General features: G+C 65.3%; 57 protein-coding genes (1 of these 57 cut by a window edge). 29 read left to right on the forward strand and 28 right to left on the reverse strand.

The genetic code is table 11. The annotated features are described in order from the left end of the window. Positions 1-130 precede the first annotated feature (130 nt). On the reverse strand, positions 131-1,294 hold the full coding sequence (locus tag GM672_RS13745; RefSeq protein WP_155471104.1) for an acyl-CoA dehydrogenase family protein: 1,164 nt from the start codon (positions 1,292-1,294) through the stop codon (positions 131-133). 194 nt (positions 1,295-1,488) lie between these two features. Here GM672_RS13745 and GM672_RS13750 point away from each other — a divergent pair, with 194 nt between their 5' ends. After that, on the forward strand, positions 1,489-5,304 hold the full coding sequence (locus tag GM672_RS13750) for a beta-galactosidase (protein WP_155471105.1): 3,816 nt from the start codon (positions 1,489-1,491) through the stop codon (positions 5,302-5,304). A 30-nt stretch (positions 5,305-5,334) separates the two neighbouring features. On the opposite strand, the gene GM672_RS13755 is transcribed toward GM672_RS13750, so the two are convergent. Together GM672_RS13755 and GM672_RS13760 are read right to left on the reverse strand one after the other, a co-directional pair. Further along, positions 5,335-5,883, reverse strand: a complete 549-nt coding sequence (locus GM672_RS13755) for a PEP-CTERM sorting domain-containing protein (RefSeq protein ID WP_211517366.1) — start codon at positions 5,881-5,883, stop codon at positions 5,335-5,337. Positions 5,884-5,995: 112 nt separating this feature from the next. Next, on the reverse strand, positions 5,996-7,360 hold the full coding sequence (locus GM672_RS13760) for an MgtC/SapB family protein (protein ID WP_155471107.1): 1,365 nt from the start codon (positions 7,358-7,360) through the stop codon (positions 5,996-5,998). Between the two features lie 116 nt (positions 7,361-7,476). Here GM672_RS13760 and GM672_RS13765 point away from each other — a divergent pair, with 116 nt between their 5' ends. Then, entirely contained in the window at positions 7,477-8,121 is a 645-nt protein-coding gene (locus GM672_RS13765; protein WP_155471108.1) for a hypothetical protein, read from the forward strand. Between the two features lie 44 nt (positions 8,122-8,165). Here the strand turns inward: GM672_RS13765 and GM672_RS13770 are convergent, their stop codons facing one another. Next, the gene (locus tag GM672_RS13770; protein WP_155471109.1) at positions 8,166-9,203 is read right to left on the reverse strand and encodes a cation diffusion facilitator family transporter; all 1,038 of its coding nucleotides are present in this window, start codon (positions 9,201-9,203) and stop codon (positions 8,166-8,168) included. Between the two features lie 295 nt (positions 9,204-9,498). Here GM672_RS13770 and GM672_RS13775 point away from each other — a divergent pair, with 295 nt between their 5' ends. Further along, the gene (locus GM672_RS13775; RefSeq protein WP_155471110.1) at positions 9,499-10,023 is read left to right on the forward strand and encodes a hypothetical protein; all 525 of its coding nucleotides are present in this window, start codon (positions 9,499-9,501) and stop codon (positions 10,021-10,023) included. Between the two features lie 802 nt (positions 10,024-10,825). Here the strand turns inward: GM672_RS13775 and GM672_RS13780 are convergent. Further along, complete coding sequence (locus GM672_RS13780) at positions 10,826-11,074, reverse strand: hypothetical protein (RefSeq protein WP_155471111.1); 249 nt, start codon at positions 11,072-11,074, stop codon at positions 10,826-10,828. 235 nt (positions 11,075-11,309) lie between these two features. On the opposite strand from GM672_RS13780, the gene GM672_RS13785 reads away from it, so the two are divergent. Genes GM672_RS13785 through GM672_RS13795 form a run of 3 tightly spaced genes read left to right on the forward strand, consistent with a single transcriptional unit; the run spans position 11,310 to position 13,759 of the window. After that, positions 11,310-12,002: a phosphatase PAP2 family protein gene (locus tag GM672_RS13785; RefSeq protein WP_308807439.1), complete on the forward strand. Its 693-nt coding sequence runs from the start codon at positions 11,310-11,312 to the stop codon at positions 12,000-12,002. Further along, positions 12,002-12,928: a diacylglycerol/lipid kinase family protein gene (locus GM672_RS13790; protein ID WP_155471113.1), complete on the forward strand. Its 927-nt coding sequence runs from the start codon at positions 12,002-12,004 to the stop codon at positions 12,926-12,928. The genes GM672_RS13785 and GM672_RS13790 overlap by 1 nt, the downstream gene beginning before the upstream one ends. A 12-nt stretch (positions 12,929-12,940) precedes the next feature. After that, complete coding sequence (locus tag GM672_RS13795; protein ID WP_155471114.1) at positions 12,941-13,759, forward strand: metallophosphoesterase family protein; 819 nt, start codon at positions 12,941-12,943, stop codon at positions 13,757-13,759. A gap of 257 nt (positions 13,760-14,016) precedes the next feature. On the opposite strand, the gene cls is transcribed toward GM672_RS13795, so the two are convergent. The 3 genes from cls to GM672_RS13810 form a co-directional block, all read right to left on the reverse strand. Then, positions 14,017-15,405, reverse strand: coding sequence for a cardiolipin synthase (cls, locus tag GM672_RS13800; RefSeq protein WP_155471115.1), 1,389 nt, complete (start codon positions 15,403-15,405; stop codon positions 14,017-14,019). Continuing rightward, entirely contained in the window at positions 15,402-17,450 is a 2,049-nt protein-coding gene (locus GM672_RS13805; protein ID WP_155471116.1) for a site-specific recombinase, read from the reverse strand. The genes cls and GM672_RS13805 overlap by 4 nt, the downstream gene beginning before the upstream one ends. Positions 17,451-17,540: 90 nt before the next feature. Next, on the reverse strand, positions 17,541-18,857 hold the full coding sequence (locus GM672_RS13810; protein ID WP_155471117.1) for an acetyl-CoA hydrolase/transferase family protein: 1,317 nt from the start codon (positions 18,855-18,857) through the stop codon (positions 17,541-17,543). Positions 18,858-19,093: 236 nt separating this feature from the next. On the opposite strand from GM672_RS13810, the gene GM672_RS13815 reads away from it, so the two are divergent. Together GM672_RS13815 and GM672_RS13820 are read left to right on the forward strand one after the other, a co-directional pair. Further along, positions 19,094-20,224, forward strand: coding sequence for a porin (locus GM672_RS13815; RefSeq protein WP_229417727.1), 1,131 nt, complete (start codon positions 19,094-19,096; stop codon positions 20,222-20,224). 55 nt (positions 20,225-20,279) lie between these two features. Beyond that, positions 20,280-21,116, forward strand: a complete 837-nt coding sequence (locus GM672_RS13820) for a branched-chain amino acid aminotransferase (protein ID WP_155471118.1) — start codon at positions 20,280-20,282, stop codon at positions 21,114-21,116. A 133-nt stretch (positions 21,117-21,249) separates the two neighbouring features. On the opposite strand, the gene GM672_RS13825 is transcribed toward GM672_RS13820, so the two are convergent. The 5 genes from GM672_RS13825 to GM672_RS13845 form a co-directional block, all read right to left on the reverse strand. Beyond that, the gene (locus tag GM672_RS13825; RefSeq protein WP_155471119.1) at positions 21,250-21,801 is read right to left on the reverse strand and encodes a DUF3617 domain-containing protein; all 552 of its coding nucleotides are present in this window, start codon (positions 21,799-21,801) and stop codon (positions 21,250-21,252) included. Positions 21,802-21,861: 60 nt separating this feature from the next. Then, positions 21,862-22,548 (reverse strand): YiaD family glycine zipper/OmpA-like lipoprotein, encoded by a 687-nt coding sequence (locus tag GM672_RS13830; protein ID WP_155471120.1) that lies wholly within the window; start codon positions 22,546-22,548, stop codon positions 21,862-21,864. A gap of 118 nt (positions 22,549-22,666) precedes the next feature. Further along, positions 22,667-22,813, reverse strand: coding sequence for a lmo0937 family membrane protein (locus GM672_RS13835; RefSeq protein WP_107141518.1), 147 nt, complete (start codon positions 22,811-22,813; stop codon positions 22,667-22,669). Between the two features lie 146 nt (positions 22,814-22,959). Continuing rightward, positions 22,960-23,163 carry a hypothetical protein gene (locus GM672_RS13840; protein WP_155471121.1) on the reverse strand — a complete coding sequence of 68 codons (204 nt, stop codon included), beginning with the start codon at positions 23,161-23,163 and terminating at the stop codon, positions 22,960-22,962. 147 nt (positions 23,164-23,310) lie between these two features. Beyond that, entirely contained in the window at positions 23,311-24,084 is a 774-nt protein-coding gene (locus GM672_RS13845; RefSeq protein WP_155471122.1) for an outer membrane lipoprotein, read from the reverse strand. A 161-nt stretch (positions 24,085-24,245) separates the two neighbouring features. On the opposite strand from GM672_RS13845, the gene GM672_RS13850 reads away from it, so the two are divergent. Both GM672_RS13850 and pepA read left to right on the forward strand, forming a co-directional pair. Next, positions 24,246-24,962: a Crp/Fnr family transcriptional regulator gene (locus GM672_RS13850; RefSeq protein ID WP_155471123.1), complete on the forward strand. Its 717-nt coding sequence runs from the start codon at positions 24,246-24,248 to the stop codon at positions 24,960-24,962. Positions 24,963-25,128: 166 nt separating this feature from the next. Further along, a complete protein-coding gene (pepA, locus tag GM672_RS29220) occupies positions 25,129-26,016 on the forward strand; it encodes a flocculation-associated PEP-CTERM protein PepA (protein ID WP_229417728.1) in 888 nt (295 codons plus the stop codon). 59 nt (positions 26,017-26,075) lie between these two features. Here the strand turns inward: pepA and GM672_RS13860 are convergent, their stop codons facing one another. Both GM672_RS13860 and GM672_RS28355 read right to left on the reverse strand, forming a co-directional pair. Then, a complete protein-coding gene (locus tag GM672_RS13860) occupies positions 26,076-26,297 on the reverse strand; it encodes a YMGG-like glycine zipper-containing protein (protein WP_155471124.1) in 222 nt (73 codons plus the stop codon). A 51-nt stretch (positions 26,298-26,348) separates the two neighbouring features. Beyond that, positions 26,349-26,675, reverse strand: a complete 327-nt coding sequence (locus GM672_RS28355) for a BON domain-containing protein (protein ID WP_170300063.1) — start codon at positions 26,673-26,675, stop codon at positions 26,349-26,351. 244 nt (positions 26,676-26,919) lie between these two features. On the opposite strand from GM672_RS28355, the gene GM672_RS13870 reads away from it, so the two are divergent. After that, positions 26,920-27,489: an RICIN domain-containing protein gene (locus tag GM672_RS13870; RefSeq protein ID WP_155471126.1), complete on the forward strand. Its 570-nt coding sequence runs from the start codon at positions 26,920-26,922 to the stop codon at positions 27,487-27,489. Between the two features lie 21 nt (positions 27,490-27,510). Here GM672_RS13870 and GM672_RS13875 read toward each other — a convergent pair whose 3' ends face one another. After that, the gene (locus GM672_RS13875) at positions 27,511-29,598 is read right to left on the reverse strand and encodes an AsmA family protein (RefSeq protein ID WP_155471127.1); all 2,088 of its coding nucleotides are present in this window, start codon (positions 29,596-29,598) and stop codon (positions 27,511-27,513) included. Positions 29,599-29,827: 229 nt separating this feature from the next. Here GM672_RS13875 and GM672_RS13880 point away from each other — a divergent pair, with 229 nt between their 5' ends. From GM672_RS13880 to GM672_RS13910, 7 genes are all read left to right on the forward strand, one after another. Continuing rightward, positions 29,828-30,205, forward strand: a complete 378-nt coding sequence (locus GM672_RS13880) for a DUF4398 domain-containing protein (protein WP_155471128.1) — start codon at positions 29,828-29,830, stop codon at positions 30,203-30,205. A gap of 21 nt (positions 30,206-30,226) precedes the next feature. After that, the gene (locus tag GM672_RS13885; protein WP_229417729.1) at positions 30,227-31,129 is read left to right on the forward strand and encodes an OmpA family protein; all 903 of its coding nucleotides are present in this window, start codon (positions 30,227-30,229) and stop codon (positions 31,127-31,129) included. Between the two features lie 30 nt (positions 31,130-31,159). Continuing rightward, positions 31,160-31,696 carry a ferritin-like domain-containing protein gene (locus GM672_RS13890; protein WP_155471129.1) on the forward strand — a complete coding sequence of 179 codons (537 nt, stop codon included), beginning with the start codon at positions 31,160-31,162 and terminating at the stop codon, positions 31,694-31,696. Between the two features lie 118 nt (positions 31,697-31,814). After that, positions 31,815-32,117 carry an ElaB/YgaM/YqjD family protein gene (locus GM672_RS13895; protein WP_155471130.1) on the forward strand — a complete coding sequence of 101 codons (303 nt, stop codon included), beginning with the start codon at positions 31,815-31,817 and terminating at the stop codon, positions 32,115-32,117. 21 nt (positions 32,118-32,138) lie between these two features. Continuing rightward, entirely contained in the window at positions 32,139-32,519 is a 381-nt protein-coding gene (locus GM672_RS13900; RefSeq protein ID WP_155471131.1) for a phage holin family protein, read from the forward strand. Between the two features lie 10 nt (positions 32,520-32,529). Then, the gene (locus GM672_RS13905) at positions 32,530-32,952 is read left to right on the forward strand and encodes a hypothetical protein (protein WP_155471132.1); all 423 of its coding nucleotides are present in this window, start codon (positions 32,530-32,532) and stop codon (positions 32,950-32,952) included. Between the two features lie 90 nt (positions 32,953-33,042). Beyond that, positions 33,043-34,278 carry a patatin-like phospholipase family protein gene (locus GM672_RS13910; RefSeq protein WP_371867067.1) on the forward strand — a complete coding sequence of 412 codons (1,236 nt, stop codon included), beginning with the start codon at positions 33,043-33,045 and terminating at the stop codon, positions 34,276-34,278. A gap of 93 nt (positions 34,279-34,371) precedes the next feature. Here GM672_RS13910 and GM672_RS13915 read toward each other — a convergent pair whose 3' ends face one another. From GM672_RS13915 to GM672_RS13925, 3 genes are all read right to left on the reverse strand, one after another. Next, entirely contained in the window at positions 34,372-34,743 is a 372-nt protein-coding gene (locus GM672_RS13915; protein WP_155471134.1) for a hypothetical protein, read from the reverse strand. Between the two features lie 49 nt (positions 34,744-34,792). After that, complete coding sequence (locus tag GM672_RS13920) at positions 34,793-34,945, reverse strand: DUF3309 domain-containing protein (RefSeq protein ID WP_155471135.1); 153 nt, start codon at positions 34,943-34,945, stop codon at positions 34,793-34,795. A gap of 171 nt (positions 34,946-35,116) precedes the next feature. Beyond that, positions 35,117-35,557 carry an outer membrane lipoprotein gene (locus GM672_RS13925; protein WP_155471136.1) on the reverse strand — a complete coding sequence of 147 codons (441 nt, stop codon included), beginning with the start codon at positions 35,555-35,557 and terminating at the stop codon, positions 35,117-35,119. 182 nt (positions 35,558-35,739) lie between these two features. On the opposite strand from GM672_RS13925, the gene GM672_RS13930 reads away from it, so the two are divergent. The 3 genes from GM672_RS13930 to GM672_RS13940 are packed head-to-tail and all read left to right on the forward strand — an operon-like array spanning position 35,740 to position 37,915. Continuing rightward, positions 35,740-36,306, forward strand: coding sequence for a hypothetical protein (locus GM672_RS13930; protein WP_229417730.1), 567 nt, complete (start codon positions 35,740-35,742; stop codon positions 36,304-36,306). A gap of 58 nt (positions 36,307-36,364) precedes the next feature. Next, positions 36,365-36,679, forward strand: coding sequence for a BON domain-containing protein (locus tag GM672_RS13935; RefSeq protein ID WP_155471137.1), 315 nt, complete (start codon positions 36,365-36,367; stop codon positions 36,677-36,679). Positions 36,680-36,727: 48 nt separating this feature from the next. Continuing rightward, positions 36,728-37,915, forward strand: coding sequence for an AI-2E family transporter (locus tag GM672_RS13940; protein ID WP_155471138.1), 1,188 nt, complete (start codon positions 36,728-36,730; stop codon positions 37,913-37,915). Positions 37,916-37,923: 8 nt separating this feature from the next. On the opposite strand, the gene GM672_RS13945 is transcribed toward GM672_RS13940, so the two are convergent. Further along, a complete protein-coding gene (locus GM672_RS13945; RefSeq protein WP_170300064.1) occupies positions 37,924-38,316 on the reverse strand; it encodes a hypothetical protein in 393 nt (130 codons plus the stop codon). Positions 38,317-38,614: 298 nt separating this feature from the next. Here GM672_RS13945 and GM672_RS13950 point away from each other — a divergent pair, with 298 nt between their 5' ends. The 3 genes from GM672_RS13950 to GM672_RS13960 all read left to right on the forward strand — a co-directional run bounded on the left by GM672_RS13950 (position 38,615) and on the right by GM672_RS13960 (position 43,753). Further along, positions 38,615-39,223 (forward strand): PEP-CTERM sorting domain-containing protein, encoded by a 609-nt coding sequence (locus GM672_RS13950; protein ID WP_155471139.1) that lies wholly within the window; start codon positions 38,615-38,617, stop codon positions 39,221-39,223. A gap of 81 nt (positions 39,224-39,304) precedes the next feature. Then, positions 39,305-40,540 (forward strand): cyanophycinase, encoded by a 1,236-nt coding sequence (locus tag GM672_RS13955; RefSeq protein ID WP_155471140.1) that lies wholly within the window; start codon positions 39,305-39,307, stop codon positions 40,538-40,540. Between the two features lie 636 nt (positions 40,541-41,176). Next, the gene (locus tag GM672_RS13960) at positions 41,177-43,753 is read left to right on the forward strand and encodes a TonB-dependent receptor (protein WP_170300065.1); all 2,577 of its coding nucleotides are present in this window, start codon (positions 41,177-41,179) and stop codon (positions 43,751-43,753) included. Positions 43,754-43,799: 46 nt separating this feature from the next. Here the strand turns inward: GM672_RS13960 and GM672_RS13965 are convergent, their stop codons facing one another. Together GM672_RS13965 and GM672_RS13970 are read right to left on the reverse strand one after the other, a co-directional pair. Next, complete coding sequence (locus tag GM672_RS13965; protein ID WP_155471142.1) at positions 43,800-44,705, reverse strand: YihY/virulence factor BrkB family protein; 906 nt, start codon at positions 44,703-44,705, stop codon at positions 43,800-43,802. 61 nt (positions 44,706-44,766) lie between these two features. Next, positions 44,767-45,798, reverse strand: a complete 1,032-nt coding sequence (locus GM672_RS13970; protein WP_170300066.1) for an OmpA family protein — start codon at positions 45,796-45,798, stop codon at positions 44,767-44,769. Between the two features lie 509 nt (positions 45,799-46,307). Here GM672_RS13970 and GM672_RS13975 point away from each other — a divergent pair. The 3 genes from GM672_RS13975 (at position 46,308) to GM672_RS13985 (ending at position 49,219) form a co-directional block, all read left to right on the forward strand. Then, the gene (locus GM672_RS13975) at positions 46,308-46,904 is read left to right on the forward strand and encodes a winged helix-turn-helix domain-containing protein (RefSeq protein WP_155471157.1); all 597 of its coding nucleotides are present in this window, start codon (positions 46,308-46,310) and stop codon (positions 46,902-46,904) included. A gap of 105 nt (positions 46,905-47,009) precedes the next feature. Next, entirely contained in the window at positions 47,010-47,909 is a 900-nt protein-coding gene (locus GM672_RS13980; RefSeq protein WP_155471143.1) for a M90 family metallopeptidase, read from the forward strand. Next, positions 47,909-49,219 (forward strand): ATP-binding protein, encoded by a 1,311-nt coding sequence (locus GM672_RS13985; RefSeq protein ID WP_155471144.1) that lies wholly within the window; start codon positions 47,909-47,911, stop codon positions 49,217-49,219. Before GM672_RS13980 ends, GM672_RS13985 begins: the two co-directional genes overlap by 1 nt. A gap of 6 nt (positions 49,220-49,225) precedes the next feature. Here the strand turns inward: GM672_RS13985 and nosR are convergent, their stop codons facing one another. Beyond that, on the reverse strand, positions 49,226-50,500 hold the full coding sequence (gene nosR / locus GM672_RS13990) for a response regulator c-di-GMP phosphodiesterase, NosR family (RefSeq protein WP_155471145.1): 1,275 nt from the start codon (positions 50,498-50,500) through the stop codon (positions 49,226-49,228). A gap of 153 nt (positions 50,501-50,653) precedes the next feature. Here nosR and GM672_RS13995 point away from each other — a divergent pair, with 153 nt between their 5' ends. Continuing rightward, positions 50,654-51,205 carry a glycine zipper domain-containing protein gene (locus GM672_RS13995; RefSeq protein ID WP_155471146.1) on the forward strand — a complete coding sequence of 184 codons (552 nt, stop codon included), beginning with the start codon at positions 50,654-50,656 and terminating at the stop codon, positions 51,203-51,205. Positions 51,206-51,265: 60 nt separating this feature from the next. After that, positions 51,266-51,622: a hypothetical protein gene (locus GM672_RS14000; RefSeq protein WP_155471147.1), complete on the forward strand. Its 357-nt coding sequence runs from the start codon at positions 51,266-51,268 to the stop codon at positions 51,620-51,622. Positions 51,623-51,656: 34 nt separating this feature from the next. Here the strand turns inward: GM672_RS14000 and GM672_RS14005 are convergent, their stop codons facing one another. The 5 genes from GM672_RS14005 to otnI all read right to left on the reverse strand — a co-directional run. Further along, complete coding sequence (locus tag GM672_RS14005; protein ID WP_155471148.1) at positions 51,657-52,562, reverse strand: universal stress protein; 906 nt, start codon at positions 52,560-52,562, stop codon at positions 51,657-51,659. Positions 52,563-52,607: 45 nt separating this feature from the next. Further along, complete coding sequence (locus GM672_RS14010) at positions 52,608-52,982, reverse strand: TraR/DksA family transcriptional regulator (protein ID WP_155471149.1); 375 nt, start codon at positions 52,980-52,982, stop codon at positions 52,608-52,610. Next, a complete protein-coding gene (locus GM672_RS14015) occupies positions 52,979-53,491 on the reverse strand; it encodes a hypothetical protein (protein ID WP_155471150.1) in 513 nt (170 codons plus the stop codon). The genes GM672_RS14010 and GM672_RS14015 overlap by 4 nt, the downstream gene beginning before the upstream one ends. Then, positions 53,488-54,399 carry a hypothetical protein gene (locus GM672_RS14020; protein WP_188915972.1) on the reverse strand — a complete coding sequence of 304 codons (912 nt, stop codon included), beginning with the start codon at positions 54,397-54,399 and terminating at the stop codon, positions 53,488-53,490. The genes GM672_RS14015 and GM672_RS14020 overlap by 4 nt, the downstream gene beginning before the upstream one ends. Before the next feature lie 93 nt (positions 54,400-54,492). Continuing rightward, positions 54,493-55,207, reverse strand: partial view of a 2-oxo-tetronate isomerase gene (gene otnI / locus GM672_RS14025; protein ID WP_155471151.1) — the 3' portion only. It continues 68 nt past the right edge of the window; 715 of the gene's 783 nt are visible here — the last part of the coding sequence; the start codon falls outside the window, past its right edge — the gene reads right to left on this strand; it ends in the stop codon at positions 54,493-54,495.

Consider the following 55,207-nt stretch of genomic DNA (forward strand, 5'->3'; position numbering starts at 1 on the left):
GCCAGCTCGCGCAGCAGCGCTTCCGTGCCGAGGGCCTCGATCGTCACGCCGGCCGCGCACGCGGCCGCCAGCAGTGCCTGGCCCTGGCCGGCCGGCCCCGCCACGTACAGGGCCTCGACAGCGGGGCCGCTCATAGCAGCGGCATGCCCAGCAGCGCGCGCCCCGTCCAGATATGCAGCATGTCGGTGGTGGGCGACATCACGTGGCTGGCGCGGGCGTCACGCAGCATCTGGCCCACGCGGCTGTTCTCGCGATAGGCGCTGCCGCCGCAGATCGACATGGCGTCGTTGGCCAGCGCGATGGCCGTGTCGCCCGCGTCGGCTTTCGAGGCGAGGATGAAGGGCAGCGCATCGGGGTCGCCGCGGTCGCCCTTCTGGGCGGCCGTGATCACCAGCGCTTTCGATTTCTGGTAGGCCGTCCACATGGCGGCATAGCGGGTCTGCATGGTCTCCACGTCGCCCAGAACGGTGCCGCTGTGCTCGAAGCGGCGGTTGCGCAGCTGCTCGCCGGCCGCGTCCAGCGCCGACTTGGCGATGCCCAGGTAGGTGCCTGCCATCGCCATCAGGAAGTAGGGCGCCACCACCTCGAACACATACCAGACCTGGTCGCCCTCGGCGCCCAGCAGGTTGGTGGCCGGCACCCGGGCGGCCTCCAGCCGCAGGCTGCGAGAGGAATTGCCGCGCATGCCGAAGCCCTGCCAGTCGCCGTGGAAGGCGGCGCCCGGCGTGTCGGCGTCGACGATCAGGCAGCTGAAGTCGCCCCGCTCGCATTGCGCTTCGCTGGCGATGCTGGAGACGACGTAGGAATCGGCATGGCCGCCGTTGGTGACGAACTGCTTGCTGCCGTCGACCAGGTAATCGTCGCCGGCCCGGGTCAGCCGCGTGGCGGGCAGGTAGAAGTGCGCGCCCGTGCCGCTTTCGGACAGGGCCAGGGTCGTGATGTGGCGGCCCTCGGCAATGGCGCGCAGGTAGCGCTCACGCTGGAAATCGGTGGCCTTGGCCGCGATCACGGCAGTGCCGACGCAGTGCATGCCGAAGCACAGGGCCGACGACGGGCAGGCTTCGCCGATGGCGGCTGTGACCATCGACAGCGCCAGCAGGCCCTGGCCGTGGCCACCCAGCTCGTACGGCGCCTGTAATCCCATCAGGCCGGCGTCGGCAAAGGCCTGCATCGACGCGGCAGGCCAGCGGCACCCTTCATCGACGGCGCGCGCTTCGGGCGAGGTGACGCTGGCTACCACGCGGTGCGTCAGGGAGAGCAGGGCGTCGAGATCGCGGGAAAAGCCGGTGTGCATGGGGAGTTCGCTTAAATTGAGAGTATATGCCGGGCCTGCGCATGATGTCGGACGATAGGCCGGGCTCCAATTGCTCATCAACGTGACGATTTGGCCCCTTTCCCGTCGCGCGAAACCCCCTATGATGTCAGCGGTGCCCCGCCGGCCGGCGCGGCCGATCTTCCCCGTCTTCGAGAACCATGCTGCCGAGAACCATGTCGATATTCGTCAAAGCTCCCCCGCGCCTCGCGCTCCTGCTTCTTGCCATCGCCGCGCTGGCGGGTCCCGCTTCGGCCCAGGAACTGGGCATTCCTCAGGCCTCGGATGGGGCTCGCGCAATCGCCCGGGAGCGGGTCGCGAAGCCTGGTGCCACCACCTTCCTGATGGCGGGCGTGACGGCGGCCTCGCCCGGCACCGTCAGCCTGTTCTCGTCGAGCGACGGCGTCGAATTCACGTCGCTCGCTTCCGAGGCGTTTCGCCCGCCGGCCGGCCTGCCGCGCGATCTTGCGATTGCCCGGGGTACGGACGGCTGGTATCGCATGCTGTATGCCGGCGACGGCGGCAAGGCCGGGGTGACGCGCTCGCGCGATCTGAAACGGTGGGAGCCACCGCGCGAACTGCCATTGCACGGCACGCCCCGCTGGCTGCGCGAGCGCGACGGCTCGCTGAAAGCCATCGTTTCCCTGGCCGACGGCTACGCGCTGCTCGATCCGGATCCCGCCCTGGCGCGGTGGAGCGCGCCGCAGCCGCTGCGCGGCCTGGCGCTGAAGGACGCCGTCGTCGCCCCCGGCGATGGCGGCTACGTGGCGCTCGGCACCGATGCGGCCACCGGACTGCCGGCGCAGGCCACGGCGCCGGCGCCGACCGGCCCATGGACGGTGACGGCGGCTCACCCCAGCTGGAACAAGGCCTGGCGCGTCCAGTCGCTGGTGCGCCCGGCCGATGGCGCCTGGCGCGTCTACCTGCTCGATCCGGACAGCGGGCGGTCGTGGCACGCCGACAGTGCCGACCTGCGGACCTGGCGCGCCCCGGCTGAGTTGAAAGGCGTATCCGGCGCCGTGCGCCAGGCCGCCATCGTGGCCGAGGACCGCGGCCTGCTGGCCCAGGCCACGCGCCCGGCCGGCAAGCCGAAAACAGTCACGTGGGACCAGCATTCCTTGCTGATCGATGGCCGGCGCGTGGTACTGTGGTCCGGCGAGATCCATCCCTTTCGGCTGCCCAATCCCTCGCTGTGGCGCGACGTGATCCAGAAGATGAAGGCGCTGGGCTTCAACGGCGTGGCCTTCTATTTCGACTGGGGCTACCACTCGCCGGCACCGGGTGTGTATGACTTCTCCCATGTCCGCAATGTCGAGCGCGCGCTGGAGATCGCGGAGGAGGAGGGCATGTACATCATTGCCCGCACGGGACCGTATGTGAACGCGGAGCTGACGGGTGGCGGCTATCCCGGATGGATGCTGCGCAATCGCGCCGAGGCGCGCACGGACGATCCGGTCTACCTGGCGGCCGTGGACGAGTGGATGACGCAGATTAACGCCATCGTGGCGCGCCACCAGGTCACGACGGGCGGCGGCAACGTCATCGCCTACCAGCTGGAAAACGAATTGGGCAAGGTCGAGCCGAAGCACGTGCGCCAGATGGAACACCTGGCCGCGAAGGCCCGCGCCGACGGCATCACGGTGCCGTTCTTCCACAACGCGGCCGGGCGCCTGCCCGACTGGACGCCGAAGGCGTCTTCGGCGCCGTGGGCCAACCCCGGCCCGACCGACCTGTATGCCTTTGACGGCTACCCCGGCGGCACCTGCGACGTGCATGCCGACCCGGCGGGGCCGAACCGGGCGCCGGACTGGGGCCTGTACGGCAACGGCTCGCCGAAGACGGGCGCGCTGTCCTCGCCCGGCACGCCCGGCTTCGCGGCGGAACTGGGCGGCGGCTGGTTCGACTACTGGGGCTCGAACGGCACCTATGCGTGCACGGCCGAACGCCAGGGCAAGGGCTACCAGCGGGTGTTCTACGGCACCAACCTGATCAACCGCATAACGATCCACAATATCTACATGACCTTCGGCGGCACGTCGTGGGGCTGGCTGCCGGGCCCCGTCGTGTATACCTCCTACGACTACGGCGCGCCGATCTCGGAGGACCGCGGCCTGCGCCCCAAGGCGCTGGCGCTCAAGCAGCAGGGCATGTTCGTGCAGGCCGCGGAGAAGGCGCTGGCGCAGATGGACAAGGGGCCGCCGATCGCCACGTCGTCCAGCCGGGCGAAGGTCTACCACAACGTCAATCCGGCGCTGGGCGCGCACATCCTGTTCGCCGTCCACAGCCCGTCGAACCTGACGAGCGACGACAGCTTCACGTTCGCGCTGGCGACGAAAAGCGGGCACTTTGACGTGCCGCTGCGGCTGAACGGCCAGGATGCCAAGATGCTGCTGGCCGAATACCCCCTGGAACGCCAGCACCTGGTCTACTCGACGTCGGAACTGCAGACCCACCTGCAGGACGGCGAACGCGATATCGCACTGCTGCATGGCCGCACCGGCGAGGCCGGCGAGACCGTGCTGCGCTATGCCTCGGCGCCACGCGTGGAAGTCCTGGCCGGCAAGGTGACGCAGCGCTGGGACGGCAAGGCCGGCCTGCTCAAGCTCGACTACCGCCACGACGGCATGGCGCGCGTGCGCATCACGGGCGGGGGGCGGGCGCCCTTGCTGCTGCTTCTGGCGGACGAAGGGCACAGCGTGCAGTTCTGGACCCAGGACACGCCGGCGGGCCGGCTGCTGCAGCTCTCGTCCGCGCTGGTACGGGGCGCGACCCTGGCAGGCGACGAACTGCGCCTGCGCGGCGACAGCAGCGAAACGGCGCGCCTGGAAATCTGGGGCGCTCCGGCCAGGGCCGCGCGCACCGTGTCGTTCAACGGCGTGCCGCTGGCCGCCACGCCGCAGCCGGACGGCTCGGTCAGCACGGCCGCCATCGCGGCGCCGGCCGCTGTCACGCTGCCCGCCCTGGCCCGCTGGGCGCGGCGCATGGACAGCCTGGAAGCGCGGCCCGAGTTCGACGATGCGCTCTGGGCGCGGGTCGACGCCCGCGCCTCGGCGGCGCAAACGTGGACCATGCCGGAACGGGGCCAGCCGACGCTGGCAATGAGCGACTACGGTTTCCACCACGGCGACGTGTGGTACCGGGGCCGGGTCGACATCCGCGATGGCCGGACCGACCAGCTTGAGCTGTTCTATGGCGCCGGCGGCGCCGGCATGATCCAGGTGTGGGTCGATGGCCGCTTCGTCGGCCAGCACGAGCTCGACGTGGGGCGCCAGTTCCCGGAGACCACCGACAGCGTCAGGTTCGCGCTGGGCCCGCTGGCGCCGGGGCCGCACGTGATTGCCGTCATGGTGCGCAACAATTCGCATAACTGGGACCTGATGGCCGACGATGCCCACCGCGAGGCCCGCGGCCTGATCGCCGCGTCGCTGACTTCGAAAGGGGGACGCCGCTTCGCCGTGCCGATCGTCTGGCGCATCCAGGGCAACCAGGGCGGCGAGGACATCGCCGACGTGGTGCGGGGACCGATGAACAACGGTGGCCTGCTCGGCGAGCGGCAGGGCTGGTACCTGCCGGCGCTGCCCGACGCCGCCCGGGACGGCTGGCTCGCGGCGAAGGTGACGGATGCCCCGCCGGCCCCAGGGACCTATTGGCTGCGCACGTCGTTCGAACTGGACCTGCCGCGCGGGCACGATGTCCAACTGGGACTGGCCTTCGGCGATACGGCACGGCCCCGCTCGGAGCGCGAAAACCGCGCACTGATCTTCGTCAACGGCTGGAACATGGGGCAGTTCATCGCCCACGTGGGACCGCAGCGCACCTTTGTCATCCCGCCCGGCATCCTCAATCCGAACGGCGCGAACACGATTGCGCTGGCGGTGACGACGGACGGCCAGGCGGGCAACGCGCTGGAACCGGTGCGGCTGGTGACCTTGCGTGCCGCGCGCGGCGGCGTGCCGCTGGAATTGATGCCGGGGGCAGCGCCGCGGCAGTGATGGCGTGCCGGGCGGGGCCCGGCGGCAGGGTCAGGCGCGGCGGCCGCGACGCACGGCGGCCGCGGTCAGCAGCAGGCCGGCACCCAGCATGGCCCAGGTCGACGGCTCGGGGACGGCAGTGATGGTGAACGTTGTCTCGGGCGTCCAGCGGTAGGAGTAATTTTCTTCGAAGCCGGGGCGGTAGCGGTAGTGGTATTCGCCCTCGCCGGAGACGAAGTAGTGGCCGCCGCCTACCAGTCCTTCGGGGTCCTTGCCCCGCTCACCCGCAGTGAACACGAGGCCGTCGGCGGCCGAGTAGTTGAACGCTTCGATCGAACAGACGTAATAGGCATTGGTGCTGGGCTCGCAAATGACGTAATCGACGCCGTTCAGCACCAGCGACGTGATTTCGCTGCGTTCGACGATGCCGTTCGCATTCCAGTCGCCGCCGACGAAGCTGCCGTTGACCTGGCGGTCCGCATGGAACACGCCATCGCGCGAATCGAGAAAACCCTGATACTGGAAATTCCAGGTTGCCGCCGCTTGGGCGCTGCCGCAAAGGCAAGCCAGGATGCCTGCGTTGATGAGTTGTTTGAGCATTGAGGCCTCCATGAAAACGATAAAAGTTGCATGCTAGCAGAGTGGTAGCCGCTGCCGGCAGAATCGGGCCGCTTTTGTTGTTCAAACGCAGGGGCCGATGCGGCGGCCCGTATCATGGCCCCTGCTGGTACAAGCTTATTATGGGGAAGTGGCCGGTCACGAGGCTGGCCAGGCTTTCACCCAACAGCATACCGGCCAGCCCCAGCGCGGCGATCACACCCATGGCCACTGCAATGGACAGCACGAAACGGCGGTTCGGCACGCGCAGCACGAAGGGCAGGTTGATGGCCACGCTGGCCAGCGACGCGATGACGGCGCCCGTGGCGGCGGCATCGAGGGTGAGCTTGCCGTCGGCCGCCAAGCTGGCCGCCGCCGCCACGGCGCTGGCGCTGGAGACGGCGCCACCGAGCAGGCTGACGAGATAGAAACCGACATTGCCGAAGTACTTCTGCGTCAGCACGCCCAGGATATGCAGCACGAGGAAGATCAGGCCATACTTCAGCGCGCTCCACAGTGAGAACGGCAGCACGATCTGGTCCGACGGCGGGGCGTCCTGCGGCACGACCGCGACGTGCGCCGGCGCGCGCCGGTAGAACACGAAGAAGGCGCTGGCGCCCAGCATGGCGACGAGGGCGCCGCCGCCGGCCACGGCCACGCCGGGTGCCAGCAGGGCCAGGATCACGGCGTTACGCATCAGCATTGCCGACGTTGCCAGGATGATGCCCCGGTAGGCCGCCGCGGCGACGGCGCCGCTGGCATGCAAGCCCACGCGCGAGGCCAGTTCGTTGACGGTGACGGAGCTGTTGACGAGGCCGCCGAGGAAGCCTGCAATGGCCACGCCACGCGTGCCGAAGGCCTTCCACAACACGTAATTGACGAAGCCGATGCCGGCGATCAGGATCACGGTGGCCCAGGCCGCACGCGGCTCGATCAGGCCCATCGGTCCGATGCTGCCCACGGGCAGGGCGGGGTAGATGACGATGCCCAGGATGGCCAGCAGCAGCGCCGAGCGCAGCTCGCCTTCGGTCAGGCCGATCGAGAAGCCTTGCAGGATGTCCTTCCATGCCAGCAGCGCCGTGGAACTGACCATGATGGCGGCCGGCGTCAGGGTATGGCCCTTGCCGCACAGGATGCCGGCGATGCAGGTGACGAGCATCGCCGCCGACGTCGTCAGCTCGGTGCCGGAATGGGTGCGCATGTCCTGGATGTTCAGGAAGATCGTCAACAGGCCCGTCAGGCACAGCACGATGTAGGCATAGTTGTCGCCCAGCGAAGCGCCGACCGCGCCCAGGATGGCGATGAAGCCGAAGGTGCGCAGGCCCGCTTCCTTCTTGCGCCGCTCCCGCTCCAGCCCGATCAGCAGGCCGAGGGCCAGCGCCAGCGCGAAGCGGGTCAGCATTTCCAGGTAGGGCCAGTCGGTCACCGCCCCCTGGATGGGCGCGTCGATGATGGTGGCAGTCGTGCTCAGCAGGCTCATGCGTCACTGTAACGCCGAACGCCGCAGCGGGACCACACTTTTGTGGTGCGGCAATGTGGTGCGGCAAAATGAGCCCTTCGGCTAAGATGACTTTTCACCAAGCAGAAGGAGGCATCATGCAATCGGATAATCAAAACCGCCCGGGCCAACCGCCCATCCATACGCAGCTGCCGGATTCGATTCCGCCCGGCGACGCCAGGAAGATCGTCGGCGAGGCCGTGCCGCAGGGCGCCGACTACAATTCGCCGCCGCCCCAGGGCGCAGGCAAGTCCATGGGCAGCGGCCTGGACGACGTTGGCGGCCCCGGCATGGGCCAGCCGCCGGGCGAAGGCGGCGAACATGCCGCCACCGTGCGCGACCGCGACAGCCGCGCCGACGACCGCCACATGGCCAGCATGCAGCAGGGCCAGGGTGGCTCACGCCAGGATGGCGGACAACAGAACGAGGTGCAGCAGGATGGCAATCGCGGCGATGCCGGCAAGGACCGGGGCGCGCAGCGTGACACGACAGGCAGCGTACAGGGCGGAACGGATGGGGGCAATGCCCAGCGGGGCGACGCCGCCCGTTCCGAAGGCCTGCTGCCCGGCCAGGGCGAGGACGACGGCCGCTACGACGTGGCCGAGGAAGTCAGCATGGACCAGCAGTCGGACCGTGCCCGCAGCGTCGGCAGCATGGACCAGGCTGTGAAAGGCCCCCACGGCGACCAGTTGCAGGATGCCGTCGCGCGCACCCTGGGCAAGGGTGCCGACAAGCAGAAGTAGGCGCCTCGGCGCATCGGTCGACAGGGCGGCCTTGGCCGCCCTTTTTATCGTTCGTGCTGCGCCGGATGCAGCAGCGAGCGCAGCGCGGAAGCTTCGAAGTAGACGTGCCGGATGGCCGGATGCGCGGCGGCGATGGCCTGCTCGAGCCGGGCAATGGCTGCTTCCACCTGGTCGATCGGCATGCCGCGCCGGAACTGCACGGAGGCGGCCAGCAGCACGTCGTCCGGTCCCAGCTGCATCGTGCGCAAGGTGGCCACGCTGTCGAGTGCCGGTTCGCGGTCGAACAGTGCATGCAGGCTGGCCAGCTGTTCGCGATCGATGCCTTCTCCCACCAGCAGGCCGCCCGTCTCCCGTGCCAGCGCGAAGGCGGCGCCCACCAGCACCAGGCCGATCAGGATCGAGGCGATCGGGTCCAGGTAGGGATTGTCGAACAACTGTCCCAGCGCGATGCCTGCGGCTGCAATGGCAATACCCAGCAAGGCGGCGCAATCCTCGATGAACACGGTAAACACGGATGCATCCCGGCTGGACCGGACGGCCTGCCACAGGCTCGTGCCAGGCCGGCGCACGCGGTTCAGCGCCTTGCGCGACACGTTCCAGCTGTAGCCTTCGAACAGCGCCGCCACGCCCAGCACGGCATAGTTCCAGAACGGATCGGTCAGCGGTGGCGGAGCGCGCAGCGCGTCGATGCCATGGTAGATCGACAGGCCGCCGCCCAGCGAGAACACGGACAGCGCCACGATGAGGGCCCAGAAATACACGGATTTGCCGTAGCCGAAAGGGTGCCTGCGGTCGGCCGGCCGGCCGCTGCGGCGCTCGCCCACAAGCAGCAGGAACTCGTTGCCCGTATCGACGGTGGAGTGGATCGCTTCGGCCACCATGGCGGCGCTGCCCGTGAAGGCTGCCACGGCGAACTTGGCCGCCGCGATGCCCAGGTTGGCGGCGATGGCCGCGTAGATCACCTTGCGCGATTCGCCGGAGTGACCCGCCGCAGGTAGCCTGGCCGGCGCCGCCGCGTCCGCAGTGTTCCCCGCGCTGCCGGCAGCCGAATCCGGTGCCGCCGCCGTGATGCCCTTGTCCATGCAGTGCCCCTTTTCTCAGTCGAGCTCGCACTGTAGCGGGCTGGGCGCCGCACTTCCGTACGGCCGCGCACCGGTCCGTGCAGCTCAGCCGATGTGTCAGCACAACAATGCAGGTGCACCCGATACGCCTGACAGGCAAGAATTCGTGCTTATTTCCCACGAAAAATGCCAGAAGGCACGGTTTATTGGATCGGTTTAAGCTGGATCAAACTCGCCGGCAAGCCCGGCGGGAAGGCGCTGCCTATACTGCAAGGATTGCGTGGCGCACCCGGCGCCCGTTTCATGGAGACCCCCCATGCGCCAGGACCCCTTATCCGCCGGCATCGGCGATATGCTGCAGAAATTTCGAAAGATGGAAAGCTGGATGCGCCGCTTCGGCATCCCGCCCGTGCTGGCCCGCATGCCCGTCTGGGTGCTGTGCTTGCACTACTGCCTGATGATGCGGGGGAAGACGGCTCGCATCGCCAAGGTCGCCGAGCGCATCGAGCGCTGGCTGGACGCCATCATGGCGCTGTCGCGGCAGGACGATTCCCGTACCGAACTGATCGATATGGACCGGGGCATGCGCAACGATATCGAATCGACCAAGCGCACCTTGCTGGCGCTGCGCGAGATCAGCCTCGACGTGGGCACCATGTTCTGCAGCATTGGCTTCCACTCGCGTCTGCTCGACCGCACTCAGCAAGGCTTCCTGAACGTGGTGGACGCCTCCTGCGCAACTGCCACGACCTTGCAGGATGCGCTGGAAGCCCATGACACCCATGCCTTGCTGCTGTTGCGCCAGATGCAAAACCACGACGGCGAACGGACGCCTGCCTGAAGACTGTGGCTGCCGTGACTGCCGCAGTCGCCGCAGTCGCCGTAGTTACCGCAGTCGCTGTGGTTACCGAAGTCGCTGTGGTTACCGAAGTCGCTGTGGTCGCTACGGGTGCTTTAGCTATCGCAGTCGCCTAGATATAGCAGTCGCCGTAGTGGCCGCAGTCGCTGTAGTGGGCTGCCACATTCGCGGTAGTTATCGCAATCGCGCTAGTTATGCAATCGCTGTAGTTAGCGAAGCCTCAATAGGTGCCGCAGTCGCCATAGGTGGGGGCGCTGTAGTTGCCATGGGTGCCGATTGCCCTGGCCGACGGTTCGCCCGCTGGCGCAGGTACAGCCAACCCCAGACCCCAAAATCCGCATCCAGGCGCGTACGAAAAGGGTCGTTCCGCAGTTATTCCGCGCTCATTCCGCCACCCATGCAGCATGCCAATCCGTCGCGCATCGGCTAGTGACCCGCGCGGCGCACTGCCATCGCATCACAGCAAGTCATCGCATCACCGCCGATCAACGCATCTGTCGGCGCGGCCGCGCGCCAGCCTCATGGCGGCGCAAAAATCCCAGGATGGCACGAGCAAGGTACTTCAGACGGTCCGGCCGGATCAGGCGATAACCGCCTGTTCGCCATCACGCTTCGACGCGGCCCCGGCGTGAACCGGTTACCGCACGACGGCTTCCGGGCAGCGGGTGAAGAGGTGCCGCTGCCCGATCGTCGCTGCCGTGCCGCCGGCCGCGCCTATCGTGATCGTGTTGCGCGCAAGGGAGCGCGCTGTTTCATGGTGACTGTGCGAAACTGCACAGAAGGCTTAGTGCGCTTTTGACAAGATCAGCAGCCAGCGCCCGAACAGCAGCACTTCGATATGGCCCGGCTCGACGCCGGTATCGCATTCGATGAGGGGGTTGACGGCATAGAAGCGCTTGCGGAAATCGCGGCAGACCAGCATTTCACGCTTGCCGAAACGGACCAGAAAGGACATGGGGGCATACTCCAGGCCAAAGCGGGATTCGAAGCGGTTACCGATGCGCGAGCCGATGCCGGTGTTGATGGTTGCCATGACAATTCCTTAAGTTTGGGTTGCTAAGGTGTTTGCATTCAAGACTCCGGTCGTGCTGTCGCCAACGTGGCCGTTACCGCTGCTGCGGCGTGCCTGGCTGCCCGGGTCCTGTACTGCACTGGATAGAAGCTTATCATAACCACTGTACAAAAACACAGGCCTGTATGAAAAAACAGGTTTTTTTGACCATCGTTGTTATCGCGCATCGCATATGAGTAAAATTGCATACGGGAAATTGACCCGATTCCTGGCCGCCCGGCTGAGCCCCGGCGGCGAGTTGGGCTTGCACCTGACGGCCGGTGTCGTCATGCTGGTCGTCGGCGTTACCGCCTTTGCCGAAATCGCCGATGCCGTCGGCGAGGGCGACGATATCGCCCGGTACGACGAGCATGTTTCGCAGTGGTTCTACCAACACGCGTTCGAGCCGCTGACCACCTTCATGCTGGGTATTACCCACCTGCACGGCATTCCCGCCATGTGCGTGCTGTCGAGCCTGCTTGGCCTGTGGTTCTGGCGCAAGGGCGCGCCGTACTGGCTGCTGGCCACGGCCATCGCCGTGCCGGGCGGCATGCTGCTCAATGTGCTGCTGAAGCATGTGTACCAGCGCGCCCGGCCCGCCTTCGAGGAGCCTTTCCTCACCTTGGCCACCTACAGCTTTCCCAGCGGGCACACGGCGGCGGCGACACTGTTCTATGGTTTGCTGGCCAGCTATGTCGTCACCACCAGCAGCAACTGGCGCGTGCGCTGCGCGGCGATGCTGGGCGCCGCACTGATGGTGGCGCTGGTGGCCCTGAGCCGTGTTTACCTGGGGGCCCACTTCGTCAGCGACGTGCTGGCCGCGATGGCCGAAAGTGCCGCCTGGCTGGCCGTCTGCATCACATCCGTGTCCACCTTGCGGCGCCGCCGCCACGCTCGCAAGGACCAGTGATGCCGGAAGATCCTGTGCAAGGCATGTTGGACCTGAAGAACAACGTGGCCGTCATCGTCAACGCGGCGGCCGGCCTCGGCTACGATGGCGACTGGGCCGCCGCGCTGCGCGGCAAGTTCGCCGCCGTCGGCCTGCGCGCCGACGTCACCCTGGCCGCCAGCGGCGACGAGATGATCGGCGCGGCCCGCGATGCCGTCGCGCGTGGCGTCGACATCGTCGCGGCCGGCGGTGGCGACGGCACCATCAACGCCGTCGCGTCCGTCATGGTCGACAGCGACATCACCTTTGCCGTGCTGCCGCTGGGCACCCTGAACCATTTTGCCAAGGACCTGGGTATCCCGCTGGCGCTGGACGAGGCCATCGCAACCATTGTCAAGGGGAGCGTGAGGCGGGTCGACGTGGGCGAAGTGAACGGCCGCGTGTTCCTGAACAATTCCAGCCTGGGCCTGTACCCGGACATCGTGCGCGACCGCGAGAAACAGCAGCGCCGCCTGGGCCGGGGCAAGTGGCTGGCGTTCTGCTGGGCGTCCGTGGCGGCGCTGCGCCGTTTTCCCTTTCTCAGCGTGCGGTTGAAGGTGGGCGAGGACGAGCATGCGCGGCGCACCCCTTTCGTTTTCATCGGCAATAATGAATATCTGATGCAGGGCCTGACCATCGGCGAGCGGGCCGTGCTCGATGGCGGCAAGCTGAGCCTGTACGTGGCGCAGCGGCCGACCCGGCGCGGCCTGGTCCGCTTCGCCTGCCACGCCCTGCTGGGCAGGCTGGGTCAGTCGCCCGACTTCGACGTGCTGCTGGCCGAGTGCTTCGCCATCGACACGCGCCGCAAGCTGATCCGCGTCGCCACCGACGGCGAGGTGACCTTGATGGCGCCACCCCTGAACTACCGCTCGCGCCCGGCCGCGCTGGCGGTCATCGTGCCCCGCTGACAGGAGACTTGCATGCGCACCATCGTACATTTATCGGACATCCATTTCGGCAAGGTCGACGAGCAGCTGCTCGATCCGCTGCGCCGCACGGTGGAGTCGGTGCAACCGGATATCGTCGTCGTCTCGGGCGACCTGACGCAGCGTGCCCGCAGCGAACAGTTCAAGGCCGCACGGGCCTACCTCGACACCTTGCCGCAGCCGCAGATCGTCGTGCCGGGCAACCACGATATTCCGCTCTACAACGTGGCGGCGCGCTTCCTGACGCCGCTGACGAAATACCGCCGCTACATCACGCCGAACCTGGCGCCGGAATTCGTGGATGACGAGATTGCCGTGATGGGCCTGAACACGGCACGTTCGCTGACGATCAAGGACGGCCGCGTCAACCGCGAGCAGCTCAACCGCCTGCACGCACGTCTGGCCGGCGTCGGCGAGCACCTGACCCGCATCGTCGTCACCCACCATCCCTTCGACCTGCCCGATCACCTCGACGAGGAAGACCTGGTCGACCGCGCGCCGATGGCGATGGACGCCTTCGCCAAGTGCGGCGTCGACCTGCTGCTGGCCGGGCACGTGCACACCAGCCATTCGGCCAGCAGCGCCAAGCGCTACAAGATCGCCGGCTATTCGGCCCTGGTGGTACAGGCAGGCACGGCGACGTCGACGCGGGGGCGGGGCGAAACGAATTCCTTCAATGTGCTGCGGTTGGACACGGACGACATCCAGGTCGAGCGCTACAGCTGGAAGGACGCGTCGAAGGCCTTCGAGGTGGCCACCGTCGAGTGCTTCCGGCGCGAGGGCAATACGTGGGAACCGTGGCTGGGGGATTGAGCTGTTACGGCCGCTAGCTGATCTATGATCGTTACAGCCAGTAATCCCCCACGTCGCGACCCATTCTTGCATCCTAGCCACTGTCCACCTCGGGGTCAGACCCCGACAAGACACGAGCTCATCGGTCGCTACTGCTGAGCCTGTGTCCACCTCGGGGTCAGACCCCGACAAGACACAAGCTCATCCGGTCGCTACTGCTGAGCCTGTGTCCGTGTCGGGGTCTGACCCCACGGTGGACACGGGCTGATCCATGATCGTTACAGCCAGTAATCCCACCACTTGGCCGCCCACTCCTTCATCCGCGTGACGGTGGAGCGGTCGCGCCAGGCGGCCAGCGTGACTTCCTTGGAATTGCGCAGGTCTTCCCGGAAGGCGTTTTCCATTTCGTTGCCGAAGGCGTCGCCCAGCACGATGACATTCACTTCGCTGTTGTGCAGGAAGCTGCGCGTGTCCATATTGGTCGAGCCCACCGTGGACCAGACGCCATCGATGACGGCCGTCTTGGCATGCAGCACGGCCAGCTTCAGCTCGAAGATGCGCACGCCCGAGGCCAGCAGGGGCTCGTAGAAGGCGCGCCCGGCGTGGAAGACGAGGCCGCTGTCCGATACGCTGGGCAGCACCAGCTGCACCTTGACGCCCCGTTTGGCGGCATCCATCAGCGCCTGCAGGGTCTGCTCGTCCGGCACGAAATAGGCGCAGGTGATGTGGATCGATTTCTTTGCTTCCTGGATCGCCAGCAGCATGGATTTGTAGATCTCGAACTTGCCGCCCGGTTCGCTGCCGAGGATGCGCACCAGCTTGTCGCCGGCGATGACGGGATTGGGGAAGTAGTCCGCTTCGCGCAGGTCGTCCGCATCCTGCTTGGTCCAGTTCTGGATAAACAGCCACTGCATCGCGTGCACGGCCGGGCCCTCGATGCGCACGTGGGTGTCGCGCCAGCCCACGTCCTTCTCGGAGCGGGGCCGCGACTTCGAGCGGAACGGCGAGCTCTTCGAATAGGTGTCGCTGATGTTGATGCCGCCGGCAAAGCCGATCTTGCCGTCGACGATCAGCATCTTGCGGTGGTCGCGGTTGTTCACCTTCCAGCCATTGCCCCGCACCTTGGTCGGGTTGACGGGATTGAAGGCCACCAGGTGGATGCCGGCCTTGCGCATGCGGTCGAAGAATTCCTGCGGCACGGCCAGGGTGCCCACGCTGTCGTAGATGATGTTGACGACAACACCGGCGCGCTGGCGTTCCATCAGCAGCTCGGCGAATTTGTCGCCCAGTTCGTCCTGGTCGAAGATATAGGTTTCGAAATTGATGCTGTGCTTGGCGCCAGCGATGGCCTTCATCATCTCGGCCATCGTCTGGGGGCCGTCGAACAGCAGCTTGACCTGGTTGCCGGCGATCAGGGGCACGCCCGTGGCCGCTTCCTCCAGCGCCGCCTGGGCCTTCAGGTCCAGGGTCGACTTGGACCAGCGCTTGGCCAGCAGGGCCTTGGCCTTGTCCGGCGACAGGGTGCCGTTGGCCGACTGCACCACGGGTGCAGCAGCGGCCTGGGCTTTCGTCTTGTCCGAATCGACGGTGGGCAGCGAGGCGCAGGCCACGAGGGACCACATCGCCAGGATCAGGGGCAGACAGTGTTGCGCACGCCAGATTTTCATTTTTTCTCCTTGCTGCCGTCTTTGCTGCCGATAAAGAAATCAACTGGTGCCTTGCGGGCCTGCCGGAACAGGGCGCGCACCAGCAGGAAGCCATGCTCGAAGGGTATGCGCCGTGCGCGCAGCGCCACCCACAGGGCAAGGCCGAAACTGACCAGCAGGTTGACACTGCCGATGGCCAGGAAGCCGATTACGGATTTCACTACCAGTTGCCAGCTTACATCGTAGTCCAAGGCGACCAGGGCTGTCGCAAAGTTGGCAGCGGAGAAAGTCACGTGGCGGATATCGATGGGCAGGCCGATCAGCGCGCCGACGGTGCCGATGGTGCCCAGCATGATGCCAAAGTAGAAATTTCCCATCAGGCCGCCCAGGTTGTTCTCCAGGTAGGTGCCCAGCCGCGCCGTGCGCGCCTTGCCCAGCAGCGCCGACAGGCCCCGCAACTGGCCGATGCGCTGCCCCCAGCGGGTGTACAGGGCCTGGTTGTCGTAGTAGCCGGAAATCAGGCCGGCCAGGAACAGGCAGACCCCCGCCACGCCCGCGTACAGCAGGGCCGGGGTGTGGATGGGGTCGATGTCGTGCAGCAGGTGCAGGGCCTTGTCTTTGGTGACCAGGTGGTGGCCGGCCAGCTGCAGCCAGCACCACGCGATTAGCCATGCCATCGGCAGCGCCGTGGCGATATTGCCCAGCACGGCCGTCACCTGGGTACGCAGCACCTTGCCGATCAGTTCGGCCAGGCTGTCCAGGTCGATATGCTTGCCGTCCGGGCTTTGCAGGCCGGCCGCGATGCGCGAGGCCGTCATGGCCGGCTGCTTCGTGGCCACCGTGAAGTGCAGCAGGTGGATCAGCATGAAGCCCAGCGAGTAATTCATGCTGAACAGGAAGGCTTCGACCAGGGGCGCCGTGCGCAGCGCGCCGAACAGGATCTTGATCAGCGCCATGACGCCGACGATCACGCCGGCCCCGGCCGAGGACAGGAACATGCCGGCCATCTGGCGGCGGTTCTCGGCGATATAGTGTTCGCCCGTGCGGCTGGCGTTTTCCGTGACGTTGCGGGCCAGCAGGTGGATATTGTCGGCGAACAGGTCGCGCACCGTGTACTTGTTGTTGTGGGCCTCGATCAGTTCCAGCGCCAGGGCCAGCGCGGCGGCCCGCTTGCGGGTGGCGGCGACGGTGACGGGCCGGTGCGGCATGGCGTCGGCCGCCACGGCGTCGATATCGACGGTGGGCGGCTCCGGCGTGGCGCCGGACACGTCGACCAGGTACAGCAGCTTGCGCAGCCGCTCGATACTCTGGCTCAAGGTGACGAGCAGGTAGGTCAGTGCGATCGACGTGCCCTGCACCAGCGCCTTCTTGCGGATCTTGGCGATGACGCCGTCGCACTGGTCCAGCATCACCAGCAGGTGGCGGGCGTCGAGCATGACGTCGCCGCCGGCCAGCATGCGCTCGTAGCCGTCCAGGTAGTGGACCACCTCGCGGTTCTGCACGATGAAGGGCGACTCAAACTCTTCCATCTCGGTATGGAAATTCGTCAGGGTCGGTTCCAGGCCGATGGCACTGACACGGTAGCTCAGGGTCTGGATCGCTTCAAGCAGACCCGGCAGCATGATGTTCGGGCCCGGGCGGGGCGTCATCACCGTGTCGAACAGGGCCAGCCAGTCGGCCGCCGGCACGCCGGCGATCCACAGGTAGTCGGTCTGGCGGTACAGCATCTGGTCGAGCGCGTCGGCCAGGTATTCGTCGCCGAAGGCGGGCGGCAGGATGCGGTAGGCGATGCGGCGCTTCAGTTCCGTAAAGAAGCCGTCGTTCGACAGCACGCCAACCTCACTGTACAGGCTGGCATGACGGCGGCCGGCCAATAGCCGGAAGAGATAGTCGCGCAGCGACAGCGCATGCGCCGGATTGCCCTTGAGCAGCTGGGTCAGGGTGCGGACGTTGGCGGTGGCGCGCAGGATGTCGCCGGGACGGCGGGGGCGCAAGGTCTCGACCAGGGCCACCAGGGGCTCGATGCCCGTGGTGCCGCTGTCGATGCTTTCAAGTATGGCTAGCATGCGGTGGTACGGTCTGGCCGCATTCGATCAAAACGCCAGTGTAACCGTTCGGCAATCCCTACAATGTACGCCAGCGTACAAACGGCCTCGTCAACACAGGTGGATGGCGGCCGCGGCGCGCCGCAGTTCGGCCCGGAATTCCGGGTGGGCGATGGCGATCAGGGCTTCGGCCCGCTGCCGGGCCGACTTGCCGCGCAGCTGCGCCACGCCATATTCCGTGACGACGTAGTTGATGTCGTTCTTGCCCGTCGTGACATGGGTGCCCGCGCTCAAGGTGGGCACGATGCGCGAGATGGTGCCGTCCTTGGCCGTCGACGGCAGCACGATGAAGGCCTTGCCGCCGCGCGAGCGGTTGGCCGCGCGGACGAAATCGACCTGGCCGCCCGTGCCGGAGTAGGGCAGGTGGGCAATGCTTTCCGAGCCGCACTGGCCCAGCAGGTCCACCTGCAGGCTGGCATTGATGGCCACCAGCTTGTCGTTCTGGCCGGCGATATACGGGTCGTTCGTGAAACTGACGGGATGCATCTCCAGCATCGGGTTGTGGTGCATGAAGTCATACAGCTTTTTCGAGCCCAGCGCGAAGGTGGCCACCATCTTGCCCGGCATGAAGCTCTTGCGGCGGTTCGTGACGACGCCTTCCTGCACCAGCTTCAGGATGCCGTCGCCGATCATTTCCGTATGGATGCCCAGGTCGTGCTTGTGACCCAGCTGCATGACGACGGCGTCGGGAATGCCGCCGTAGCCGATCTGCAGGGTCGAGCCGTCCTCGATCATCGGCGCCACGTGGGCCGCGATGGCCTCCTGCACGGCGCCGATGGCGGGCAGGCCCACTTCGAACACGGGATCGCTGCTTTCCACGATGGCCGCCACCTGGCTGATGTGCACATGACACTGGCCGTGGGCGAATGGCACGTTCGGATTGACCTCCAGCACCACGGCGCGTGCCTTGGCGACGGCGGCCATCGTGTAGTCCGCGCCCAGGCTGAGCGAGAAGAAGCCGTGTTCGTCCATCGGCGAGGCCAGCGAAAAGACGACATCGGCGGCGATCAGCTCGCGTTCGATCAGGGCAGGGAGCTCGGAGAAATAGGCAGGCACGAAGTCGGCCCAGCCGGCCTGGCCGGCCGCGCGCGAGGCGCCACCGAAGAACAGCGCCAGGTGGCGCACGTGGTGCGTCGTGTCGCAGTCGAAGTAGCCGTATTTGCGCAGCGCCAGGATCTGCGCCACCTTGACGTCGTGCAGTTCGCGCCGGCGCTCGGACAGCGCCGTCAGCAGGGCGGGCGGCTCGCCGGCACCGGACGGCACGATAATGCAGTCGCCATCGCGCAGCAGGCCGATGGCATCCATCGGAGCAAGACGCTTGTTTTCGTACATGATGCGCGGCGGGACGTGGATTGTTGCCTGTTGCATGAACGGCCTTTCTTTTGAGAAAAGAAAAAACACTTGCTTCAATCAGTATACGCCGCCCGTCCGTTGAGGTATATCTATCGACGTACCGTAGAGTACCAAGAGTGACGTACTGTGAAATTCCGCACAGAATTCGCGACAGTTCGGGCCTATACTGGCTTCAAGCTTTAGGAAAAGCACGCAACGTGGCATAGCCGAGCCGATCGGTCGATTGTTGACTTGACTCCTAGAGACCCATCATGAAGACCCAATTCATGAACATCCTGTTCATCAAAGCGCCGCTGGTGGCCGCCGGCTGTCTCGGTTCCCTGGCAGCCCTGGCGCAAACGCCGCCCGACACGTCCTCCGGTTCCTCGGTCAAGGTATACGGCGTGCTCGATGCGGGTGCCGTGTCCGAGCATGACTGCCGCGACGGCAACTGCCCCAGCACCAAGATTTCCCCCGGCGTATCGACCGGTTCCATCATCGGCTTTTCCGGCCGCGAAGACCTGGGCAACAACACGTCCGCCGTCTTCACACTTGAAGCGGGCATCCGCAACGACACGGGCCAGTCCGACCAGAACGGCCGCCTGTTCGGCAGCCAGGCCTACGTGGGCCTGGCCAACCGCTGGGGCGCGCTGACAGTGGGCCGCCAGTATGACGTGGGCTACGAAACCCTGGCGGAAGTGGCCGACCCGTTCCGCGGCGGCATGGCCGGCACGGCGACGAACCTGATGGGCAATGGCAGCAGGCGTTCGGACAACACCATCAAGTTCCGTTCCGGTCTCGTCAACGGCTTCGTCGCCAGCGCCGTCTACAGCTTCGGCGAATCGGTCTTCAGCACGGCCCGCAACCGCGCCTATGGCGCCATGATCGGCTATCAGGGCGGTCCGTTCACGCTGCGCGCGGCACACCAGAAAAAGAACAACTACCTGCAGGGCGTCGGTTCGACGGCGCCGATCGACCTGTCGTCGCGCAATTCGCTGGTGGCCGCCAACCTGCACCTGGGCCAGGCCGCCACCGTGTACGCGGCATATGCCGTCAACCGGGGCGTGGGCAGCTCGCCTTGGGACCAGGACAACCCGTACGGCGCGCTGGTGCTGGCGTCGCCGTCGACGCGTAGCAACGATGCGCTGGCGGGCGTGTCGTATGCCGCTGGCGCGGCCACCTACATGCTGTCGTACATCCGCAAGGACGACCGCACGCTGGCCAACCAGGATGCCAACCAGATCGCCGTCGGCATGACGTATTCGATGTCGCGCCGCACTGCCTTCTACGCCGCCTACGCGAAGATCAAGGACCATAACGGCGCCAATTACACGGTGGGTAATTTCAGCGAACAGGGCAAGGGCCGCAGCGCCATCAATATCGGCCTGCGCCACGCCTTCTGATGGGCGCCTCCTCCGTGTGCTAGATTCTGCTTTTTGGAAACTGCACGGAGAGAGCATGTACCTGACTTATTTCAACGGCGCCTGGAGTGAAGGCAATACGCCCCTGTTCGGCGCGATGGATCACAGCGTCTGGCTGGGGTCTTCCGTCTTCGATGGCGCGCGCGCCATTCGCGGCCACCTGCCGGACCTGCGCCCGCACCTGCAACGCGTGATCCACTCGGCCGAACGCCTCGGCATGCAGTGCCCCCTGTCGGTCGACGAAATGGAAGCCCTGGTGCGCGAAGGCGTGGCCAAGTTCCCGCCGGACGCCGTGCTGTATATCCGCCCCCTGGTGTTCGCCACCGAAGGCCTCCTGGTACCGGTGCCGGAAAGCAGCGCCTTCGCACTGACCTTGTTCGACGCCGCCATTCCGCCGTTCACGGGCTTCACGGCCTGCCTGTCCACCCTGCTGCGCCCCGATGCGCGCATGGCGCCCACGGACGCCAAGGCTTCCTCGCTGTACGCTAACACGACGCGCGTGCTGCGCGAAGCCAAGGCACGCGGCTTCGATAACGGCGTGGTCTGCGATATGGACGGCAACGTCGCCGAATTCGCCACTGCCAACCTCTTCTTCGTCACGCTTGATGGCGCCGTCGTCACGCCGGCCCTGAATGGCACTTTCCTCGCCGGCATCACGCGTGCCCGCGTCATCGCGCTGTTGAAGGAAAACGGCGTGACGGTACAGGAGCGCAGCGTGCGCCCGGCCGAACTGGAAACGGCAACGGAGATTTTCAATACGGGCAATTTCGGCAAGGTGACGCCCTGCGTGCGCTACGAGGAACGCGCGCTGCCCGTCGGCCCCGTCGCTACCCGCGCCCGCGATCTGTACTTCGCGTTCATGGAAGCGAACTAGGCGGCGCCCAATTCCGTGTCAGATACCCGATGCAGCAGCGGCAGCTCAGGAACTATTGCTTGGAAACCGGTGTCAGACACCGCTTTCAGGGAAGCGAACTCGGCGGCTCTGAATTCGGCGTGTCCGGGTGCATTCACCGCACGGGCTGGACGTTGCCGCAGTCGCGCTTGAGCCAGCGGCCTGCGCTTTCGACCGTCATCTGCTGGGACTGGCCCTGCACGGTGCTGTCGACGTTCATGCGCATCGTGAAGCCCGAGTCGCCTTCGAAGATGACCTGGCCGCTGCCGGCGGAGCGGGGCTTGTCGCACTTGAAGGTGACGTTCATGCCGCCGGGGACTTTCGTGCGCGTGCTGCTGCACTGGCCCGGCTGGCCGGCGGGGAAGGTGGGGTCGGCAGCCTGCTCCGGCGTCAGGCAGAAGTTCAACTTGACGCCGCCCGTCGCACCCAGGTCCATCTTGACACCCTGGTTGGCCAGCGCCTGCTCGATGGTGCGGCGCTGCTCGGCCGACATGTTCGCCATTTCCCGCTGCGCCACCGCCAGCGCCGACATCGTTTCGGGCGAGGCGGAGGCCACCTTGCTGGTCATTTCCCACAGGCCCGGCTTCAGGCCGGCCGCCGCGGCGGGCAGGGCAGCCGAGGCGAGGGCGATACAGCAGACGGTGAAGCGGGCGCGCAGGGTGCTCATGGTGTCTCCTAGTGGGTTCCCGGCCGCGTATGCGGCCGGTCGTGCTGCGGTGGTGTGAACTTAGCTGCGCGGTGCCGCTTCGGCCACGTAGATTTCCACGCGACGGTTGCGGGCCCGGCCCGAGTTGTCCTCGTTCGACGCGATCGGTTCGCGCGAACCGCGGCCTTCGACGACGATGCGGGTGGGCGACACGCCGCGCGTTGCCAGGTAGTCGCGCGCATGCGAGGCGCGTTCCACCGACAGGGGCTGGTTGATCGAATCGCTGCCGGTGCTGTCCGTGTGGCCGATGATCGTCACGGTGGTGGCCGGATTCTCGTTCAGGGTGGTGGCGAAGCGGTCCAGAATGGGCCGGAAGTTGGACTTGATGTCGGCCCGGTTCGTGTCGAACGAGATATCGCTGGGGATTTCCATCTTCAGGCGATTGTCCGACGTCTGCGATACCTGCACGCCAGTGCCACGCGTGGCCTGTTCCATGGCCTGCTTCTGGCTTTCCATCCGCTTCGACCAGATATTGCCGGCCACGGCGCCGACTGCCGCACCGATGGCGGCGCCACCGGCCGCGCGGCCACCGCCGCCGCCGCTGGTGGAGGCGCCCAGGATCGCGCCCAGGCCGGCACCGATGCCGGCGCCGGTGGCAGTGCCGCGCTGTTCGGGGTTCATGTCGGCGCAACCCGTAGCGCCGAGTGTCATCGCCAGCGCCAGCGCGCCGGCCACGGTTTTCCTGCAAGTGTCATTCAGAATCGTCATGGTCTGGATCTCCTGGTTTGGGGGGGCAAGGGCGCCTTGTTCGGTACGGCTGCCCCTGAAAGTAACACAGCGGCGTTGCACTTTCATGCACCGCCGCTGTTGTCATGGTCGTTCAACGCTAGACGCCGCGGCCGCTGATCAGGCGCAGCAGGATCATGATGACGGCAACCACCAGCAGGATGTGGATGAAGCCGCCAATGGTGTACGACGTGACCAAGCCCAGCAGCCACAGGATGATAAGTACTACAGCGATTGTATAAAGCATGATCTGTCCTCTCGTCTCGGGTTATATGTCCAGCGCTTTCGTTCCGCACTGCCATGAATCGTATTATCTGACTAGTCACTCCCGGGCTCTGTTCGGTGCCGTACATTGGCGCAAAAAACTGGACAATGCGCCAACATTGGCGCCGCTCAGCGCTCGCCCACGCGGGGCAGCCAGCCCAGCAGGCCCAGCATCCCCGTCACGCCCAGCATGGCCACCAGCAGGCCGCCCGTCAGCAGCAGCATGACCGTCCATTCCGGCACGGCCGCGTCGAACGCTTCCAGTTCGCCGTAGCCGATGCGGGCCAGCAGCAGCCCGAGCGCAACCATTCCTCCCCACGCCGATCTGTTCATCCGTTTCTCCCCATGTCCGTCCTCAAAGGCGGTGTAAGTCGATTGTGTGGTTACGGTTGAGCAGCTTCCGTTCGCTGGCGCACAGAGCGAAAAAAAGCCCCGTGGCGAACCACGGGGCCGTGCAGGGCGACTGAGACAGGGCAGGAATCAGCGCGACTGCAGCATGCCGTTGACCACCTTGACCTGGTCGCCGCCACGCCACACGGGCGAGTCGGTATGGAAGGTGCGCAGTTCGCCATCGTGCATGCGCACAGTCACGTCGTACTTCTTGGTCCCCTTCATATTGCCTTCGACCTGGTTGCCGACCACGGCACCGCCGATGGCGCCGGCAATCGTTGCCAGGTCGCGGCCGCGGCCGTCGCCGACCTGGCGGCCCAGCAGGCCACCGACGACGGCACCGCCGGCCGCGCCCACGCCGCTGCCGGCGGCGCGCGTCTTCGTTTCGTTCACGCTCTCGACGATGCCGCATGTGTCGCAGACGGGCGTGGCCGCATGCTTGCGTTCGGCCGCGCGTTCACGGGCCCGCTCGCGCTCGCGCTCACGCTGCAGCGCTTCGTCGCGCACGGGTGCCGCCTTGCGCGGCTCCGATGCCGGCACGACAGGCGAAGCGATCACATCGTTCGATGCGCCGCTGGTGCCCAGTGCGCCGCTGCCGGACGTCGACACGCCGTTAATGCTGCCGGCACCGGCCGCGTACTGGCTCGACTGCACGGCTGCCGATGGCGGCGAATAGGGTGCCGTCGCCAGCTGTTCGGCGGCCGGATTGACCAGCTGTTCGGGACGCCCGGCATTGTCGGACGAGGGCAGCCAGCCCATGAAGGAGGCGATGCCCACGCCGCAGAACAGGATGAAGACGACGGCGGCAACCAGCATCAGCGGATGCAGGTTGGCGCGGCGTGGAGGTGTGCTTGGATGATTCATGATGAGTCCTTGTTGTCTTGGCCGCGGAATGCGCGAGCCTTTGCTGGCATTGTCCTTCCCGGCTGCAGGGTGTTCCGTGCGTCACCGTACATACATGGGAATTGAGAGTCGTTACGCTTGGTATCCAACGATGTGCACATGCCAACCTATCAGGCCATACAATGAATCTGAACTTTGACACAGCGCACAGCAGCCCCGCTCCGCCGAGCGCAGCCGGGAACCGGTTGCTCGCCAGCCTTCCAGAAGAAGACCTGGCGCAGCTCGAAGGCCAGTGCGAGACGATCCTGACGGAAGTCGGCGATATCCTGTTCGAGCCGGGCCACACGATCCGCTACATCTATTTCCCCGTCGACGCGCTGATCTCGCTGCTGGCCGTCGCGGAAGGCCGCATGACGCTCGAGGTCGGCTCAGTCGGCCGCGAAGGCATGCTGGGCACCTCCGTCGCTCTCGGCAACGCGCAGGCGCAGGTGCGTGCCGTGGTGCAGCGCGCCGGCCGCGTACTGCGTATCGGCGCGGCCGATTTCTCCGCCGAATTCCGGCGCATGGAGTCGCTGCAGCACCTGCTGCACCGCTATACGGACACCTTGCTGGCGCAAGCCATCCAGATTGCCGTGTGCAGCCGCTTCCACGTGCTGGAAGCGCGCCTGGCCCGCTCGCTGCTGGTCACGCGCGACCGCCTGCAGTCGGAGAAATTCCACCTGACCCATGAGTTCCTGGCCCATGCACTGGGCGTGCGCCGGGTCGGCGTCACGAAGGCGGCCAGTGCGCTGCAGAACCAGAAGCTCATTTCCTACAGCCGCGGCAATATCGAGATCCTCGATTCGAGCGGGCTGGAAGCCGTGTCCTGCCGCTGCTACGAGCTGGTCAAGGAGCGCTAGCGGGCGCTGTCGAAAATCTTTACAACTTCAAGGGGGCAAGTTCCCCCTTCATGAGCGAAGTGCTTGATTAACCTCAAGTTACCCTCGCTGGCATGTTTTCTGCTGATGCAGGTCAGTACAAGCGATCGCGACGCTTGACACGACCCTTCACTCATCAGGAGAAACCATGAAGCGATCCCAGATCAGGGCGGCAGCACGTGCCGCCGTTGCGCTGCTTGCCCTGGCCGCCGCGCCATACGCGCTGGCCGATGCGCCGCCGTTCACCATCAATCCGCTGGCGCTGCCAACGGCCTTGCCATACGGTCCTTTCGTGGCCAACCAGATTTCCGGCAGCTCCTCGCAACTGCTGCAGGTATCGGGCGACACGAACACGGGGTCGGGCTGGCTGACCTTCGGTTCGTTCTCCATCGGCGGCGCCTCGATCGACTCGGCCACCACCGGCATCGGTGCCGTGGGCGGCTACCGCCTGTACGTCACGTTCGAGCTGACCAACGTCTACCGCGAAGGCGGCACGGGCAACAACACGGCCGGCTCGTTCAACGACCTGACGCAGCTGGACTTCAAGTTCTACGCCGACCCCGGCCTGAACACCACCTTCTCGCAGGCCGACGCCAACACGAATACGCAGGCCACCGTCAACGGCAACACGGGCGACGATATCCTGCTTGCCGTGGGCAACCTGGTCGACGGCATCACGGGCCTGAACGAGGAGGGCGGCGCCACCTTGAACGCCACCCAGAACTTCGCCGTATGCACCGGCGCGGGGACGGCGACACTGGGCGGCGTGCCGGTGGCGGGCGGCCTGGCGGCGCTGGCGACGGACTGCGACAATGCCATCGGCAGCGCCTTCTTTGCCGAACCGAACCCCTTCTACTCGCTGGCATTCGATGCCTTCAACAACACCAGCCAGGGTGTCGTCATCAACGGCAACCTGGTGTCGATCAACAATGCCAGCGGCACGGTCGACTTCAATGGCCAGGTGCCGGAACCGGGCACCCTCGCGCTGCTGGGCCTGGGACTGGCCGGCCTGTCGATGACGCGGCGCCGGCGCTGAAGGTCCCATGAAAAAACGGCGCCCGCGGGCGCCGTTTTTGATGCAGCAAAGCGTGCGGATCAGCGGTTTGGCTTGCTGACCTGGTTGCCGACGACGCCACCCACGGCGGCACCGCCGACGGTGCCCAGCGCCGAGCCGCCCGACAGGGCGGAGCCGGCGACGGCGCCGACGCCGGCGCCGATGGCCGTGTTACGGTCCTGCGTGGACATGCCGGAGCAGGCGGTCAGGCCCAGGACGGCGGCGGCGAGGGTCAGGCGCATGGTGGTTTGCTTGATGTTCATGGTGTTCTCCTTGGGTACGGTGATCGGGTTTGGATGGGCCGGAGCCCGGGCTTATTTTTTCTGTTCTTCGGTCAGCTTCATGTCGTTCCTGACGACCTTCACGCCGGCGATGCTGCGAGCGGCGGCCACGGCCGTGTCCATTTCCTGCTGGCTGGCGGCAAAGCCGGACAGGCGCACTTCGCCGTCATAGCTTTCCACCGCGATCGTGGCAGGGTTGATGTCCTTCTGTTGCGCCAGGGTGGCCAGCACATTGTTGGTCAGGGCTGCATCGCTGACCTGGGCGCCGGTGGGCGCGGCGGGGTTGGTGGAAGCACAAGCCACCAAGGTGGCCAGCACCAGGCCGGACAGCAGGGTCGGCAGGGAAGTCAGGTTGTTCATACACGCTCCTTGGGTGGAAAGGGTGCGGCTGGGAAAACCCGGCCCTGCACCAATGCTTACAGGATACGAAAATGATATAAATCGTTCTGTTCGCCACTTCACGGAGTAAGGTTTTGTTACGTTTGTTACCATCATGGCTACCGGATGGATGCAAGCCTTTGGGACAAAGTTCCGACAAATCGTTGAAGTCCCCTCGCTAGACTTGGCTCCTGTTGGCGCGGAATGCCGCGCGAAGGAGAACAGCATGAACCATCGGGACAGGCACGATCTCATCTGGCGGCGCGCCGCCTGGCGCAAGGTGACGTTCGTTTGCATCGCCCTGCTGGTGGCGGCGACGGCCGTCACGCAGGCAGGACCGGCACAGGGAGCGCCGCTTTCGGCCGAGCTGATGCTGGTGAACGTGCAGACCGGCAAGTGCATGACGGTGGCGGGCGGCGTCAGCACGGAAAACAATGTCGACGCCGTGCAGTTCGACTGCGACAACGACCCGTCCCGCTCGTGGAAGCTGGTGGAAAAGGGCGACAACATTTACCAGATCCGCAACGTGCAGACGCGCAAGTGCCTGACCATCGCCGGCGGCGTCAGCACGGACAATAACGTGCGGGCGCTGCAGTTCGACTGCGACGAGCACCCGTCGCGTACCTGGCGCATCAGCGACGTCAGCGGCAGCGGCCAGCACCAGCTGCGCAACGTGCAGACGAATAAATGCCTGACAATCGCCGGCGGGGTCAGCATGGCCAACAACGTCACCGGCGTGCAGTTCGATTGCGACAGTCACCCGTCGCGCCGCTGGACCATCCGGCTCAAGCTGTAGGCGGTCAGCCGCTTCGGCCCCTTACTTCCCTTTCACCTGCTCGGCGGTGGCCTGCTTCGACTTGGCCAGCTGCTTGCCTGGCGCGGGGGCCGTCGGCTTGGCCTGAGCCTGGCTGACCAGCTTGCCGCAATCGACGCCGTCGCCGCCGCCATGGATCAGCGGCAGCACGGCGGCCACGGGCGCGGCCAGGGTGGCAAGCGCGATGGCGCCGCCGGCCCGCATCGCCAGCACGCCCTTGTCGATATCGACGTCCGGCTTCTTGAAGCTGCCGCGCACATAGATGGGCGAGCGCAGCGACACAATGCGCAGGCCCTTGCTGTCCGGCTTCAAGGTCAGGTCCATGCGTTCCTCTGCCAGGCTGACGGCGCCGTTGATATGGATGGTCGCGTCGGTGGTGTCGACGATGAAGGAACGGGTCTGCGCGATGCCGTTGGTGACGGCAAAATCGCCGGCCAGGCAGTTCAGGTGCACCGGCTTGTCGCCGGCCAGCTTGGTGACGATGATGCTGCCCACGTTCAGTCCCATCTGTTCCAGCAGCAATTTACTGATGGTGCCGTCCGTGATGACGGTCTTCAGTTCGCCGTTCGACTTCGCCAGCAGGCTCGCCACCGAGTCGCCGGTGGCCGACAGCCTGGCCTCTGCATTGATCTCGCCCACCGTGGCCTGCTTCTGCGGCATGTTCGGGAACAGCTGGTTCAGCTTGATGTGGCGACCCTTGACGTCCAGGTTGGCGGCGATGGCGTCCTTCACCTGGCGGCCGCTGCCGTCCAGCTTGACGGTCGAGGCCATGCTGCCGCCGGCGAATTCGAAGTTCAGTGGCGTGAGCTTGAGCACGCCGTCGTTCAGGTGGAACTCGGTGTACAGCTTGCTGATCGGCAGCTGGGCCGTGCGTGTGATGCGGTCGGCCTTGAAGCTGACGTCGGCGTCGATGCTCTTCCACCGCTCCGTGCGGAATTTCTCCACCGGCAGCACCTTGTCGGCCGGCTGCACCGTCTCCACGCCCCGTTCCTTTTTCTTCTCATTCGAATCGGCGCCGATCAGCGGACCCAGGTCGGCGAACTGCAGCAGCTTGCTGTGCACATTGCCCGTCAGGTGGCCGCGCGGCTTCTTCTGCTGGTAGGCCAGCTTGCCGGCGATGTCGCTGGAGCCCACCTTGCCCGTGAAGTTGTCGTAGGTCCAGGTGCTGCTGCCCTTCTTCAGTTCGCCCACCAGGCGGCCCTGGGTGGAAAACGGCGGCGTTTCCGGCAGCACCAGGCCCGTGATCGGATACAGCCGCGCCATGCTGGCGCCGGATACCTTGAGCCGCATGTCGATGCCGGCCAGCTTGGCCGGATTGGTCAGCGTGCCTTCGGCGGCCACGTCGACGAGGCCGATTTTCGCATCGGCCACGATGGGGAAGGGCACGCTGGCGTCCTGCAGCGACAGCACGGCGCCCGTCTTGCCGCCGCCCCGGATCGGCGCGTCGTTCCACTTGCCCGTCAGCTTCCAGCCGACGCCGTACTTCGGATCGTTGTCCAGCGTGTCGACCTGGGCCGTCGCATCGATCTTCTCGATGGCGTCGACGAAACGGATGCTGCCGCGGCTGAACACGAGGCGGTCCAGGTCCAGCTTCCAGTTCGATTTCTTTTCCTTTTTCTCGAAGGTCCAGTTGTTGCTGCCGTCCTGGACGCGGCGCAGGTAGACGTCGGGCGACTGGAACGACAGCTCCGGGATCGAAATGGTCTGGTGCAGCAATGCGAAGGGATTGATCGAGAAGGCGATCGCGTCGACCTTGGCCATGTCGGCCGGTGCCGGCTGCCTGGCGTTCGCCAGTGCCGTCACCATCGCGGGCGGATTGCCCAGGTGGACGTCCTTGGCCACCAGGTGCGGCCACGGGAACCAGTCGCGCCACGTGCGCTGGGCGGGCGGGCGCGGCTGCTTTTCCCATGTCAGCGACAAATCGCCGCGGATTTCAAAGGGCCGCTCGATGGCTTCGCTGGTTTTCGCGTTCAGCCAGGGGCGTGCCTTGTTCCAGTCGTAATTGAGCAGCACGATCAGGGCGATGGCGGGAATGGCGACAACGGTGCCGCCCACGGCCAGGGCGATCTTCTTGCGGCGAGGCAGGGTCATGACAGGGCCTTTTTCTGTTTTGAGTCCATCTTCAACATAACATCGATAGGGCTTTTGGCAATGTGCGGTTCCGCACGGTATCGCGGGCCGGTGGCACCGGAAAGCGTTGCGTGCGAGCGAGAGATTGTCGCGCTATTCGCCATATGTGCGGCAGCGTACTGATGGAGTGTTGCTCTTCCGGCTATAACTTCAGTCACGATCACTGTTTAACGTTTGAGGAGAAAAAGAAATGAGCCCTCGTCTCACCCTGCCGGCCCTGTTTGCCACCGCCATCCTGCTGTCCGCCTGCGCCAGCCAGAAAGCCCCTGCCACGGCCGATGTTGCCGTTTCCCGTGCCGCCGTTGAAAACGCTGCCCAGGCCGGCGCCGCCGAACTGGCACCGGCCGAACTGAGCTCGGCCCGCGAGAAGTTCCAGCGCGCCAACCAGGCCCTGAAGGAACGCGACTACAAGCTCGCCTCCGAGCTGGCCACCCAGGCCCAGGCCGAAGCCAAGCTGGCGCAGAGCAAGGCCACGTCGGCCAAGGCTACCGGCGCCGCCGAAGCGGTCCAGGAAAATATCCGTGTGCTGCGCGAGGAACTCGATCGCGCCAACAGCAATACCAAATAAGCCCAAGAACAGGAGCACATGATGAAGAAAATGTTGAACCGTAAAGCCATCACCCCCGTCCTGCTGTCGCTTGTCATCGCCATCTCGGCGTGCAGCTCGGCACCGATCACGACCAGCACCCTGGACCAGGCCCGCAGCGACTTCACGGCCGCGCAAGGCGCCTCCGTGCCGCAGTTGGCCCCGAATGAATTCAAGGCCGCCTCCGAGGCCCTGAACGCGGCCAATTCGGCCGCCGCCAACCGCGAGGACCTGGCCAAGATCGACCAGCTGGCCGCGCTGGCGAAGACGAAGATCGCCACCGCCCAGGAAGTGGCCCGTACCAGGCGCGCCGAAGGCGACCTGGCCAAGTCCGGCGCCGAACGCGAACAGGTCCGCCTGCAGGCCCGTACCGCCGAGGCCGAAGCGGCACGCCGCAACGCCGAGCAGGCCCAGCGCGACGCCGAAGCCGCCAAGGCCCGCGCCGAGCAGGCCAGGGCCGCCACGCGCGATGCCCAGGCCCAGACCCAGGCCCTGGCTGCCCAGCTGGCCGAACTGCAGGCCAAGCAGACCGAGCGGGGCATGGTCGTCACTCTTGGCGACGTGCTGTTCAATACCGACCAGGCCGTGCTGACGTCCGGTGGCCAGGCCACCGTGCAGAAGCTGGCCAATATCCTGCGCGAGAACACCGACCGCACCGTGCTGGTGGAAGGCTTCACCGACAGCACCGGTTCGACCGCGCACAACCTGGAACTGTCGCAGCGCCGCGCCGAAGCCGTCCGTTCGGCACTGACCCAGATGGGCATCGACCGCAGCCGCGTCGAAACGCGCGGCTACGGCGAAGCGTATCCCGTGGCCGGCAATGCCACCGCGGGCGAGCGCCAGCTGAACCGCCGCGTCGAGATCGTGCTGTCCGAAGCGGGCAAGCCGATCCAGCCACGCCGCTAAGGCACCATCCGATTCGAGAAGAGGAACATCATGTCCGACATTACCCAACCCCAGGCCAGCGGCATCGATACCGCGGCCATCCGGGAAGCCGCGCAGAACATGGCGGACGGCCCGGTGACGGCAGGCTACAAGGGCGACCGCGAAGCCGTGCTGAAAATGCTGAACGATGCGCTGGCCACCGAGCTCGTTTGCATCAACCGCTACAAGCGGCACTACTACACGGTCAGCGGCCGCGCCAACTCGGGCATCAAGGCCGAATTCCTGGAACATGCCGGCGAGGAAGCGCAGCACGCCGACTGGCTGGCCGAACGCATCGTCCAGCTGAACGGCCAGCCCGACTTCAACCCGGCCACCTTGCCGGCGCGCAGCCACGCCGAGTATGATGAGTCGCTGGAAGTGCAGTCGATGGTGCGTTCGAACCTCATCGCCGAGCGCGTCGCCATCGAGGCCTACCGCCAGATGATCGAGCGCATCGGCGACACCGATCCCGTCACGACCCAGCTGCTGGTCAAGATCATGGCGGAAGAAGAAGAGCACGCCGACGACATGCGCGACCTGCTGGAATGATTCGTTCTACCCATACGTAACCTATAACCGCTTTGTTTTCACTTCGGGAACGGGCCGGTGCAGCAGCGTTCGCACCGGGTCCGCGTTCCTTCAATACTGCCAATAAAGGAGCATTATCATGCTGGAAAATAACATCAGTACCGTTAACAACGACGTGAAAACTCTGGTCAAGGATGCCCAGGCCCTGTTCACCGCCGCCACTGCGCTGACGGGCGAAAAGGCCGAGGAACTGCGCGGCCGCGGCATGCGCGCCCTGGATACGGCACTGGCCAAGGCCCAGGAAGCCCAGGTCAAGGCCGTCGAGTCGGGCAAGCAGGCTGCCGCCACCACGGACGCCTATGTCAAGGACAATCCATGGCGCTCGGTCGCCGTGGCGGCGGGCATCGGCCTGCTGGTCGGCGTCATCGTTGGCCGCAAATAATCGCCCGTGCCCGGAGACGATATGGAGCACTCCGAGCCACGCGCCCCCGGCCTGATCGGCTCGCTGACCGGGGTGGTCAAGAACAGCCTCCGGCTGGTTCTGTCGCGCATTGAACTGGCGGCGCTGGAACTGTCCGAAGTGCGCCGGCACCTGGTCGAACTGTCGGTACTGTTCGCCCTTGTCGTGCTGGCCGCCTGGTTCGCCATTGCCTTCGGCACGGCCACCTTGATCTACCTGGCCTGGGACGCCCTCGGCTGGAAGATCCTGCTGATCCTGGCGGCCGTCTTCGCCGTCATCGCCGTGGTACTGGTGATGACGATCAAGAAGATGATCCTGCAGGGCAGGCTGGCGCTGTCGGCCACGATGGCCGAGCTGAAGGCCGATCGCGATATGTTGTTGTGAAAGGATAGCAATGAGCGACAAGCATGAAAACGCGACGGCCTACGCATCGGCCAAGGCCCGGCTGCTGAAGGAAGGCGAGCTGCACCGCCTGATGGTGATGCAGTCCAAGCACCAGGTGGCGCACGCACTGCACCCCGAGGTGCTGCTGCACGGCGCCGTCGACATGGGCATCGCCGCCGTGCAGGCGCGCTTTGCCGGCCTGCTGGCGGCCAAGCTGCCGGGCATCGGCGGCGGTAGCGGCAGTGGCGGTGGCGGTGGTGGCCTGTCCGGCATCCTCGGCGGCATCAACTACAAGGCCCTGATGCCCGTGGCGATCACGGTGGCTTCGTTCATCCAGAAGCGCCGCCTGACCAAGCCGGCGCTGGCGCTGGGAACAGTGGCCGCCGCGGCGGCAGGCTGGTACTACCGCCGCAAGCAGAAGCATCCGCACTGAGGCCCGCGAGGGCTGCACTGCAAACGCCGCGCTCGCGGCGTTTTTTTCGTGCGCGCTACAATGGCGGCTACACTTCCCGAAGGAGCGGCCTTGGCGCAAACTCCCCAGTTCCCCCCGTTATCGCAGTTGGCGCAAGCACCGGCCAACCGCCTGAACCCGTCCGGCCTGCGTATCGTCCTCGTGCTGCAGGGCGGCGGCGCGCTCGGCGCCTACCAGGCCGGCGTCTACCACGCACTGCACGAGCATGGCCTGAGCCCGGACTGGGTGGTGGGCACGTCGATCGGCGCCATCAACGCGGCCCTGCTGGCCGGCAACCGCCAGGCCGACCGCCTGCGCCGGCTGCGCCAGTTCTGGGACCGCATCGCCCACCTCGACGCGCTCGATCCCGTGCGCCTTTCCGAAGACGGCCGGCGCGCCAATATCTGGCTGTCGACGATGGACACCTTGCTGCGCGGCGTCAATGGCTTCTTCAAGCCGCGGCCCTTCGGCCTGTTCGCCGCCGGCTTGCCCGTGCCACCGGAAGAGGCCAGTTTCTACGACACGGCCGAACTGGCGACGACGTTGAAGGAACTGGTCGACTTCGATTACTTGAACAGTCCCGAAGGCATGCGCCTGACCGTCAACGCACTGCGCGTGCGCTGCGGTTCGCTGACCAGCTTCGACAGCCGCCACGGCAATATCTGCGCCGAGCACATCCGTGCCAGCGGCGCGCTGCCGCCCGGCTTCGCGCCCGTGCGTATCGATGGCGAGCTGTACTGGGATGGCGGCCTGTACTCGAATACCCCGCTGGAAACCGTGCTGGCCGACCGCTCGCAGACCGACACGCTGTGCTTCATGGTGGACCTGTGGAGCGCCGAGGGGCCGGAGCCCCGGACCCTGGAAGAAGTGCAGACACGCCAGAAGGACGTCACCTTCGCGTCCCGTTCACGCCGGCACCTGGAGGACTACGTCAACACGCGCACCTTGCAGCAGAAGCTGCGGGCCATGTACGCGCTGCTGCCGGACCACGAGAAAAGCGCCCAGGGCGCACGCGAACTCGACGCGCTTGGGTGCGGCAATACGCTGCACGTGGTACGCCTGCCATACGCGGGGCGCGACTGGCAGATGGCGATGAAGGACATCAATTTTTCGAAGGGTTCGATCGAGTGGCGCTGGGACCAGGGCTACCGCGACGCCATGCGCGCCATCGGCGCGGCCGGCTGGCTCAACGAAGTGGTGGACGATACGCCGCTGGTGGTGCATGAGCTGCCGCCCCGGGCGGAGCAGCGCAGCGGTGCCGCCTTGCAGGCGGGAACCGCTGCGCACGCGAGGCACGGGGTGCCTTGACCCACTGCCGGGCCGCGTACCGGGGTGGAGCCTCCCGGCGCCGACCCAGGTCCTGGGTCATGGTTCAGGTGCTGACGCCGTCAGCCGGCAAGCTTATTCGGACTTGCCCGTCGTTTCATGCACGCCGCCCATCCGGTTCGAGGCGGCGACCAGTTCGCGCACATTGGCCAGGTCCGTCTTGTAGGTCTGGCGCGCTTCCTTGACGCAGTTGCTGCGTTCGCTCGCCGCCATGCGTTTGCATTCGGCCAGCGATTCGTTCAGGGCGGCGGCGATTTCCTTTTTCTTCGTGGCGATCTGCGCCCGTTCCGACGTGTCTTCCTTCAGCCAGCGCGCCGGTTCGCCCCGGGCCAGTTCCCGTTGCTGCTGTTGCTCCGTCGCGGCCGGGGTGGCCTGTGCCACGGCATTGCCTGCCAGGCCGCACGCCAGCGCGCCCGCCAGCAGGGCGCCCATCAAGGTCTTGTTCATTGTTGTTCCTCCATGAAAGGGAAGGGGCGCACCTGGCGCCCCCTCGTTGTTACAACCTGCCTGTCAACAACATGATCAGCAGGATCACGACTATCAGTCCGGCGATGCCGCTGGGCGCATAACCCCAGCTGCGGCTGTGTGGCCATGTCGGCAGCGCCCCGATCAGGACAAGTACCAGAATAATCAGAAGTATGGTGCCCATGAGTGCTCCTTGTTGTGCGCGATGTTGTACGCGTTCGTTGTACGCATTTTTGGGCTTTCGCCCACTTTGACAGGGCCGCCCGCCGGGCGCGGCCCTGTCAATCCGGTTCGTGCAGTAGCGATGCTACGGGTAAAACATGACTCGCGGTGCGGCAGGGCGGATCAGCGAAGATCAGTACCGATACACGCGGCCATCGACCATGCGCACCCGGCTGCCCTGGCGCAGGTCGTAGGCGCTGTCCTGGTTGACGGTGCGGTAGTCGCCGTTGTCCAGCCTTACATTGATCTGGTAGACATCATGCGGGGCATTGCGGTTCGATTCGATCTTGTTGCCGGCCAGTGCGCCGCCGATGGCGCCGGCAGCCGTGGCAGCCGTGCGGCCGCTGCCCGAACCGATCTGGTTGCCCACCAGCGCGCCCACCAGGCCGCCCGCGACGGCGCCGGCGCCGCTCGTGGCCGGATCGACCCGCACCACCTGGATCGATTCGATGGTGCCGTAGCTGGCCGAGTCGGCGCGGCTGTAATTCGTGTCGGCCACTGGGGTATTGCTGGCGCAGCCGGTCAGGGCGGCAATGGCGATCATCGTGGCGGCGAGGGTGTGAGTAGTTTTCATATGTCCTCCTCAAAGTAGTGCTGTCAGATTAGTCACACTCGGCCGGCGGGTCTGTGCGATGACGCACCGTGACCTGTCGAGCCCGTTTGTTGCAAAATGTGCAGCTGTATGTTCGCCAGCGTACAGAATGCTTAGCGCAACTGTAGGACACTGTTGTCATTGCATCACTCAACGGAGAAAAGATGAACAAGCTCTTGAAGCCAGGCCTCCGTGCGGCGCCCCTGCTGGGAGCGCTCCTGATCGCAACGAGCATGAATGTATTCGCCGCCGCGACCCCCGAGGCGAAGGCGCTGTACAAGAACGCCAAGGCCGCCGCAACGGCCGGGTACAAGCAGGCCCTGGCCCGTTGCGACGCCCTGGCCGGCCAGCCGAAGGATGTCTGCATGGCCGAAGCGAAGGCCGCCCGGGTGCGGGCCGAAGGCGACGCGACGGCGCAGTACAAGAACACGCTGCGGGCCTATACGGAAGCGCGCAAGGACATAGCCGAAGCGGACTACGCGGTCGACCGCGCCCGCTGCGGCGCCCTGGCCGGCAATGACAAGGATGTCTGCATCACGCAGGCAAAGGCCACCCGCACGGCGGCCCTGGCCGATGCGCGGGCGGACAAGAAAGTGATCGAAGCGCGCAGCAATGCGCGTGAAGACAAACGAATTGCCGAATACAAGGTTGCCGCCGAAAAATGCGACGCCCTTGCCGGCACAGCCAAGGAGCATTGCGTCTCGGCTGCGAAATCCCAGTTCGGTTATTGACCGACTGCTTACCAGCTCGTTCCCGGGCATTTTGACCACACCAAGAAGGAGAACCACCATGAAAATCGCTCAAAAAGTTGTTACCGCCGTGTTCGCAGCCGCCACCGTCTTCTCCGTCGTCGGTTGCGCATCGACGTCGACCAAGGAAGGCACCGGCGAGTACGTCGATGACGCCGTCCTGACCACCAAGGTCAAGGCTTCGATCTTCAACGAGCCAACCCTGAAGTCGACGGAAATCAACGTCGAGACCTTCAAGGGCACCGTGCAGCTGTCCGGCTTCGTGGCCCAGCCAGGCGACATCACCAAGGCCGGCGAGATCGCTCGCGGCGTGAAGGGTGTGCAGTCGGTGAAAAACGACATCCGCGTCAAGTAAGAAGGGCGTGGCCGGCGCCGCCTCCGGGCGGTGCCGGCACCTGTCACCATGGACCGCCCGCCTCCTCTCGGATCACCCGCCGACCTCCCACCGCTGCAGGCATCGCCGGATACCGGCGCCGAGCATGCGGGCAAGCTGCAACTGCCACTGCACGTCCACGCGCGTGGCCTGGCCCTGGGCATCATCGCCACGGTGGCCTTCCTGTACGCGCTGCAATGGTCGCGTAATTTCCTCGTCCCCCTGTTGCTCGGCATCTTCATTGCCTACACCCTGAACCCCGTCGTCACGTGGCTCGAGCGCCTGCGCATCAAGCGCGCCTTCGGTGCCACCCTCGTCACGGTCGCCATCCTGGGCGGCTCGGTCGTCACGATCGACAAGGTGCATGGCGAATTCCAGAATATCGTCGAAGAACTTCCCACCATTACCCATAAGCTGTCGCGCCTGCTGGCCTCGACCACCAGCAGCAGCACCAGCACCCTGTCGCGTATCCAGGCCGTCGCCACCGAGATCGAGCAGGCCACGGCCGGCAACCAGGCGCGCCGCGCCGCCAAGCGCCAGCAGCCGGCCGTGGCCGAAGCGGCCGGCGGCATCCGCGTGATGGATTGGGTATGGGTCAGCGCGCGCGGCGTCGCCGGCATCCTCAGCCAGGCCACGATGGTGATCTTCCTCGTGTTCTTCCTGCTGCTGTCGGGTGACACGTTCAAGCGCAAGCTCGTCAAGCTGACAGGGCCGTCGCTGTCGAAGAAAAAGATCACCGTGCACATCCTGGAGGACATCAACACGTCGATCCAGGCCTATATGTTCATGCTGCTCGTCACCAACGTGCTGCTGGCGCTGCTGATGTGGGTCGTGTTGCGCGCCATCGGCCTGGAAAACGCCGGCGCCTGGGCCATCGTGGCCGGGCTGCTGCACATCATGCCGTACTTCGGCCCGCTCCTGATTACCAGCGCCACCGGCCTGGTGGCCTTCCTGCAGTTCGAATCGCTGCAGATGGTGCTGCTCGTCACGGGTGCGTCACTGGCCATCGCCACCCTGGTCGGTACCTTTGTTACCACCTGGATGACCGGACGCATCGCCCGCATGAACGCGGCCGCCGTCTTCGTCAGCCTGCTGTTCTGGGGCTGGCTGTGGGGCGTGTGGGGCCTGCTGCTGGGCGTGCCCGTGATCGTCATCGTCAAGGTCGTCGCCGAGCGCGTCGAGGGCATGGAAGTGGTGGCGGAGATGCTGGGCGAGTAGGGCGGCTCCTAGCCCGGCGCGGCTGCGTCGACGAGCAGCGCCGGCCGCAATGCGCGAATGCGCAGCTCGGTGAAATAGCCCCCAGCCTCGTTATAGCGCAGGTAGTGCCGGCCGCAGTCCAGGCACCGTGCGACGGTGCAGCGATTGTAGGGATAGAAACCCGGCGCGATCGGCGCCTCCTCGCTTTCGTAGCGGGTGCCGGCCGGATGGTACTCGGCGAACGTCGGCTCGTCGCAGGGATCGTCGAACAGCACGCCGATGTCCTCGAAGCGGTCCAGTTCCAGCGTCATCGGCAATGCACTCCATGAAGGCACCGGCACCCTGTTGCAGCTGCATGGCGCCGTGACCGCCGCGGACGCTTGCGCCAGGCGCATCAAGGTCTCGAATTCAATTTTCTGCATGGTGTCCAGTCATCGATATGGCCGTATTGTACGCGGGAGGCTGACGGCCGCTCCGCGCTATACCGCTTACCGGCAAACCCCCTTTAAAGCATTTTTCAGCGGCTTGCGCAACGCGTTTTTCTCATCAGTATTCCGACTTCCTTATTTCTTGCTATCCGCCGGTTCGGCAGCACGAGTTAGCTATACAATAAATTCGGACCGTCCATTGGGCGAAGTCACCTCCTTCAAACTCCTGACGCAATGTGTTCTGTCGGGCAGTTCTTCTGCGTGCGTTGGTATTTGTTTATGGAACAATATCATGACAATCGTAAAGTATATGCTTCGTCTCCTCGCCCTTGTTTCACTCGCCACGGCGATGAGCAGCGGCGTCGTGCATGCCGCCGAAGTGAATCCGGGCGCGGTCGTTGCACTGCAAGCCCCCTTGCACACACTGCAGGTGGACATCGCAGGCATCCAGAATTATGACGAGCGAGGCGCGGAAAATAACGTCGTTCTTGATTTTTACGTCGGGCCGGGCGCGTCGATCACGAGTTTCAGGTGGGACGTCAACGTGACGAGTTATGTCGGCAGTTACTTGTCCGAAATGAAAATTACCTTCAGCGATACGCTGGGCAACGGGGTGACATTCACCCCCGGTGATGGCGACGATTTCGACGGCACGATGGATTACGCCGGATACCAGGATCTGGGCGAATTGGGCCTTGTTTTCAATGTCGGTGCCGACGGCATATTGCGCCTGGAATTTCACGACGGCTTCAAGGATCTCGGATTTGACGAGGCCGAGGGCGTATGGAACGCCGGTACGCTGTCCTTCGGTATCATGCCGGTACCCGAACCGTCGGCCTATGCAACGGTGCTGGGCGGTTTGTTCCTGCTGGCGGTTGCCAAGTGGCGTCGGCATTGCTGAGCAGTATTCTCCATATCATCCCGGATTGCCTGTTTTCGGCGCATCTACATTCCCTGAATCGATCGTTACCGGAGCTCGAAAATGGTTACTCGCTATTTCTATCAGTTGCTCATCCGACTTTTCTCCGGTCACGGCGGCATCGTGCTCGCACTGGCATCCATCCTTTCCGCCGGTGGGGTGTCTGCGAAACCGTTGTTCGAAGCCGCGCAACCGATCCCGCTGTATTCCTATTTCGCCACAGGTGACGTCAATGCCGTGGTCACGGCACCATCGGTGCTTCCGACGCCATCGTTCGTACTGATGGGAGGTGGTCCCGACGTCGATCCCGCGTTTCGATGGCTGATCCAGCGGGCCGGTATCAGGCCAGGCACAGGCGGTCGTTTCGTCGTCATCCGGGCGACCGGAACGGAGGCTTACAATCCCTATATCTTCTACAGTGATGACACCTTGTCGACCTCAACCACGATTGCGGAACTGTGGGTGGGGGGCGCTTCCCTTGGCCTGACGTCCGTCGAAACGCTGGTCATTCCAAGCGTCAAGGCTGCCAACAGTCAGGCCGTCAACGCCATCCTGGCCAAGGCCAACGTGGTCTTTATCGCTGGTGGCGACCAGAGCGACTACATCCGCTTCTGGAAAGGTACGGCGCTCGAGCAGACCTTGAATGCATTGATGAGGAAGAACGTTCCCGTCGGTGGTACCAGCGCCGGCTTGGCCGTACTTGGACAATTTGATTACTCTGCACTGTACAAGTCCGCCACATCGGAGTTGTCGATGCTGGATCCTTATTATAAGGACATTACTTTCGACCCAAGTCCTTTAAGCCTGCAAGGCGGCTTTCTGGCGCCACCGGCACTGGCGAGCTTGATTTTCGATTCCCATTTCGACAGCCGCGACCGGATGGGACGCTTTATTGCCTTTATTTCGAGGATCGTCGCGCGGACGGCGACACCAATCGGCGCTGTCGGCTGCGCCGGCGGTTTGCTTCCCGCATCCTCTGGCGGCGGCAGGACTGCGCGCGGCATCGGCATCGGTGTCGAGACCGCATTGCTCGTCCAGGGTAATGGCAACGGCAATCCCGTCACGGCGAAACGGGTCACCAACCCTTCGACATCCACGGAAAGCGCTGTTTATTTTGTTCGACCTTCTGTTCCGCCAAGTGTCTGCGAACCCAAGACACCCCTGACAATTTCCACCGTCGAGGTGAGAAAACTGGCCGACTCGGAAAGTGTCTTCAATCTCACCGACTGGTCCGGCTTGCCTTTGTATAACCACCTGGACGTTATCTCCGGCACCTTGCTTCCTGCAGACTGGTACTGATACAGTCGCGCCGGCGCGAGGTCTTTCTGCAGGGCCTCGTCCGGCAATATGCGTCGTTTATTGCACGGTCCATCCCGACCACGACCGGCGCCGGCGGTCGATAAGCAGCGCCGACAGCGTGCTGCCGAAGGCAGCATGTCATCTTCCTCCGCCAAATAAAAGTACCCTTCATCCGAGGCCGGGCACCGCGCGGCCGGTATTTTCAGGTGTCAGCGTGCAAGAGCCGATTGGTGCACGAAAAATGTATTATTTTTTACACATTGTGGCCGATGCGGAAATACCTGTGCCAAATCCATTGATCAATTGCCCAGCTCACGCTAGTGTAAAAGCAGGGATATATGCATCCGCATGGTGCCGCGCTTCACCGCTACGTCGTCGGCGGCAATGGCGGCTGGATCGGCATTGACCGGATTGGCATTGGCTGGAGCGGCATTGGTTGGATACGGCCTGTTGCCATCACAGCGCCGGAATATTTACGACTGAAACCACTTGGGGGATTGAATGCCATATCAGCACGGGAACCGGCCGGTTCCAAAGCGTATCGCCATCCGTGTAATGGAAACTTTCAGCCTCACGGCTGCTGCAAGCTTGCTCGCATCGGCGGCCCTGCCAGCCGCTGCGCAGGAGGCACAACCGATGCCGAAAGTCGAAATCACCGGCTCGTCGATCAAGCGCCTCAACGCCGAAACGGCGTTGCCGGTGCAATTGATCACCCGTGCCGACATCGAAAAGAGCGGAACCACCACGGCGGCGGAATTGTTGTCGAAGGTGTCCGCCAACGCGGCCGCGCTGACCGATGGCGCCAGCTTCAGCGATATTGCCGGCCAGCGTGGTTTCAACGGCGCCAACCTGCGCGGCATCGGTGTGTCCTCGACCCTGGTATTGCTCAATGGCCGGCGCCTGGCCAATTTTGCCTCGCCTGGCGGCAATGCCGGTGTCGACCTGAACGCCATTCCGTCGGCGGCCATCGACCGGGTCGAAGTGCTGAAGGACGGTGCCTCGGCCATTTATGGCACCGATGCGATCGGCGGCGTGATCAACTTTATTACCCGGCGTAATTACGAAGGCGTCGACGCAAGCGTTTATTACGCCGACACGCAGGATGGCGGCGCGCGCAAGGCGATGGCGACATTGTCGGGCGGCATCGGCGACCTGGCGACCGACCGCTACAACGTGCTGGCCGTGCTCGACTACCAGGACACGGGCAGCCTGCGCTCGTCGCAGCGCAGCTGGATCGGTTCGGCCTACCAGCCCGATATCAATCTCGATTCAGGCAGTTCGAACACGTTTCCCGCGAACTTTCGCCGCACGCGCGCCAATGGCACCACCGCCACCGGCCCGCGCATGAATCCGAGCGCGCCGGCGTGCAATCCGCCGGCAACCGTCTATGCGCCGGACAGCTTCGTCGGCCCGGCTGCCTGCATGTATGATTACATGCAGGACACGGAACTGTTCCCGGATTCGAAGCGCGTTTCGCTGCTCACCCGTGGCCAGTTCGCGCTCGACAAGGACACCACCTTGTACGGCGAATTGCTGGTCAACGAAACGTCGACCACCTACCGCATCAGCGCCTTGACGATTTCCGGCGCGATCTATCCCTTGACGGGCCAGTACTATCCCCATGCGATGGTGCCGACCAACAAGACACCGCTGAACGTCAACATGCGCCTGACCGAAGGCGGACCGCGCACCAACGACATCGAAGCGACAGCCACGCGCATGGTGCTGGGCGCGAAGGGCGTTGCGCTGGGCTGGGACTACGACATGGCGCTCAATCACAGCGTCAACAAGGTCGACGACAAGTATGTCGATGGCTACGTCCGGACCACGCTGTTCGACGAGGCTTTCGCTTCCGGCAAGATCAACCCCTTCGGTCCTTCCGGTCCGGAAGGACAGGCCCTGCTGGCGGCGGCGAAGATCAACGACCTGGCGCGCCACTCGCGCGGCACCACCGACTCGTTCGATATCAAGGCCACGCGCGAGCTGTTCGAGATGGCCGGGGGCAAGGCTGCCGTTGCGCTCGGCGCCGAATACCGGCGCGAAAAGATGGCGTTTACGCCGTCGGCGCTGCTGGCGGCCGGGGAAATCCGCGGCGAAGGCACGGCCACGCCGTTTTCCGGCGGACGCAATGTCAAGGCCGTGTATGCCGAATTCAACTTGCCCGTGCTGGCAAGCGTGGAAGCACAGCTGGCGCTGCGCCATGACCGCTACGACGACGTGGGCTCCACCACCAACCCCAAGGTGGGCGTACGGTGGAATCCGATGAAGCAGGTGGTGGTGCGCGGTTCGTACGGCACCGGCTTTCGCGCGCCGTCGCTGGCCGACCTGTACGGACCGGTGCGGCTGGGCCAGGCCAACGGCATCTACAACGACCCGCTCGGCTGCATCAAGCTCGGCGCGATCGACAACACGGAAAATCCCGACTACTGCGGCCTGCAGCCGGACAAGCTGCGGGGCGGCTCGGTCTCGCTGCGACCGGAAGAGTCGAAGCAGTTCTCGGTGGGCCTGGTGCTGGAACCGCACCGCAGCTTCACGACGACACTGGACTACTGGCGCATCAAGAAAACCGATGTGATCGTGTCGCCGGAAGGTTCCTACTTCACCGACCCGGTGCGCAACGCCGCCTACATCATCCGCGACGTGCCCGACCCGGCGCTGCCGGGTATTCCGGGACCGATCCTGTCGATCGATTCGCGCCTGCGCAATATCGGCGCGCTGGAAACTTCGGGCGCCGACCTGGGCGTCAACTGGCGCCTGCCGGCCACGGAACTGGGCCGGTTCGCCGTCACGCTGAACGGCACCTATGTGTTCGACTACAAGACGCGCGAGGCGGCCGACGGCCCGGACATCAGCGCACTGGGCGTGTACACCAACGACCAGATCATCCAGCGCTGGCGCCATACGGTGAGCGTGGACTACGAACGGGGCCCGCTCAGCCTGACCTTGCAGCAAACCTACCTGAGCGGCTATCGCGACCAGAACCTGCTGGCCGACGGCTCGGTCCACCGCGTCGATTCCTACTCCCTGCTCGACCTGACGGGCGGGTATCAGATTACGACGGGGTTGAAACTGCGGGCCGGCGTCAAGAACCTGCTCGACAAGAATCCCCCTCGTTCGAACCAGCTGTTCAGTTTTTCCGTCGGTTACGATCCCAGCTATACCGATCCGCGCGGACGCCAGTTCTACGCGGCGCTGGCTTATTCGTTCAAATAGTCCTGCACCAGGCCAGGCGCTGCTCGCCTGACCTGCGCAGTGCCCCTTACTTCGGCTTCAGGCGCCCCTGTTCATCGCGCGGGTGATGCTTCAGGCTGCCCAGCCGCAGCGCGTACTGGCGGGCGAACTCGGCACCGAGGAAGAAGATCTGGGCCGAGTAGTACACCCACAGCAGCACGGCAATGGTGGAGCCGGCCGCGCCGAAGCTGTTCGTCACGCCGCTGTTGCCGATGTATGCACCGATGCCGAATTTTCCCAGCATGAACAGCAGCGCCGTGCCGATCGCGCCGATGATGACGTCCTGCCAGCCCAACTTGATACGCGGCAACATCTTGTAGATGACACCGAACATCGTCGAGATGACGATGAAGCTGATGACGTGGTTGGCGATGGTGATGAAGAAGGTGGCCTGCGGCCAATAGCTGCTCCAGAAGCGCTGGAAGATTTCCAGCGCGGCGCTGACGACGAGGGACGTCAGGAGCAGGAAGCCGAGCGCCAGCACCATGCCGAAGGACAGCAGGCGGGTGCGGATGGTGTCCCACACGGTATTGTCCGTCACAGGGGGCAGTTGCCAGATGTCGTCCAGGCTCGTCTTCAATTCGGCGAATACGCTGGTGGCGCCGAACAGGAGGAGGGCGCTGGCAATCATCGTGGCGATGCGGCCTTCGCTTTCGTTCTTGGCACCGGCCAGGATCAGCTGGATCGCTTCCGCGCCCTGCGTGCCCATCATGCCGCGCAGTTGGTTGAAGAGTTCGCCTTGGGCAGCTTCCTTGCCGTAGAAAAATCCGGCAATGGCGATCACCAGTACGAGGATGGGTGCCAGCGAGAACAGGGTGTAGAAGGCCAGCGCCGCGCCCTTGCTGCTGCCGCGGTGGTCGAACCATTCCATGATGGCGCAATACCCCAGCTCCGGCAGCTTCTTGGCGACGTGAGGAAACTTTCTCCAATTCATTATCTTCTCCGCAAAAGCAAAAAGGGGCAGATGCCCCTTTTTGCATGGTCAGACGAACGGCTTAGTTGACGCGACGTTCGATGGTGATCTGTTCCACTTCGACGCGACGGTTCGGTTCCAGGCACTTGATCAGGTCAGCACGCTTCTTGTTGTTGCACTGAACCACCGGCTCGGATTCGCCCTTGCCCTGGGTATCCAGGCGGTCGGCGGCGACGCCCTTGCCGACCAGGTATTCCTTGACGGCGACGGCGCGACGCTCGGACAGCTTCTGGTTGTATGCATCCGAACCCATGCGGTCGGCGTGACCCGTGATGGTGATGCCCGTCACGGTGGTGTTTTCGCCCAGCACGCGTGCGATGTCGTCCAGTTTCGGCTGGTCACCGCGCAGCTTGGCGCTGTTGAACTCGAACAGTTCCGTCGTCGACATCGTCACTTTCTCGAAGCGCGCTGGCGGTGGCGGCGGCGCGACCGGTGCTGGCTGCTCAGCGACAACCGGTGCTGGCGGCGGTGCCGGTGGCGCGGCGACGGTCGGGGTCGGGCCGAAGGCGAAGTTGAAGCCGACGTTGGCGACGACGTTGTTCGAACGGTCGTGACGGAATTCGTCGCTGCCGATGAAGCCGTAGACGCTGCGCACGTCAGCCTGGAACGACACGCGGTCATTGATGACGGACTGGAAGCCCAGGCCGGCATTGACGTATGGCGAGGTGCGGTGCGGCTGAGCCAGGCTCATGCGACGGTTTTCCTTGTCGCGCTCGGCGCCGATACCGAACAGGATGAACGGACGGAAGCTCTGGCGCGAGAACATGTACAGCGCGTCCACGCCCAGCGTCTGCTGTTCGTAGCGGGCGCCGTTTTCACGCGAGCGGCCATAGGTGTAGCCCATCTGGATATCCCAGTTCGGCGACACGGCTTTACCGAATTTCAGGCCCGCGCCATAACCGGTCTTGTCGGTTGCCCAGTCGGAGTCAGGCTTGATGCCCATGACGCTTGGCTGGAAGTACCAGTTCGGATTGATGTTGGCGTCTTGCGCCGACGCGGCGAAGGAGGCGCACAGCAGGGCGGCTGCGATAGCGATGTTGTTAATTTTTTTCACTGAAAACTCCTGATGCGTTAAAAGGATAACTTGATGCGACAGCAATTCTAAAAGGAGGCGCGGGTTCCTGCTCTGCTTTTATATTGCAGCTATTGCATTGCTGTTACGTCAAGTGTAGGCGGGACCGCACCAAACCTTCGGTGCGCTAGCGCACCTAAAGCTTGCGGCAAATCAAATGTGTTGTTATTTCACAACATTAACAAATCAGGAACCCCTGTCCCGTCGCACTGTCGAACAGATATCAATATAGGACAGCTTGCGAAAAATGCATGTTATTGCTACCAAATCGCAACACATCAGAAAAAAGTCTCGTGATAGCGATTGGCCCATTTGTGTTCGTTGCCGCACAGACTTGTGTAACGCATAAGGGCATTCTTGAGTCTAAGGAAACACAAGATTACAAGATGTGGCACGGCCTCCCCCGGTTACCGTGCCTTCGGGCTACCGTTATAAGGAGTGTTCAAATGCATGCAATCCGAGAAACCCACGACCTGTCGAACAGCGATGTGATGGCCGCTCACGCGGAAGTGCGCGAGAGCTCGTCTTCGACCAGCAAGCCGCGCCTGGCCCTGGTGGAGCGCCCTGGTCCCGGTACCGAGCGCAAGGCATTGTCGCTGGCGCCGATCGAGCGTGTGCGTTCCACCTCGGCCACGCTGCGTCGCATCGAGAACATGCAAAAGCTGATCGGCGAATTGCAAAATCATGAAATGCTGGCCGATGAAATCGCCTGGTTCCTGAAGTTCTCCCCGTCCGGCGCCCGCAAATATATCCGTGACCTGCGCGAAGCGGGCGTGATCGAACTGGCCCGCTATATCGAGGGCACCGCCACCTACCTGGGCAAGGCCGTCTACCGCCTGACCCCGGATGCCGAGCGTGTGCAGGCCTTCCTGGCCGCCATCGTCCAGCCGAAACGCGAAGGCGCGCCACCGCGCAAGGAACGCCCCAGCCTGCGCGAGCAGAGCATGGCCGGCAGCGGTCGCCACTTCCACATCCTGGCCGACGACACGCATTACGCCATCCGCGTGAACCGTGGTCCCGTCACCCGCGATCCGCTGGTGGCAGCCCTGTTCGGCGCGCCGCAGTCGCTGCAGAAGGCCCAGCAATAAAGTAGTCGAGCAAGCCGAAGGGGCCGCGCCGGCCCCGCCGGTGCCGTTGAATTGCCGGCAACACACCCCATCTGTGGCGGACGTGTTCATCATGGACGGCAGAAAATGGAAGCATTGCTCAGTATCTCCCTGGTGGCGCTGGCCGTGGCCGCGCCATTCTGGTATCCCCGCTGGTCCCTGAAGCGTGCGCTGTCCCGGCCCCTGCCGCCGGATGCCGTGCAGACGCTGCGTCACTATATTCCCGTCTACGACCGCATGACCCCGGCATTGCAGCAGCAACTGCAGCGCCTTGTCGTGCAATTCCTCCATCAGAAAAAATTCGTCGGTTGCGCCGGCCTCGACGTGACGGACGAGATGCGCGTCGCCGTTGCGGGCCTGGCCTGCATGCTGCTGCTGGACCGCCCCAGCAAGGTGTACCGGCCCCTGCGCGCCGTCCTGCTGTACCCGGGCGCATTCGCCGCGCCCCGGCGCGACGTGGGGCCGGGCGGCATCGTCACGGACGTGCACCAGAGCATGCTGGGCGAATCGTGGGACGACGGCCGCGTCGTGCTGTCCTGGGACGACGTGGCGCGCGGTGCACGCGACTGGAGCAGCGGGCATAACGTGGCACTGCACGAGTTCGCCCACCAGCTCGACAGCGAGTCTGGCAGCACCAACGGCGCGCCCTACCTGGGCAGCCCGGAAAACTACCGCAGCTGGTCCACCGTGCTGTCGCGCGATTTCGCCCACCTGCGCCAGGCGGCCTGGGCAGGCGACCCGCACAGCGTGCTGGACCATTACGGGGCCACCAATCCGGCCGAGTTCTTCGCCGTCGCCACGGAGACGTTCTTCGGCAAGCCGTGGCAGTTGCGCGAGCGCCACGCGGCCCTGTATGACGAACTGCGCAAGTACTACCGCGTCGATCCCTGCCAATGGCAGGATGCGCCCGAACCCGAGCCCGTGCCGGAAGCGCCCGCCATGCCGCAGCTGCCGGCGAACCGCTCGTTTGCCTGGGCCAGCTGGTAATGGAGTTCGAGGACTTCGATGCCCTGTCGTCGGCGCCGGCTACCCAGTCGGCGGCCTTGCCGCACAGCGCCTCGCCCCTCGTGCGCCTGCAATACCTGGTCGACAACACGCCGGCACTGATCTACAGTACCGTACCCAGCGGCGACTTCAAGATGACCTTCGTCAGCAACAACGCCTTCAATATGCTGGGCTACAGGCCCGACCAGATGCTGGCCGACCCAAATTTCTGGTTCGACCACATCCACCCCGACGACGCGCCCGGCATCGTCGCCAGCCTGGCCCAGGTGTTCACGGAAGGGCAGCGGGTGTACGAGTACCGCTTCCGCGCGGCCGACGGGCGTTACCTGTGGATGCACGATACCTTGCGCCTCGTGCGCGACGACGAGGGCCGACCGCTGGAGGTGATCGGCGCGCTGACCGACATCACGGACCGCAAGGCCATGGAAGAGGCGCTGCAGGCCAAGGGCGTCGAGCAGCAGCAGCTGATCGGCAAGCTGCGCGAGGCCCATGAACAGTTGCTGCAATCGGAAAAAATGGCGTCGATCGGCCAGCTGGCGGCCGGCATCGCCCACGAGATCAACAACCCCATCGGCTTCGTCAATTCCAACATGGGCTCGCTGCAGGGTTATGTGGGCACCTTGCTGTCCGTGATCGACGCCTACGACGCGGCCGTGGCGGGGCTGCCGGCGCTGGCCGGCCGGATGGCGCCCGTGCGGGCCGAGGCGGACCTGGACTTCCTGCGCGATGACGTGACGGCCCTCGTGCGCGAATCCATCGACGGCCTGCGGCGGGTCAAGGAGATCGTCCAGTCGCTGAAGGATTTCTCGCACGTGGGCGAGACGGCGTGGCAGCTGGCCGACCTGCACCAGGGCCTGGACAGCACCTTGAACATCGTCTCGAACGAGCTGAAATACAAGGTCACGATCCTGAAGGAATACGGCAACTTGCCCCGCATTGAATGCCTGGCCTCGCAGCTGAACCAGGTCTTCATGAACCTCCTGGTCAATGCCGGCCAGGCCATCGTCGGGCGCGGTGCCATCCGCATCCGCACGGGCCTGCGCGAGGACTGGGTCTGGATCGAAATCCGCGACAACGGCGCCGGCATCGCGCCCGAGCACCTGACGCGCATCTTCGAGCCGTTCTTCACCACCAAGCCCGTCGGCAGCGGCACGGGCCTGGGCCTGTCGCTGTCCTACGGCATCGTCAGCCGCCACGGCGGACGCATCGACGTGCAGTCGCAAGTGGGCAAGGGCACGGCCTTCACCGTATGGCTGCCGGTGCACCCGCCGCGCAAGGAAGCCGTCGCCTGAGGGGAGTCAGGCCGGCACGGGCCGCTGCACGAAGATGTGCAGGCGCATGCCGCTCTTGTTCTCGAAATCCTGCACCTGGGCGATGATGCGTGCGTCCAGCACATGGTCGGCCGCCAGCAGCATCAGGCCTTCGCGGCTGACCAGGTCGCGCGCCAGCACCATGCCCGGCATCAGCTCGCCCGACAGGATTTCAACGCCGCCATGGCCCTCGCCGGCGTGGCCCGCCATGCCGCCGTCGATCACCTGCCGGAAGGCGGTCACGACGGCCGGGTCGTAGCGGCTGCCGCTGCCGTCCAGGATCAGCGAGCGCGCTTCCGGCTCGCGCAAATGGCGCTGCACCATGCCGCCCTGCTGCAGGTTGTAGTAGTCGGCCACCAGGGCCAGGATGCGCGCGCCCAGCGGAATGGCGAAGCCGGCAATACCGTCGGGGAAGCCCTTGCCATCGAAGCGTTCCAGCTGGGCCCGCACGATGGCGGCACTGCCATGCAGGTCTTCCAGCGGCATCAGGAGCTGCTGCGCGTGGATCGGGTGCTTGCGGTACTGGCCCAGGGACTGGCCGTTCATCTGCGTGAGCGGGGTCGACAGCAACTCGTCCGGGAAGCCGATCTTGCCCAGGTCGTGCAGCAGCGCGGCGACGAAGACATCCTGGGTTTCCTTCGGGTCCAGCTGCAACTGCACGGCGATGCGCCGCGCCAGGTCCGCCATCTGGCGTGCCGAGCCGGCCTGGTTGCTGCCCCGCAGTTCGGCGATGCTGGCCAGGATCTTGATGGTGGTGATGTAGTTCTGCTTGAGGCGGGCGTTGGCCGCCATGGCCGCTTCATTGGCCGCGTGCTGGCGCAACGCCAGCTGTTCCAGCCGCGTTTTTTCCAGTGCCAGCGCGCGCGTTTCGAGCGCCTGCCGCACCACCAGCAGGATGTCGTGGTCGTCCCACGGCTTGGTGATGTAGCGGTAGATCTCGCCGCAGTTGATGGCCTCGATGATGGAGTGGATATCGGAATAACCGGTCAGCAGCAGGCGCAAGGTGCCTGGCCAGCGGGCCCGCACCTGCTGCAGGAACTGGGCGCCGTCCATTTCCGGCATGCGCATGTCGGAAATGACAAGATCGACGCTCTCGCCCTCCAGTACCTGCAGGCCGGCCGCGCCGCTGGCGGCCGTCAGCACGCGGTAGCCCTTGCCGCGAAACAGGCGGCGCAGCGCGGACAGGATATTTTCCTCGTCGTCCACGCACAGGATGGTGGGCAGCGTGGCGGTGCCGGCGGCAGGGGCGGCGGATTCGGGCATGGCTTCCTCCTGTGACTGAGGTTGAAGGGCCGGAAGGAAGGCGGCAGTTTCATTATACGTCCGGGCAAGTCCGTGCGGATATGTGCGTCAGCGTACGGAAACAGGGGGGCGGGCACGGCAAGCTGGCCTGGTTCAATAACGCGGGAGAAAATAATGACAACGATCATCGCAGGACATTTCCAGTTGCAGGACCAGGTCGACAGTGCACGTCAGGCCCTGCTCGATGCGGGCTTTCCCAACGACGGCATCAGCGCCTTCTATGTGAGCCAGCCGGGCCAGCATGCCACCCATGAACTCGGCGGCGACCGCGACAAGTCGCCCGGTGCCAAGGACACGCCGGAAGGCCTGGCCAAGGGCGCGGCCACGGGTGGCGCCATCGGTGCGGCCATCGGCGCGGCCACGGTGCCGCTGACGGGCCCCATCGGACCCGTCGTCGGCGGCCTGGTAGGTGCCCACGTGGGTTCGCTGTACAGCTTCTCCGAAATGAAGGACAAGGGCGAGCCGGAGCAGGGCGGCGAGAACACCGTCGAGCCACGCTCGCCCGGCATGATGATCGCCGTCGCCCTGCCGGATGGCGACGAAGGGCGCGCCGTGCAGGTGCTGCGCGACCTGGGAGCGAACCGCATCGAAAAGGCCGAAGGCACCATCACGAACGGCGACTGGAAGGATTTCGATCCGCTGTCGCTGCCGCATCTGGTGAGCTGACACGGCAAGTTGAAACGGCGTTGGGCAGGAACAACGGGGAGGTCGCATGAGGGAGGTCACATGACGCACGCATGGTTGCTGCTCACGGGGCCGGACGGCCGCGATGTGGCCGCCCCGACGGAAGCGCAGCTGGCCGCCGCGCTGGCCCAGGTGTATGACGGCGCCATGCTGGGGCCCGACGGCGCGCCCGGCACGGCCATCCTGAAATTCGGCTATGACGACGGCTTGATGTACCAGCTGGAAGTCGGCAGCGGCGGCGCCATCCGCTACGAGGAATGGTCGGACCGCGACTGCGAGATCGCGCTGGCCGACCCGCGCCGCATGTCCGCGGGGCAGGATGACGCGCTGCAGTTGTGGAAGTGGCTGGCCCAGCGGCAAGTGGCGAAGATCCGCGACCAGGACTGGAGCAAGGCCTAGTGTGACGCGTGACGGACGCGCCGTCAGCGTGCTGTCAGTGCGCCATCAACACGGGCATTGTCATGCCGTCCAGCACCGTGCGGGTGATGCCACCCAACAGCGTCTCCCGAAAACGCGAGTGGCCGAAGGCGCCCAGCACCATCAGGTCGCAGCCCCGTTCAGTGGCCAGCTCCAGCAGCGACTCGCCCACTTGCGACGGCCGCTTCAGCAGGCCCTGGCGCGGGCTCGACGCCAGCACCAGTTCGGCCGTCACGCCGTGGCGGCCCAGCCATGCCAGCACGTCCGCGCCGGGCGTTTCACCGTACAACACGGGATGCAGGTCCGCATCCAGGATGGCGATTGTCACCTTGTCGGCCCGCCTCAAGAGGGGCAGGGCTTCGCGCACGGCACGGGCGCCTTCCTTGCTGGCATTCCAGGCAACGAGGATATCGCGGCCCGGTGCCGGCGCTCCCGCACTGGCCACGCCGGCCGCGCTGACGGAAATCGACGCGCGCGGCCTGGCCGAGTGCGGCACCACCAGCACGGGGCAGCCGGACTCCGTCAATACCTCGGCCGGGAAGCTGGCCGCGGTGCCGCGCTGGTCGGGCAGGGCCTGGCCCACGATGGCCAGGTCGGCATGGCGGCCCAGCAAGGCCAGGCCTGCGCCGGGCTCGTCGTCCAGCACGCGCTCCTCGAAGGACTGCACGCCCAGCGCGCGCAACTGGGGCGCGAAGCCGGCCAGGGCCCGCGCCGCACGGTCGCGCAGCACGTCCAGGTGGCGGGCCAGGTTCGGGTCCTCGTCGTCCACCATTTCGTTCTGGTACAGGAAGCGCGACACCCCCGTCAGCGCCACGCCGATCACGTGCGCGCCGTGCTGCAGCGCCAGTTCGGCCGCCATCAGCACGCGCGCGGCCACGTGGGGCGCTTCGTCCAGGTGTACCAGGATGGTCTTGTAGGTCATGGCTCGATTATAGGACCCGAATCGCAGCGTGCGCGCACGCCAGCTTCAGCGCCGCGCGTGCTGCTCGATGCGGGTCTGGCACTTGATGCACAGGCTCGCCTCGGGCCGGGCGTCGAGGCGCGAGAAGCCGATGGCTTCGCCGCAGCTTTCGCATGCGCCGTAGTCGCCCGTTTCGAACTTGGCCAGCGCATGGCGGATGGCGGCCAGCTGGGACAGGCGGTGCTCCTCCGCTTCCGCCTCGAGCTGGTTCAAGGTGCGGTTGCTGGCGCTGTCGGCCGGGGAGGTTTCCACTTCCTCCACGGCCGGGGTACGGTTGAACTCGCTGTTCGGCCGGCCCGCGAGCTGCCCCAGCAGCGCGGCCTTGCGCTGCTCCAGGGCCGCGCGCAGCGCCGCCGACTGTTCCGCAGTGAGCTCCTTCATGTCTTCATTGTAGTCCCTGGTTTTTGCAGCGACTCGTCTTTCAGCGCATCGAGGTGCTCGTCCAGCGTTTCCAGTGCCGTCGCCAGGTTCTGCGGATGGGCCGACAGGATGGCGGCAGCCACGCCGATCAGGCTGCCGGCGATGCCGGCGATCTCCTTGGCCCGGTCGATGCGGCGGATGGTTTCGCGCGCCCGTGCGGCCAGGCTCAGCAGCTGTTGGCCCGGTATGGCCAGCCCCGCCACGGCCAGCCGCGCCGAGTCCACGTACAGGCTGTTGGCGCTCTGGCGCAGCGCCACTTCCTGGTCGAACAGGGCCTGGGCGTCGGCCTGCGTGATGCCGCTGGCGGCGCCGCCGCCGGCCTCGTTTCCCTCATCCTCGCCGCCTTCGATCCGGTCCTGGCCATTGCGGCGGATGGCGCGCATGATGCGCTGGTGCAGTTCGTTGGCGCAGGCGGACAGGCTGTCGGCCAGCGCTTCGATATCGGCGGGCAATGTGGTGGTGGGGCTCATGGCGTGGCTCCTTGGCTGTTGCTGGGAACGGCCGGCCCGGCGGGCGCGGCGACATGGATGCTGTCAGGGACCACGCCCAGCTCGCGTGTCAGGGCCTGGTATTGTTCGCGCACCGTGTTGACATGCCGGGCCGCCAGGCTGTGGCGCAGGCCCAGCAGCCGGTACTCCGTCGCCTTGTCCTGGCGGTGGGCCCGCGCCAGCACGCCCAGCAGGCGGTCCTTGCCTTCGTTGGTGAACGGGATTTCCACATCCAGCATGCCCAGCACGATGGCGCGCTCGTTGTCATGGGTCTTGTCATAGTGGCGCAGCACCGTGCTCATCGCGTCCAGCGAGGCCTGCATGGGCTGATAGCCTTCGCGCAGCATCGCCAGCACGGCCTCGTCCTGCCTGGCCGCGCCCGCGTAGCGGGCCAGCAGGCGCGCCAGGCCGGCGTAGGCGTTGACATGGCTGTCCGTGATGCCGGCATCGGGCCACGTCTTGATATTGGTCGCCACTTCCTTGATCTGGCCGCCCATGTCGTACTGGCCGTCCCCGGCCAGGGCGCCCAGCGCGCGCATATAGGTCACGACGGCGTGGTGGATGGCGACGAAATCGGGATACGCATCGCGCCGCTTCGCGTCCAGCTGCTTTTCGCGCTGGTCGGCCACCGCCGTCAGGTAGGGCTGTTCGCGCTGGTAGGTGTCGCGGTAGCGCTGGCTCAGCTCAGCATACGACGACAGGGTGGGCGCGCCGGCGGCGAAACTGCGCACCGATTCGAGGCGCTTCTGGGTGGCGCAGCCGGTCAGCAATACCAGCGCCAGCAGGAACAGCAGCGACGCCAGGTGCGGGCAGCGCCGCGGCGCGACAGAGGGAACGACAGAAGGAACGACAAAAGGAACGACAAGGGGCAGGACGGACGGCAGAGGCATGGTAATCCTTTCTTGTGACCGGAATCATCATCTTGCTCCCTGCGAATTCACGCGCATTTGCGCGCGCGCAAAGACAAGCCCAACCGCCCCAGCTTATCGCAATTGCACAACGTCGCGCCAGCCCAATCCGGCCACCGTGTCGCGCAGCGGCCGGTACTCGCAGCCGATCCAGCCATCGTAGCCCAGCTCGTCGAGCAGGGCGAACAGGCCTGGATAGTCGATCTCGCCCGTGCCCGGCTCATGGCGCCCGGGCGCGTCGGCCAGCTGCAGGTGGCGGATCGACGACAAGGCGGCGCGCAGGGTCGCCGCCACGGGCTCGCCCATCCGGTGCATATGGTAGATGTCGTATTGCAGATACAGATTGGGGCGGGCGCCGGCGGCGATCAGTTCCAGCGCCTGGGCGCTGTGCTGCAGGAAGTAGCCGGGCATGTCGAAGCCGTTGATGGGCTCGACCAGCACGCCGATGCCGTGCGGCGCGAAGCAGTCGGCCGCATATTGCAGGTTGGCGATGTAGGCCATTCGCGCCATTGCCGGGTCCAGCCCCGGCGGGACGATACCGGCCATGCAGTGCACGTACGGCACTTGCAGCCCGGTCGCGTAGGGCAGGGCGGCCTGGACGCCGGCGCGGAACTCGCCGATCCGGGCTGGATCGCAGGCCATGCCCCGGTCGCCGCCGTCCCAGTCACCCGGTGGCAGGTTGTGCAGCACGAGGCGCAAGTCGTTCTCGCGCAGGCGCGCGCCGATGGCATCGACATCGTAGGCATAGGGGAACAGGAACTCGACGGCCTCGAAACCGGCTGCGCGCGCG

This window comes from Pseudoduganella buxea (genome assembly GCF_009720835.1).
Classification (GTDB): domain Bacteria; phylum Pseudomonadota; class Gammaproteobacteria; order Burkholderiales; family Burkholderiaceae_D; genus Rugamonas; species Rugamonas buxea.

Coding starts and splice junctions, on each gene's coding strand:
- GM672_RS13745 (WP_155471104.1), bottom strand. CDS start 1,294: ATGCACACCGGCTTTTCCCGCGATCTCGACGCCCTGCTCTCCCTGACG.
- GM672_RS13750 (WP_155471105.1), top strand. CDS start 1,489: ATGTCGATATTCGTCAAAGCTCCCCCGCGCCTCGCGCTCCTGCTTCTT.
- GM672_RS13755 (WP_211517366.1), bottom strand. CDS start 5,883: ATGCTCAAACAACTCATCAACGCAGGCATCCTGGCTTGCCTTTGCGGC.
- GM672_RS13760 (WP_155471107.1), bottom strand. CDS start 7,360: ATGAGCCTGCTGAGCACGACTGCCACCATCATCGACGCGCCCATCCAG.
- GM672_RS13765 (WP_155471108.1), top strand. CDS start 7,477: ATGCAATCGGATAATCAAAACCGCCCGGGCCAACCGCCCATCCATACG.
- GM672_RS13770 (WP_155471109.1), bottom strand. CDS start 9,203: ATGGACAAGGGCATCACGGCGGCGGCACCGGATTCGGCTGCCGGCAGC.
- GM672_RS13775 (WP_155471110.1), top strand. CDS start 9,499: ATGCGCCAGGACCCCTTATCCGCCGGCATCGGCGATATGCTGCAGAAA.
- GM672_RS13780 (WP_155471111.1), bottom strand. CDS start 11,074: ATGGCAACCATCAACACCGGCATCGGCTCGCGCATCGGTAACCGCTTC.
- GM672_RS13790 (WP_155471113.1), top strand. CDS start 12,002: ATGCCGGAAGATCCTGTGCAAGGCATGTTGGACCTGAAGAACAACGTG.
- GM672_RS13795 (WP_155471114.1), top strand. CDS start 12,941: ATGCGCACCATCGTACATTTATCGGACATCCATTTCGGCAAGGTCGAC.
- cls (WP_155471115.1), bottom strand. CDS start 15,405: ATGAAAATCTGGCGTGCGCAACACTGTCTGCCCCTGATCCTGGCGATG.
- GM672_RS13805 (WP_155471116.1), bottom strand. CDS start 17,450: ATGCTAGCCATACTTGAAAGCATCGACAGCGGCACCACGGGCATCGAG.
- GM672_RS13810 (WP_155471117.1), bottom strand. CDS start 18,857: ATGCAACAGGCAACAATCCACGTCCCGCCGCGCATCATGTACGAAAAC.
- GM672_RS13815 (WP_229417727.1), top strand. CDS start 19,094: ATGAAGACCCAATTCATGAACATCCTGTTCATCAAAGCGCCGCTGGTG.
- GM672_RS13820 (WP_155471118.1), top strand. CDS start 20,280: ATGTACCTGACTTATTTCAACGGCGCCTGGAGTGAAGGCAATACGCCC.
- GM672_RS13825 (WP_155471119.1), bottom strand. CDS start 21,801: ATGAGCACCCTGCGCGCCCGCTTCACCGTCTGCTGTATCGCCCTCGCC.
- GM672_RS13830 (WP_155471120.1), bottom strand. CDS start 22,548: ATGACGATTCTGAATGACACTTGCAGGAAAACCGTGGCCGGCGCGCTG.
- GM672_RS13835 (WP_107141518.1), bottom strand. CDS start 22,813: ATGCTTTATACAATCGCTGTAGTACTTATCATCCTGTGGCTGCTGGGC.
- GM672_RS13840 (WP_155471121.1), bottom strand. CDS start 23,163: ATGAACAGATCGGCGTGGGGAGGAATGGTTGCGCTCGGGCTGCTGCTG.
- GM672_RS13845 (WP_155471122.1), bottom strand. CDS start 24,084: ATGAATCATCCAAGCACACCTCCACGCCGCGCCAACCTGCATCCGCTG.
- GM672_RS13850 (WP_155471123.1), top strand. CDS start 24,246: ATGAATCTGAACTTTGACACAGCGCACAGCAGCCCCGCTCCGCCGAGC.
- pepA (WP_229417728.1), top strand. CDS start 25,129: ATGAAGCGATCCCAGATCAGGGCGGCAGCACGTGCCGCCGTTGCGCTG.
- GM672_RS13860 (WP_155471124.1), bottom strand. CDS start 26,297: ATGAACATCAAGCAAACCACCATGCGCCTGACCCTCGCCGCCGCCGTC.
- GM672_RS28355 (WP_170300063.1), bottom strand. CDS start 26,675: ATGAACAACCTGACTTCCCTGCCGACCCTGCTGTCCGGCCTGGTGCTG.
- GM672_RS13870 (WP_155471126.1), top strand. CDS start 26,920: ATGAACCATCGGGACAGGCACGATCTCATCTGGCGGCGCGCCGCCTGG.
- GM672_RS13875 (WP_155471127.1), bottom strand. CDS start 29,598: ATGACCCTGCCTCGCCGCAAGAAGATCGCCCTGGCCGTGGGCGGCACC.
- GM672_RS13880 (WP_155471128.1), top strand. CDS start 29,828: ATGAGCCCTCGTCTCACCCTGCCGGCCCTGTTTGCCACCGCCATCCTG.
- GM672_RS13885 (WP_229417729.1), top strand. CDS start 30,227: ATGAAGAAAATGTTGAACCGTAAAGCCATCACCCCCGTCCTGCTGTCG.
- GM672_RS13890 (WP_155471129.1), top strand. CDS start 31,160: ATGTCCGACATTACCCAACCCCAGGCCAGCGGCATCGATACCGCGGCC.
- GM672_RS13895 (WP_155471130.1), top strand. CDS start 31,815: ATGCTGGAAAATAACATCAGTACCGTTAACAACGACGTGAAAACTCTG.
- GM672_RS13900 (WP_155471131.1), top strand. CDS start 32,139: ATGGAGCACTCCGAGCCACGCGCCCCCGGCCTGATCGGCTCGCTGACC.
- GM672_RS13905 (WP_155471132.1), top strand. CDS start 32,530: ATGAGCGACAAGCATGAAAACGCGACGGCCTACGCATCGGCCAAGGCC.
- GM672_RS13915 (WP_155471134.1), bottom strand. CDS start 34,743: ATGAACAAGACCTTGATGGGCGCCCTGCTGGCGGGCGCGCTGGCGTGC.
- GM672_RS13920 (WP_155471135.1), bottom strand. CDS start 34,945: ATGGGCACCATACTTCTGATTATTCTGGTACTTGTCCTGATCGGGGCG.
- GM672_RS13925 (WP_155471136.1), bottom strand. CDS start 35,557: ATGAAAACTACTCACACCCTCGCCGCCACGATGATCGCCATTGCCGCC.
- GM672_RS13930 (WP_229417730.1), top strand. CDS start 35,740: ATGAACAAGCTCTTGAAGCCAGGCCTCCGTGCGGCGCCCCTGCTGGGA.
- GM672_RS13935 (WP_155471137.1), top strand. CDS start 36,365: ATGAAAATCGCTCAAAAAGTTGTTACCGCCGTGTTCGCAGCCGCCACC.
- GM672_RS13940 (WP_155471138.1), top strand. CDS start 36,728: ATGGACCGCCCGCCTCCTCTCGGATCACCCGCCGACCTCCCACCGCTG.
- GM672_RS13945 (WP_170300064.1), bottom strand. CDS start 38,316: ATGCAGAAAATTGAATTCGAGACCTTGATGCGCCTGGCGCAAGCGTCC.
- GM672_RS13950 (WP_155471139.1), top strand. CDS start 38,615: ATGACAATCGTAAAGTATATGCTTCGTCTCCTCGCCCTTGTTTCACTC.
- GM672_RS13955 (WP_155471140.1), top strand. CDS start 39,305: ATGGTTACTCGCTATTTCTATCAGTTGCTCATCCGACTTTTCTCCGGT.
- GM672_RS13960 (WP_170300065.1), top strand. CDS start 41,177: ATGCCGAAAGTCGAAATCACCGGCTCGTCGATCAAGCGCCTCAACGCC.
- GM672_RS13965 (WP_155471142.1), bottom strand. CDS start 44,705: ATGAATTGGAGAAAGTTTCCTCACGTCGCCAAGAAGCTGCCGGAGCTG.
- GM672_RS13975 (WP_155471157.1), top strand. CDS start 46,308: ATGGCCGCTCACGCGGAAGTGCGCGAGAGCTCGTCTTCGACCAGCAAG.
- GM672_RS13980 (WP_155471143.1), top strand. CDS start 47,010: ATGGAAGCATTGCTCAGTATCTCCCTGGTGGCGCTGGCCGTGGCCGCG.
- GM672_RS13985 (WP_155471144.1), top strand. CDS start 47,909: ATGGAGTTCGAGGACTTCGATGCCCTGTCGTCGGCGCCGGCTACCCAG.
- nosR (WP_155471145.1), bottom strand. CDS start 50,500: ATGCCCGAATCCGCCGCCCCTGCCGCCGGCACCGCCACGCTGCCCACC.
- GM672_RS13995 (WP_155471146.1), top strand. CDS start 50,654: ATGACAACGATCATCGCAGGACATTTCCAGTTGCAGGACCAGGTCGAC.
- GM672_RS14000 (WP_155471147.1), top strand. CDS start 51,266: ATGACGCACGCATGGTTGCTGCTCACGGGGCCGGACGGCCGCGATGTG.
- GM672_RS14005 (WP_155471148.1), bottom strand. CDS start 52,562: ATGACCTACAAGACCATCCTGGTACACCTGGACGAAGCGCCCCACGTG.
- GM672_RS14010 (WP_155471149.1), bottom strand. CDS start 52,982: ATGAAGGAGCTCACTGCGGAACAGTCGGCGGCGCTGCGCGCGGCCCTG.
- GM672_RS14015 (WP_155471150.1), bottom strand. CDS start 53,491: ATGAGCCCCACCACCACATTGCCCGCCGATATCGAAGCGCTGGCCGAC.
- GM672_RS14020 (WP_188915972.1), bottom strand. CDS start 54,399: ATGCCTCTGCCGTCCGTCCTGCCCCTTGTCGTTCCTTTTGTCGTTCCT.